Annotated in this window: 43 protein-coding genes and 1 pseudogene; 14 read left to right on the top strand and 30 right to left on the bottom strand. The window is 69.7% G+C overall.

What is annotated here, in order from left to right:
- The 4 genes from A5692_RS07200 to fdxA all read right to left on the bottom strand — a co-directional run.
- Nucleotides 1-3,242: type I polyketide synthase (locus tag A5692_RS07200; RefSeq protein ID WP_156765967.1), on the bottom strand; the 3,242-nt coding region annotated here is incomplete at its 3' end.
- Between the two features lie 290 nt (nucleotides 3,243-3,532).
- Nucleotides 3,533-5,890, bottom strand: a complete 2,358-nt coding sequence (locus tag A5692_RS07195) for an APC family permease (RefSeq protein WP_068053986.1) — start codon at nucleotides 5,888-5,890, stop codon at nucleotides 3,533-3,535.
- 146 nt (nucleotides 5,891-6,036) lie between these two features.
- Complete coding sequence (dapC, locus tag A5692_RS07190) at nucleotides 6,037-7,149, bottom strand: succinyldiaminopimelate transaminase (RefSeq protein ID WP_068053971.1); 1,113 nt, start codon at nucleotides 7,147-7,149, stop codon at nucleotides 6,037-6,039.
- Nucleotides 7,150-7,175: 26 nt separating this feature from the next.
- On the bottom strand, nucleotides 7,176-7,502 hold the full coding sequence (gene fdxA, locus A5692_RS07185; RefSeq protein WP_068053984.1) for a ferredoxin: 327 nt from the start codon (nucleotides 7,500-7,502) through the stop codon (nucleotides 7,176-7,178).
- 375 nt (nucleotides 7,503-7,877) lie between these two features.
- Here fdxA and A5692_RS07180 point away from each other — a divergent pair, with 375 nt between their 5' ends.
- Complete coding sequence (locus tag A5692_RS07180; RefSeq protein WP_067920009.1) at nucleotides 7,878-8,210, top strand: hemophore-related protein; 333 nt, start codon at nucleotides 7,878-7,880, stop codon at nucleotides 8,208-8,210.
- An 11-nt stretch (nucleotides 8,211-8,221) separates the two neighbouring features.
- On the opposite strand, the gene A5692_RS07175 is transcribed toward A5692_RS07180, so the two are convergent.
- From A5692_RS07175 to mshB, 4 genes are all read right to left on the bottom strand, one after another.
- Nucleotides 8,222-8,995: a maleylpyruvate isomerase N-terminal domain-containing protein gene (locus A5692_RS07175; RefSeq protein ID WP_068053982.1), complete on the bottom strand. Its 774-nt coding sequence runs from the start codon at nucleotides 8,993-8,995 to the stop codon at nucleotides 8,222-8,224.
- A gap of 30 nt (nucleotides 8,996-9,025) precedes the next feature.
- Nucleotides 9,026-11,653: a bifunctional FO biosynthesis protein CofGH gene (locus A5692_RS07170; RefSeq protein WP_082962438.1), complete on the bottom strand. Its 2,628-nt coding sequence runs from the start codon at nucleotides 11,651-11,653 to the stop codon at nucleotides 9,026-9,028.
- Between the two features lie 109 nt (nucleotides 11,654-11,762).
- Nucleotides 11,763-12,224, bottom strand: a complete 462-nt coding sequence (locus A5692_RS07165) for a hypothetical protein (protein ID WP_067920013.1) — start codon at nucleotides 12,222-12,224, stop codon at nucleotides 11,763-11,765.
- Between the two features lie 93 nt (nucleotides 12,225-12,317).
- Nucleotides 12,318-13,220, bottom strand: a complete 903-nt coding sequence (mshB, locus tag A5692_RS07160; protein ID WP_068053966.1) for an N-acetyl-1-D-myo-inositol-2-amino-2-deoxy-alpha-D-glucopyranoside deacetylase — start codon at nucleotides 13,218-13,220, stop codon at nucleotides 12,318-12,320.
- Nucleotides 13,221-13,294: 74 nt separating this feature from the next.
- Here mshB and A5692_RS07155 point away from each other — a divergent pair, with 74 nt between their 5' ends.
- Nucleotides 13,295-13,909 (top strand): TetR/AcrR family transcriptional regulator, encoded by a 615-nt coding sequence (locus tag A5692_RS07155; protein WP_067920017.1) that lies wholly within the window; start codon nucleotides 13,295-13,297, stop codon nucleotides 13,907-13,909.
- Between the two features lie 18 nt (nucleotides 13,910-13,927).
- On the opposite strand, the gene A5692_RS07150 is transcribed toward A5692_RS07155, so the two are convergent.
- The 7 genes from A5692_RS07150 to A5692_RS07120 all read right to left on the bottom strand — a co-directional run bounded on the left by A5692_RS07150 (nucleotide 13,928) and on the right by A5692_RS07120 (nucleotide 25,399).
- The gene (locus A5692_RS07150; protein WP_197509123.1) at nucleotides 13,928-15,808 is read right to left on the bottom strand and encodes an ABC transporter family substrate-binding protein; all 1,881 of its coding nucleotides are present in this window, start codon (nucleotides 15,806-15,808) and stop codon (nucleotides 13,928-13,930) included.
- 45 nt (nucleotides 15,809-15,853) lie between these two features.
- Entirely contained in the window at nucleotides 15,854-17,743 is a 1,890-nt protein-coding gene (typA, locus tag A5692_RS07145) for a translational GTPase TypA (RefSeq protein WP_068053979.1), read from the bottom strand.
- A 152-nt stretch (nucleotides 17,744-17,895) separates the two neighbouring features.
- The gene (narI, locus tag A5692_RS07140) at nucleotides 17,896-18,627 is read right to left on the bottom strand and encodes a respiratory nitrate reductase subunit gamma (RefSeq protein WP_068053964.1); all 732 of its coding nucleotides are present in this window, start codon (nucleotides 18,625-18,627) and stop codon (nucleotides 17,896-17,898) included.
- Nucleotides 18,620-19,288, bottom strand: coding sequence for a nitrate reductase molybdenum cofactor assembly chaperone (narJ, locus tag A5692_RS07135; protein ID WP_067923497.1), 669 nt, complete (start codon nucleotides 19,286-19,288; stop codon nucleotides 18,620-18,622). The genes narI and narJ overlap by 8 nt, the downstream gene beginning before the upstream one ends.
- Nucleotides 19,285-20,907, bottom strand: coding sequence for a nitrate reductase subunit beta (narH, locus tag A5692_RS07130; RefSeq protein ID WP_068053962.1), 1,623 nt, complete (start codon nucleotides 20,905-20,907; stop codon nucleotides 19,285-19,287). The genes narJ and narH overlap by 4 nt, the downstream gene beginning before the upstream one ends.
- A gap of 1 nt (nucleotide 20,908) precedes the next feature.
- A complete protein-coding gene (locus A5692_RS07125; protein ID WP_068053957.1) occupies nucleotides 20,909-24,607 on the bottom strand; it encodes a nitrate reductase subunit alpha in 3,699 nt (1,232 codons plus the stop codon).
- 387 nt (nucleotides 24,608-24,994) lie between these two features.
- A complete protein-coding gene (locus A5692_RS07120; protein WP_068053954.1) occupies nucleotides 24,995-25,399 on the bottom strand; it encodes a (deoxy)nucleoside triphosphate pyrophosphohydrolase in 405 nt (134 codons plus the stop codon).
- Nucleotides 25,400-25,423: 24 nt separating this feature from the next.
- On the opposite strand from A5692_RS07120, the gene A5692_RS07115 reads away from it, so the two are divergent.
- Nucleotides 25,424-25,708, top strand: a complete 285-nt coding sequence (locus A5692_RS07115; protein WP_068053951.1) for a 4a-hydroxytetrahydrobiopterin dehydratase — start codon at nucleotides 25,424-25,426, stop codon at nucleotides 25,706-25,708.
- On the opposite strand, the gene A5692_RS07110 is transcribed toward A5692_RS07115, so the two are convergent.
- On the bottom strand, nucleotides 25,705-26,946 hold the full coding sequence (locus tag A5692_RS07110) for a mannosyltransferase (protein WP_068053976.1): 1,242 nt from the start codon (nucleotides 26,944-26,946) through the stop codon (nucleotides 25,705-25,707). The genes A5692_RS07115 and A5692_RS07110 overlap by 4 nt on opposite strands.
- Before the next feature lie 162 nt (nucleotides 26,947-27,108).
- Here A5692_RS07110 and A5692_RS07105 point away from each other — a divergent pair, with 162 nt between their 5' ends.
- Nucleotides 27,109-27,780: a hypothetical protein gene (locus A5692_RS07105; protein ID WP_068053947.1), complete on the top strand. Its 672-nt coding sequence runs from the start codon at nucleotides 27,109-27,111 to the stop codon at nucleotides 27,778-27,780.
- Nucleotides 27,780-28,949 carry a hypothetical protein gene (locus A5692_RS07100; RefSeq protein WP_197514382.1) on the top strand — a complete coding sequence of 390 codons (1,170 nt, stop codon included), beginning with the start codon at nucleotides 27,780-27,782 and terminating at the stop codon, nucleotides 28,947-28,949. The genes A5692_RS07105 and A5692_RS07100 overlap by 1 nt, the downstream gene beginning before the upstream one ends.
- 66 nt (nucleotides 28,950-29,015) lie before the next feature.
- On the opposite strand, the gene A5692_RS07095 is transcribed toward A5692_RS07100, so the two are convergent.
- Together A5692_RS07095 and A5692_RS07090 are read right to left on the bottom strand one after the other, a co-directional pair.
- A complete protein-coding gene (locus A5692_RS07095) occupies nucleotides 29,016-29,162 on the bottom strand; it encodes a DUF1059 domain-containing protein (RefSeq protein ID WP_067277197.1) in 147 nt (48 codons plus the stop codon).
- Between the two features lie 29 nt (nucleotides 29,163-29,191).
- A complete protein-coding gene (locus A5692_RS07090; protein WP_068053941.1) occupies nucleotides 29,192-29,764 on the bottom strand; it encodes an HhH-GPD-type base excision DNA repair protein in 573 nt (190 codons plus the stop codon).
- Nucleotides 29,765-29,881: 117 nt separating this feature from the next.
- Here A5692_RS07090 and A5692_RS07085 point away from each other — a divergent pair, with 117 nt between their 5' ends.
- The gene (locus tag A5692_RS07085; RefSeq protein WP_068053938.1) at nucleotides 29,882-30,412 is read left to right on the top strand and encodes a nuclear transport factor 2 family protein; all 531 of its coding nucleotides are present in this window, start codon (nucleotides 29,882-29,884) and stop codon (nucleotides 30,410-30,412) included.
- A 49-nt stretch (nucleotides 30,413-30,461) separates the two neighbouring features.
- On the opposite strand, the gene A5692_RS07080 is transcribed toward A5692_RS07085, so the two are convergent.
- The gene (locus A5692_RS07080; protein WP_068053935.1) at nucleotides 30,462-30,650 is read right to left on the bottom strand and encodes a DUF5302 domain-containing protein; all 189 of its coding nucleotides are present in this window, start codon (nucleotides 30,648-30,650) and stop codon (nucleotides 30,462-30,464) included.
- A 37-nt stretch (nucleotides 30,651-30,687) separates the two neighbouring features.
- Entirely contained in the window at nucleotides 30,688-31,131 is a 444-nt protein-coding gene (locus A5692_RS07075; RefSeq protein WP_067916770.1) for a PPOX class F420-dependent oxidoreductase, read from the bottom strand.
- A gap of 77 nt (nucleotides 31,132-31,208) precedes the next feature.
- On the opposite strand from A5692_RS07075, the gene A5692_RS07070 reads away from it, so the two are divergent.
- A complete protein-coding gene (locus A5692_RS07070; RefSeq protein WP_068053933.1) occupies nucleotides 31,209-31,730 on the top strand; it encodes a DUF1697 domain-containing protein in 522 nt (173 codons plus the stop codon).
- 10 nt (nucleotides 31,731-31,740) lie between these two features.
- On the opposite strand, the gene A5692_RS07065 is transcribed toward A5692_RS07070, so the two are convergent.
- Nucleotides 31,741-32,106 (bottom strand): GntR family transcriptional regulator, encoded by a 366-nt coding sequence (locus A5692_RS07065; RefSeq protein WP_067277218.1) that lies wholly within the window; start codon nucleotides 32,104-32,106, stop codon nucleotides 31,741-31,743.
- Between the two features lie 37 nt (nucleotides 32,107-32,143).
- Between A5692_RS07065 and A5692_RS07060 the strand changes: the two genes are divergently transcribed.
- Entirely contained in the window at nucleotides 32,144-32,857 is a 714-nt protein-coding gene (locus A5692_RS07060) for an NAD-dependent deacylase (protein WP_068053931.1), read from the top strand.
- 7 nt (nucleotides 32,858-32,864) lie between these two features.
- Here the strand turns inward: A5692_RS07060 and A5692_RS07055 are convergent, their stop codons facing one another.
- Both A5692_RS07055 and A5692_RS07050 read right to left on the bottom strand, forming a co-directional pair.
- The gene (locus tag A5692_RS07055) at nucleotides 32,865-33,494 is read right to left on the bottom strand and encodes a class I SAM-dependent methyltransferase (RefSeq protein WP_068053928.1); all 630 of its coding nucleotides are present in this window, start codon (nucleotides 33,492-33,494) and stop codon (nucleotides 32,865-32,867) included.
- 64 nt (nucleotides 33,495-33,558) lie between these two features.
- A complete protein-coding gene (locus A5692_RS07050; protein WP_068053926.1) occupies nucleotides 33,559-35,880 on the bottom strand; it encodes an MMPL family transporter in 2,322 nt (773 codons plus the stop codon).
- Between the two features lie 310 nt (nucleotides 35,881-36,190).
- Here A5692_RS07050 and A5692_RS30120 point away from each other — a divergent pair, with 310 nt between their 5' ends.
- Complete coding sequence (locus A5692_RS30120) at nucleotides 36,191-36,313, top strand: hypothetical protein (RefSeq protein WP_085981634.1); 123 nt, start codon at nucleotides 36,191-36,193, stop codon at nucleotides 36,311-36,313.
- Between the two features lie 132 nt (nucleotides 36,314-36,445).
- Here the strand turns inward: A5692_RS30120 and A5692_RS07045 are convergent, their stop codons facing one another.
- Both A5692_RS07045 and A5692_RS07040 read right to left on the bottom strand, forming a co-directional pair.
- On the bottom strand, nucleotides 36,446-37,198 hold the full coding sequence (locus A5692_RS07045) for a 3-hydroxyacyl-CoA dehydrogenase (RefSeq protein WP_068053923.1): 753 nt from the start codon (nucleotides 37,196-37,198) through the stop codon (nucleotides 36,446-36,448).
- A 53-nt stretch (nucleotides 37,199-37,251) separates the two neighbouring features.
- On the bottom strand, nucleotides 37,252-38,337 hold the full coding sequence (locus A5692_RS07040) for a CaiB/BaiF CoA-transferase family protein (RefSeq protein WP_068053920.1): 1,086 nt from the start codon (nucleotides 38,335-38,337) through the stop codon (nucleotides 37,252-37,254).
- A gap of 97 nt (nucleotides 38,338-38,434) precedes the next feature.
- Here A5692_RS07040 and A5692_RS07035 point away from each other — a divergent pair, with 97 nt between their 5' ends.
- Nucleotides 38,435-39,244 carry an enoyl-CoA hydratase gene (locus A5692_RS07035; RefSeq protein ID WP_068053918.1) on the top strand — a complete coding sequence of 270 codons (810 nt, stop codon included), beginning with the start codon at nucleotides 38,435-38,437 and terminating at the stop codon, nucleotides 39,242-39,244.
- Between the two features lie 85 nt (nucleotides 39,245-39,329).
- Nucleotides 39,330-40,667: a DUF2867 domain-containing protein gene (locus A5692_RS07030; RefSeq protein ID WP_068053916.1), complete on the top strand. Its 1,338-nt coding sequence runs from the start codon at nucleotides 39,330-39,332 to the stop codon at nucleotides 40,665-40,667.
- A 6-nt stretch (nucleotides 40,668-40,673) separates the two neighbouring features.
- Here A5692_RS07030 and A5692_RS07025 read toward each other — a convergent pair whose 3' ends face one another.
- Both A5692_RS07025 and A5692_RS07020 read right to left on the bottom strand, forming a co-directional pair.
- Entirely contained in the window at nucleotides 40,674-41,396 is a 723-nt protein-coding gene (locus A5692_RS07025; RefSeq protein ID WP_068053913.1) for a CPBP family intramembrane glutamic endopeptidase, read from the bottom strand.
- Nucleotides 41,393-42,538: an NAD(P)H-binding protein gene (locus A5692_RS07020; RefSeq protein WP_068053908.1), complete on the bottom strand. Its 1,146-nt coding sequence runs from the start codon at nucleotides 42,536-42,538 to the stop codon at nucleotides 41,393-41,395. The genes A5692_RS07025 and A5692_RS07020 overlap by 4 nt, the downstream gene beginning before the upstream one ends.
- A 185-nt stretch (nucleotides 42,539-42,723) precedes the next feature.
- Here A5692_RS07020 and A5692_RS07015 point away from each other — a divergent pair, with 185 nt between their 5' ends.
- Together A5692_RS07015 and A5692_RS07010 are read left to right on the top strand one after the other, a co-directional pair.
- Nucleotides 42,724-43,224, top strand: a complete 501-nt coding sequence (locus A5692_RS07015) for an isoprenylcysteine carboxyl methyltransferase family protein (protein ID WP_068053905.1) — start codon at nucleotides 42,724-42,726, stop codon at nucleotides 43,222-43,224.
- Entirely contained in the window at nucleotides 43,221-44,237 is a 1,017-nt protein-coding gene (locus A5692_RS07010; protein ID WP_068053903.1) for an NAD(P)/FAD-dependent oxidoreductase, read from the top strand. Before A5692_RS07015 ends, A5692_RS07010 begins: the two co-directional genes overlap by 4 nt.
- Nucleotides 44,238-44,367: 130 nt before the next feature.
- On the opposite strand, the gene A5692_RS07005 is transcribed toward A5692_RS07010, so the two are convergent.
- The 3 genes and pseudogenes from A5692_RS07005 to A5692_RS06995 form a co-directional block, all read right to left on the bottom strand.
- Nucleotides 44,368-45,171 carry a crotonase/enoyl-CoA hydratase family protein gene (locus A5692_RS07005; protein ID WP_082962435.1) on the bottom strand — a complete coding sequence of 268 codons (804 nt, stop codon included), beginning with the start codon at nucleotides 45,169-45,171 and terminating at the stop codon, nucleotides 44,368-44,370.
- A complete protein-coding gene (locus tag A5692_RS07000; protein ID WP_068053900.1) occupies nucleotides 45,168-46,313 on the bottom strand; it encodes a thiolase family protein in 1,146 nt (381 codons plus the stop codon). Before A5692_RS07000 ends, A5692_RS07005 begins: the two co-directional genes overlap by 4 nt.
- A gap of 196 nt (nucleotides 46,314-46,509) precedes the next feature.
- Nucleotides 46,510-46,959 (bottom strand): annotated as a pseudogene (locus A5692_RS06995) (aldehyde dehydrogenase family protein); the annotation flags it as partial.
- A 16-nt stretch (nucleotides 46,960-46,975) separates the two neighbouring features.
- Between A5692_RS06995 and A5692_RS06990 the strand changes: the two are divergent.
- A partial coding sequence (locus tag A5692_RS06990) for an aldehyde dehydrogenase family protein (protein ID WP_369830272.1) occupies nucleotides 46,976-47,143 on the top strand: 168 nt, incomplete at its 3' end.

Raw genomic sequence — 47,143 nt, 5'->3', positions numbered from 1 at the left:
GGAAGGGCCACCTCGGCGAGCACCGTGCCCGCGTCCACGTCGCCCACGAGCGCCGCGGCCAGGCCCGAGAATGCCGTGCCGTATTGAATCCCGATGGCGTCGAAGGCCTTTCGCAATTCGGCGCCGTCCATGCCGGACGGGTGATCGGCGATCAGGGTGGTCATGTCATGGGCGGCCGGCCGCCCCAGCCCGTCGCCGTCCGCTTCCTCGACGGCATGCAGGACCGCGCCCGCCCGGCGCACGCGTTCGCCCTCGTCGTGGGTGTCCACCGTGAACTCGAGGACCGCGGGCGCGACTACCGACGCCGCCGAGGACGCCCGCGTCCGGTCGTCCAGCAACAGCGTCTGCTCGAACGTGACGTCGCGGACCTCGCAGCGTTCGCCGAAAACCGCGCGCGCGGCGGCCAGCGCCATCTCGCAGTAGGCGGCGCCGGGCAGCGCGGCCACGTGGTGGATCCGGTGGTCGCCGAGCCAGGGGTGCGCCTCGGTGCCGATGTCCCCCTGCCAGACGTGGCGCTCGGGTTCCTCGGGCAGGTGCACGTGCGCGCCCAGCAGCGGATGGACGGCCTGGACCGAGGCGCCCTGCGCCTGCTCCTTGGCCTCGCGGCTGAGCATCAGCCTGCGATGCGTCCAGGCCGGGAGCGGGGCGTCCACCAAGCGCCCGGTGGGGTACTGCACCGAGAAATCCACCGCGGCGCCGGCGCTGTGCACGTCGGCGACGAAGCCGCGCAACCCGGCCGGCATCTCCTGCTCGCGGCGCACGGCGGCGAGCGCCGCGATGGGCATGTCCAGGCTGCCGGCGTTCTGCTCGACGGCGTGGGTGAGCAGCGGATGCGGCGACAGTTCCCCGAAGACGCGGTAGCCATCCTTGAGGGCGGCCTGCACGGCCGCCGCGAATCGCACTGTGTAGCGCAGGTTTTCGGCCCAGTAGTCGCCGGTGAACGACGGCCGTTCGCGTGGGTTCCACAGCGTCGCCGAGTAGTAGGGGACCTGCGGTTCGCCGGGCTCGAGCCCGGCGAGCGCCTCGAGGAGCTCGTCGAGGATCGGTTCCACTTGCGGCGAGTGCGAGGCCACGTCCACCGCCACCTCGCGCGCCATCACGTCCTGCTCCTGCCAGGCGGTGACCAGGTCGCGGATTTCCCGCGCGTCGCCGCCGACGACCGTCGACGTCGGCGAGGCGACCACGGACAGGACGACGTCGGAGATCCCGCGAATGGACAGCTCCGACAACACCTGCTGGCCGGGCAGTTCCACCGACGCCATGGCGCCGCTACCCGCGATCCGCGCCATCAGTTTCGAGCGACGGCAGATGACGCGCACCCCGTCGTGCAGCGTCAGCCCGCCGGCGACCACCGCGGCCGCCGATTCACCGAGCGAATGCCCGATGACGGCGCCGGGGCGCACGCCGTAGGACTTCATCGTCTCGGCCAGCGCGACCTGCATCGCGAAGATCGTCGGCTGCACCCGGTCGATGCCGGTCACCACCTCGGGCGCCGACATGGCCGTGGTGACCGAGAACCCCGATTCCGCGACGATCAGCGGCTCCAACTCGGCGATGGTCGCGGCGAAGACCGGCTCCCTGGCCAGCAATTCGGCACCCATCCCCGGCCACTGCGACCCCTGCCCGGAAAACACCCAGACCGGCCCGAGGTCGTCCTGCCCGACGGCGTGTTCGTAGGGGATGTCACTGCCGGCGACGTCGCGCAGGGCCGCGCTGAGCTCGCCGAAGCTGCCGGCCGAGACCACCGTCCGCACCGGCCGGTGCGCGCGGCGGCGCGCCAGGGTGTAGCCCAGATCCCGCAGGCCGGCGCTCCCGGCCGCGCCGGCGTGCTCGTCCACCCAGTCCGCGAGCCGGGCGGCCGTGACCCGCAGTTGCTCCGCGGACGTGGCCGATACCGGGAACAACAGCGAGCCGTCGCTGTTGTGCGCGGGAGCCCGTTCCGGCGCCTGCGCTGGTGCTTCTTCCAACACGGCGTGCACGTTGGTGCCCGACATGCCGTAGGACGACACCGCGGCGCGACGCGGGTGCCGGCCGTCGGTGGGCCAGGGGGTGTCGGCCTGCGGCACGAACAGTTCGGTCTTGACCTGCGCCATCTCGTCGGGCAGGCGGGTGAAGTGCAGGTTGCGCGGGATCATGCCGTGCTGCAGCGCGAGGATCGCCTTCATCAGGCCCAGCGGCCCGGAGGTCGACTGCAGGTGGCCGAAGTTCGTCTTCACCGAACCCAGCGCGCAGGGCCCCTCGGTGCCGTACACGGCGGCCAGGCTCGAGTATTCGATCGGGTCCCCGACCGGGGTGCCGGTCCCGTGCGCCTCGACGAAGCCGACGGTCGCCGCGTCGATCCCGGCGGTATCCAGGGCCTTCCGGTAGACGGCCACCTGGGCGGTTTCCGAGGGCGCCGCGATGTTCACGGTGCGGCCGTCCTGGTTGGCGGCGGTGCCGCGCACCACCGCCAGGATGCGATCGCCGTCGCGGTGCGCGTCGTCGAGCCGCTTGAGCAGCAGCATGACGCAGCCCTCGCCGGACACGAATCCGTCGGCGTCGGCGTCGAAGGCGTGGCAGCGGCCGGTCGGCGACAGCATGCCCTGCAGGGAGCCGGAGACGGACTTGCGCGGTTCCAGCGTCACGGCGACGCCACCGGCCAGGGCGAAGTCGCTCTCACCGCCGGCCAGGCTGCCGCACGCCTGGTGCACGGCCATCAGGCCCGACGAGCACGCGGTGTCCACGGTGACCGCCGGGCCGTGCAGACCCAGCGTGTAGGCGACGCGGCCCGACGCGAAGGCGTTGCTGGTACCGGTGAATCCGTACGGCCCCTCGGCGGCACCGCAGTCGGCGGACAACAGCTCGTAGTCGCCGTGCGTCAGCCCGACGAAGACCCCGGTCTGCGAGTGTGACAACCGCGCGGGGTCGAGCCCCGCGTGCTCGATGGCGTCCCAGGACGTCTCCAGCAGTAAGCGGTGTTGCGGGTCGATCGCGGTGGCCTCCCGCTCGGTCATACCGAAGAAGTCGCAGTCGAAGCCGCCGACGTCGTCCAGGAAGGCGCCCCACCGCGTTACCGAGCGGCCGGGCACCCCGGGTTCGGGGTCGTAGTACAGGTCGGCGTCCCATCGGTCGGCCGGGATCTCGCCCACGAAATCGGCGCCGCGCAACAATGCTTCCCACAGCTGTTGTGGAGAATCGATCCCACCGGGAAGCCGGCAGGCCATACCGATGACAGCAACGGGTGCGGCGGTTGCGGCACGCAATGTGCAGTCCCCTGTTCTCCCCCAACGGCGTTGCCAGTCGTGCGGCCGCCAGCTTACCGACCCTCACTTCATCGACGCTCGGCTCATCGCCCTGATCACCGTTTCCGGCCGCATCGGGTGCGCGGCCCGGCCCTTTCACCCGGAACCCCGGGCGCGACCTGCACGCGACGAAACCCCCTGCTTGCCAGAGCAATTCGCGAGGTAGGGGAAAGATGTCCGCGGTACGGCGCTCGTCAGCGCGGACATTTGCCCGCGGTGCGGCTAATCCGCTGCTTGGCGCAGCATTACGCTTAGCTGCTCTCTTCGGATTCGCCGGAGTCGACGGCCTTCGCGGGGTCCTCGATCACGCAATACACCGGATCCACCATCGATATGGGACGGTTGCCGGTCTGGCGGGCCTTCCCGGTGAGGCGCAATAGCTGGCCGGGCTGAATGTCGGCGCCCCCATGGCCGGGTCGGAAGGTGACCGTCATTTCCCCGCTGTTGTCCCCGACGACCACCTGCCGGAGGGTCCGCCCGCGGTCGGTGACGTCTTCGACCTCATTGACCCGGCCTTCGACGGTGGCGCGCTGCCCCGAGATCAGCCCGGCCACCAGGATCACCGATGCCGGCCGCTCGGGATGCTCGTAGGAGTCCATCTTCTCGTCCTCCCCCTTGGACACCCAGGCTTCGAGCTTGTCGATCTCCTGCGCGATCCGCTGTTCGAAGGTGTCGGGGTAGGCCTCCTTGATGCGCGATTCCACGTCGTAGGGCACGATCGTCGCCGCCGCATCGGGGATCAGGCTGACCGCGCTGGAGATCTTGTCCGCGGTGCGGTCGTGCAGCAGCCGGCCCAGCAGGCGCCCGAAGGTCCGGCGCGGCAACAGCACGGTCACGTTGGTGCGCGGTAGTTCCTCGCGCGCCTTGGCGACCAGTAGCTGCGCTGCCCGGATGATCCGCCGGTCCGGGCAGTCGACGACCCGCAGCGGGGTGTCGAGACCGAAGTGATCCCAGCGCTTTCGCAGTTGTGCCGCGTGGGCAGGGTCGACCATGAAGTGCACGGCGGTCAGCTCGTCGGCCCGCAGGCCCCTGCCGTAGCGCAACGCTTCGATCACCGCCAGGTCGACCGAGTCGACGAACACGAACACCCGGTGCCGCGCGTACTTCACCAACTCCGGGCGGTCGGTGCGGAACATCTCGAGAATGGCCGCCTCGGCGCGGTATTCGCGGTTGAGCCGCATGAGCACGAACACCAGCGAGGGGAAGACGACGACCACCAGCCACGCGCCCTCGGTGAATTTGGCCACCGCGAAGATGCCCACCACGATCGTCGACAGGATCGCCGCGGACAGGTTGATGGCCAGGCGGCGCCGCCATCCCGGCTCCCGGTGTGTCAGATGGTGTTTGGTCATCCCGTAGCCGGCCATCGAGAACCCCGTGAACACGCCGATCGCATAGAACGGGACCAGCGCGTTGACCGAGCCGCCGGTCACCACCAGCAACAGCACCGACAGCGCCGTCAGGGTGATGATGCCGTTCGAGAAGACCAGCCGGTGGCCGCGTTTGGTGAGCTGTCGCGGCAGGAAGCGGTCCTCGGCAACGAAACTGGCCAGCGCCGGGAAGCCGTTGAAGCTGGTGTTCGCGCCGGTGAACAGGATCGCGGCCGTCGCGGCCTGGACCAGAATGTAGAAGACGTTGCCGACGATGCCGTTGCCGAAGACGGCGCGGCCGATCTGCGACAGCACCGACGGGTACTCGGTGAGATACGGCGTGGCGTGCGTGACGTGGGCGAGGTAGGCGACGCCGGCCAGCAGCAGGCCGAGGATGGTGGCCATCGCGGTGAGCACGCGGCGCGCGTTGCGGCCCTGAGGCTTTCGGAAGTAGTCGACCGTGTTGGAGATGGCCTCCACCCCCGTCAGCGACGAACCCCCGTTGGCGAACGCGCGCAGCAACACCAAGATCGTGGCGCCCAGCACCAAACCGTTGCCCTGGTGCACCGGCACGGTTCCCGCCATGTGCGCGGGATCGTAGATCGGAAGGTTCCCGATGGCTGCACGAATCACACCGACCACGATGGTCAGGCCGACCATGGCGACGAAGGCATAGGTCGCCAGCGCGAACGGCAGGCCCGCTTCCTTCAGGCCACGCAGGTTCGCGTAGCAGATGCCAAGCACCACAACAACGGTGAGTTCGAGGCTGTACGGGCCCAGTGCGGGGATCGCCGACACCACCGCCACCGTCCCGGCCGCCGACTGCACCGCGACGGTCACCACGTAGTCGATCAACAGCGCCGCGGCGGCGATTTGCGCCACCCGGGGCCCGAAGTTGTCGCGCGCGACGATGTAGGAACCGCCCGCCCGGGTGTAGGCCATCACCACCTGTCGGTACGAGGCGGCCACCAGGACCAGGATGAGCAGGATGACACCGGTGATCGGAAGCAACAGCAGGAAGGCCGCCAGGCCGGCATGCGGCAGCAGTTCGATCAGAATCTGCTCCGGGCCGTAGGCCACGGATGAGACTGCGTCCGGCGAAAGCGCGCCCAGGGCAACCGGATTCGACAACTTTTCGGAAGCGATGTCCTCGGTGATCAGCGGCTTACCCAGGAACACACGCTTGACGACGTCCCCGACCGAAAGGGGGATGCGCAGCTTGCCGGCCGAAGTCGTCACCACCACCGTCCTTAACCTGAGCGGGCGAAACACCTTCGATGCATTGTGCACGCCAGGGGCCGCCGTCGTGGCAGCTGGTCGATTTCGGCTAGGCGAGATCGCCCGCCTCCTCCTCGCGCCGCCAGGCGGCGCGCATCGTCACCGGGCTAGGCGAGCCGCTGCACGGCGGCGGCGATCCGCTCGTCGGTCGCGGTCAGCGCGACGCGCACGTGCTGTGCGCCCCCCGGGCCGTAGAAGTGGCCGGGCGCCGCGAGGATGCCGCGTTCGGCCAGCCACGCAACGCTGTCCGCGCAGGGCTCGCCACGGGTGGCCCACAGATAGAGGCCCGCTTCGGAATGGTCGACGGTGAATCCGGCCGAGCGCAGCGCCGGTAGCAGGGCCGCCCGCCGCCGCTCGTACCGCTCCCGCTGCACCCGCTCGTGGGCGTCGTCGTCCAGCGCGGCGACCATCGCCGCCTGCACCGGCGTCGGCACCATCATCCCGGCGTGCTTGCGCACCGCCAGCAGCTCGGCCACCAGCTCGTGGTCTCCCGCCACGAATCCGGCCCGGTAACCGGCCAGCGACGAGCTCTTCGACAGCGAGTGGATCGCGAGCAGCCCGCTATGGTCGCCGTCGCAAACCGAGGGATGCAGGATCGACAGCGGTTGGGCCTCCCAGCCCAGGCCCAGGTAGCACTCGTCGGAGGCCACCACGGCGCCCCGGTCGCGCGCCCAGCCGACCACTTTGCGCAGGTGGTCGACGCCCAGCACGCGACCGGTCGGGTTGCTCGGGGAGTTCAGGTAGACCAGCGCCGGCGATCGCGGGCCCACCTGCGTCAACGAATCCGCGCGCAGCACCTGCGCGCCGGCCAGCCGGGCCCCGACGTCATAGGTCGGATACGCCAGCTCGGGCACCACGATCACGTCGGCGGGCCCCAGCCCCAGCAGGGTCGGCAGCCAGGCGATGAGCTCCTTGCTGCCGATCACCGGCAGCACGTCGACCTCGCTCAAGCCGGTGATGCCGAAGCGGCGGGCCAGCGCGGCGACCACCGCTTCGCGCAGGCGCGGGGTGCCGGCGGTGGCCGGATACCCGGACGCGGACCCCGCGGCGGCGAGCGCGTCGGAGATCACCGGCGCGACCGGGTCGACCGGAGTGCCGACCGACAGGTCGACGATCCCGTCGGGATGGGAACCGGCCCGCGCCTTCGCGTCGGCCAGGGTGTCCCAGGGGAACTCGGGCAGGGACGCCGAAACCCGCCCGCGGGGGGCGCGCGGCCTCACCGCGGGCTCATGCAGCCCGGGCCCGCTCAGTCGCCCTCACCCTGCGGCGGCAGGTCCTTGACTGCCTGCGGGTCGTTCTCGGTCATGCCGACCTTGGCCGCACCGCCCGGCGAGCCCAGCTCGGTGAAGAAGTCGGCGTTGATCTGCGTGTACTGGCTCCACTGCTCGGGCACGTCGTCTTCGTAGTAGATCGCTTCGACGGGACATACGGGCTCGCAGGCCCCGCAGTCGACGCACTCATCGGGGTGGATGTACAGCATCCGCGTGCCCTCGTAGATGCAATCGACCGGGCACTCCTCGATACACGCCTTGTCTTTGATGTCGACACAGGGCTCGGCGATCGTGTAGGTCACAGACGTCTCCTCCATGTACTGCTTTTGGTGTGGGCTGCTCTTCGGCTCGCGGCCGGCGCGTCCGGCCGTCTCAGGCAAAAGCTTTCGGTTACTGATACTAGACGTTGCACATACACGTCAACCACTTGGCACGCCCGTTAAATTGACGATTTAAGACTGCCAGTCTCGGGCCCCGCGACCGGGGGTCGTTTCGCCGAGGGCGAACTGTCGCCTCGGGCCACTGACCTGCACAAAGTCACGCTCCGGCGGCGCCCGCCGATAGTCTTTGCGATGGAAGCATGCTCGCGGCGCCTGGTAACCTCGACGTCAGACGGCAGCCGCTGGCAGATGTCGTCGCCTTTATAGCGGTGCATTAATCGGGGAAGGTGTCCACACATGAGGCTGTCGTTGACCAAATTGACCGTTGCCGTCGGTAGTGCGGCCGTCGCGTTGACCGCCGGCGCGGGAATCGCGTCCGCGGATCCGTCGGACGCGATCATCAACACCACCTGCAACTACGGGCAGGTGATCGCGGCGCTCAACGCCACCGACCCGGCGGCCGCCGCGCAGTTGAACAGCTCGCCGATGGCGCAGTCCTACATCCGCAGCTTCCTGGCCTCGCCGCCGCCGAAGCGTCAGCAGATGGCCCAGCAGATCCAGGCGATGCCGTCGGCGATGAAGTACTACGACGACATCAACCAGGTCGCGGTCACCTGTAACAACTTCTGAGCCGGCGCGGTTCAGTAACCGCTGAGCAGGCCGCGCACGCGGCCTAGCGTTTCCGGTCCGACGCGGCTGCAAATTCGGGACGGGTCTGCGGGCCTGCGCCCCCAGAGCAGCAGGACGCGGGCGGCGGGGTCGGTTTCCAGCGTGGCGGGGCCTTCGGGCTCGGCGAGTTCGATGGTGGTGCGGTCGGCTTCGGCGCCGAGCACGACGTCGTCGGTGTCCGGGGCCCGCAGCCGCGCCGCGATGCGCTCGCCCGGCCGAAGCCCCTTGGCTCCCTTGGCCAGCAGCGGTTTGCCGACGGCGACGACGCTGTGGGTGGTCATCCACGGCTCGGCCAGCCCGGCCTGGAAGGTCGCCGGGAGATCGGGGTCCCCGGTGATGTCCCACCCGTGCAGCACGAGCTCTTCGCGCATGTGTTCGGCGAACCAGGGCACCTTCATGGTGCGGCCCGTCCATGCGACGTCGGTGTCCTGAGGCACGTCGTCGGCCGCCTCCGCGATCCGGTTCAGGGTGGCCATCCGGTCGAACAGCGCGTCCCACAGGTCCGCGTCGTTCAGGTTGCGCAGTGGTCCCTCGCGTTCCTCGAAGCCCCGGGTGCCGACGGGTTCGCTGTCCAGGTGGGCGGCCAGCACCCGGGCGATCTCCTCGGCGTTTCCGGCCTGATGGACGACGATGTCGCGCACCGTCCAGGCCTCACACCAGGTGCCAGAATCGGGCCGGCGCCGCTGCACCGCGTCTACGAACGGCCGCCACTCGGGGAACCGGTCGTCATCGATCTGTCGGTTCACGGCGTCGGGTATACCCGCCGCCACGGGCTGCTAAGCGGCCCGCGGGGCGTAGGTTGTGGTGCGTTGGCGCGCCGGGCGCCCGATCCCCTCGGCGATCGCGGTCAGCTCCTCGACGGTCTTGGCCGACCCGTGCTCGGACCCGGCCATCCGCGAGATGGTCTCCTCCATCAGCGTGCCGCCCAGATCGTTGGCGCCGCCGTTGAGCATCACCTGGGTGCGCTCGACACCCAGCTTCACCCAGCTGGTCTGAATCTGGGATATGCGGCCGTGCAACATGATTCGCGCCAACGCGTGCACGGCCCGGTTGTCTCGATGGGTGGGGCCGGGGCGCGCCGCGCCGGCCAGATACAACGGCGAACTCTGGTGCACGAACGGCAACGGCACGAACTCGGTGAACCCGCCGGTGCGGTCCTGGATCCCGCGCAGTACGTTGAGGTGGGCGACCCAGTGCCGCGGGCTGTCCACGTGCCCGTACATCATCGTCGACGAGGACCGCAGGCCCACCTCGTGCGCGGTGGTCACGATGTCGATCCATTCCGAAGTCGGCAGCTTGCCCTTGGTCAGCACCCAGCGCACCTCGTCGTCCAGGATCTCGGCCGCGGTGCCCGGGATGGTGTCCAGCCCGGCCTCGCGCAGGCTGATCAGCCACTCGCGCACGCTCAGCCCGCTCTTGGTGACGCCGTTGGCGATCTCCATCGGAGAGAAGGCGTGCACGTGCATGGACGGCACCCGCGCCTTGACGGCGCGCACCAGGTCGGCGTAGCCGGTGACCGGCAACTCCGGGTCGATCCCGCCCTGCATGCACACCTCGGTGGCGCCTTCGACGTGCGCCTCCCACGCGCGGTCGGCCACCTCGTCGGTGGACAGCGAATACGCGTCGGCGTCGCCCTTGCGCTGCGCGAACGCGCAGAACCGGCACCCGGTGTAGCAGATGTTGGTGAAGTTGATGTTGCGGTTCACCACGAACGTCACGTCGTCGCCCACCGTGTCGCGGCGCAGCGAGTTCGCCAGCGCGGCAACGGCTTCCAGTGCTGGTCCGTCCGCGGTGGCCAGCGCCAGGTACTCGCCGTCGGTGCAGCCGGCGGGATCGCGCTCGGCGGCCCGCAGCGCGGCGAGCACGTCGGTGTCTAGGCGTTCTGGCGCTTTGGCGCCTTGGACGGTCAGCTCGTGCACGTGCGCGCGGATCGATTCCCAGTCGCCGAAGGCGCTGTCCAGATCGCTGCGGGCTTCGGTGGCGCGGCCCTCGGTGTCGATCGCCGCGTTGAGGTCGGTCCGCCCGGCGGACGCGACGTCGTCGGGCTCCTGCCAGGGCAGGCCCACCGGATTGATGTCGCGGGCCAGGCCGGTCGTCGGGTCGGCCAGCGCCAGCACGTGCCCCCGCACCCGCGGGTCGATCCACGCCGCCCCCGCCTGCACGTACCTGGGCTGGGCGGTGAGTCGCTGCACGAGTTCGTATCCGGCCTCGGCGGTGATGTCGGCCAGGTCGTCGAGCGCGGGCCACGGCCGCTCGGGGTTGACGTGATCGGGGGTCAGCGGCGACACCCCGCCCCAGTCGTCCACCCCGGCCGCCACCAGCGCCAGGCACTCGTCGCGGGACACCAGATTGGGGGGCGCCTGGATGCGCATGCCGGGACCGAGCACCAACCGCGCGACCGCCACCGTCGCCAGGTAGTCGTCGATCCCGGCGTCGGGAACGGCGGCCATCGCGGTGTGCTCCTTGGCCCGGAAGTTCTGCACGATCACTTCCTGAACGTGCCCGAACTCCTTGTGCGACTTGCGAATCGCGTGCAACGTGTCGGCCCGCTCGGTCAGCGTCTCCCCGATCCCGACCAGCAGCCCGGTGGTGAACGGAATCGACAGCCGGCCCGCGTCGGTGAGCGTGCGCAGCCGTACCGCCGGGTCTTTGTCCGGACTGCCGTAGTGCGCAAGACCTTTCGTTTCGAACAGCCGCCGCGAGGTCGTCTCGAGCATCATGCCCATTGACGGCGCCACCGGCTTCAGCCGGGCCATCTCCGACCAACTCATCACGCCGGGGTTCAGGTGCGGCAGCAGTCCGGTCTCTTCGAGCACCCGGATGGCCATGGCCCGCACGTAGGACAGCGTGGAGTCATATCCCCGTTCGCCGAGCCATTCTCCCGCCTCCGGCCACCGATCCTCGGGCCGGTCACCGAGTGTGAAAAGCGCTTCCTTGCAACCGAGTTCGGCGCCGCGACGGGCGATGTCGAGGATCTCGTCGGGCTCGAGATACATGCCCGCCCCCTGCGCGCGCAGCTTGCCGGGCACGGTGACGAAGGTGCAGTAGTGACACGTGTCGCGGCACAGGTGGGTGACCGGGACGAACACCTTGCGCGAATAGGTGATGGGCAACCCGCCGCCCGGGCCGCGCCGGCCCGCCGACGCCAATCCGGCGTCGCGTACCCGCGCGGCGCTGGCGCACAGATCCGCGAGGTCCTCGCCGCGCGCGGTCATCGCAACGGCCGCCTCATCGACATTGAGCGCGACACCGTCTCGAGCGCGGCGCAACACCCGCCGAAGCGCCGACGCGTTGGTCTTCGGGGGAATCACAGGATTAGGAAGAGCGGTAGGCTCCTCGCCCGGAGTCAGCGGCACCTTCGTGTAACTTCCCCACGATCGAAATTCATCCGCGTGTCCCAACATGTGAAATTTTCTTCCGACCCGTCCGGGCCCCGTCTGCGCAACAGTCAACAGTAGCGGCAGGGCCATACCGCCGAGCGGGGACGTCCCGGCCCCCGTGCCGGCGAGAACGTCAGTGCCGGTGGCCGCGTCGCCACAACACCCAGAACGGCGGCCCGACACCGAGCACGATCAGCAGCAGGGCCCCATAGGCCATCAGGCCGCGACCCCCCAGGATGACGTCGTCGGCCGGGCCGCCCATGCTGATCACCGCCACCGTGAACAGCCACGTCCACAACGGCAGCGCGGCCAGCCGCGACGACGTGGTCCACCGCCCGGCGGCCCACACCAGCGCGGCGTTGACCAGGCCGGAGATCAGGCCGCTGATGGGAAACGGGACCGCCCCGATGTAGGAAGGCAGCAGCAGGGCCCCGGCCAGTGCGGAGAGGACCCCGTCGACGGCGAGCAGCGCCAGGACGACGAACCGGATCGCGGGGTCGGTCGCGCCGGCGTCCTCGAGGGACGCGGCGCGCGGCTCGGTTGCGGTCAGGTCGGAACGCTGTCGATGTTGGAGAGTATCGAGCCGATCACCCACTGCAGGCTGTCGAGTCGGTCCTGCCAATGCTGCTGATTAGGGTCCAGGTCGGGGTCCATACGAAATCCTTCCGTGGCTGCCTGATTGGCAAGCCTACCGCGTGCCGGCCGCGGTGAAACCAAGCCCCGCAAGCAGATCTGTTTCCCAGCCGCGCTCGTCGCGCTCCCCCGCCGTGCCGGCGGCCAGCACGTAGTGTTCCTCGGCCAGGATCGGCAGCGCCATGTTGTTCGACAGGGCGCAGGCCCGGCCGGTGGGCCCGACGACCACCTGGGTGGCGTGCGCGGCGAGCGCCGCCCTCTTCGCCGCCCACGCCTGAGGGGCGGGTTCGACGACGGCGTCGATGTCGGCGTCCGCATACCCGAAGCCGAACTCTTCCTCCGGCGCAATGCTCCACTCCGGCAGCAGATCCTCGTCGCCCAGGGCGTGCAGGCCCGCCATGAAGGCGCGCGTCGCGAACACCGACCAGTAGAACTTCGGCACGGTCCACGGCTCGCCGGGGAAGTCGCCGGAGCCGGCGGCCGCCACGGCGGCGGTGGTGACGGCGTGGGTGTGGACGTGGTCGGGGTGGCCGTAGCCGCCACCGGGGTCGTAGGTCACGACCACGTGGGGGCGCTGCTCGCGAATGACGGCCACCAGCGCGCCGACGGCCTCCCGCTCGTCGGCGTCGATGAACCGCCGGCGCCGCCGCCCGGGTGTGCCCTGCATGCCCGAGTCGCGCCAGCGCCCCGCGCCGCCCAGGTAGTGGGGCGCGCCCACGCCCAGCGCGCGCAGCGCCTCGGTGAGCTCGCCAATGCGGTAGCCCCCCAACTGATCCGCGCGATCGACGGCCAGTTCGGCCCAGCGATCGCCGATGATTTCGCCCTCCTCGCCGAGCGTGCAGGTGACGACGCGGACCTCCGCCCCGCGCGCGGTGTAGTGGGCGATGGTGGCGCCGTTGCTGAGGCTCTCGTCGTCAGGATGGGCGTGGACGAACAGCAGCCGTGGAGTCTCAGGCATGGACGCACAGTACCCCCCGGCCGGTCAGCGGTCTCGTCGCAGCCGATAGGAACGCATACGGCTACTATCGAGGGATGCCGCAGCTCACCCAGACCGCCCCGGCCGGCAGCCGGAGCCGCCGACGGGGCGAGGTCCTCGAACGGGCGCTCTACGAGGCCACCCTGGCCGAACTCGCCGAAGTCGGCTACGGCGGGCTGACGATGGAGGGCATCGCGGCGCGCGCCCAGACCGGCAAGGCGGCCCTGTACCGGCGCTGGACCACCAAGTGCGAGCTGGTGCACGCCGCGCTGGTCCACACCCTGCCCCCCTTGCCCGAGGCCCGCCCGGGTCGTTCGGCCCGGGAGAACCTGCTGACGGTGTTCACCGCCCACCGCGACGTGTGCGCCGGCAAGACCGCCTTTCCCGGAATGGCGACCGTGAACCAGCTGCTGCACGAACCCGAGATGCGCGCCATCTTCGCCGACGCCGTGGTGGCGCCCCGCCTGCAGATCGTCGAATCGATCCTGCAGGCCGCCGTCGCGGAGGGCGACCTGGATCCGGAGATGATCACCCCGCTGACCGCGCGCATCGGCCCGGCGCTGATCAATCAGCATTTCCTGCTGACCGGGTCGCCGCCGAACCGCCGCGAGCTGGCGCTCATCGTCGACACCGTGATACCGCCGCGACGGGCGAGCGCCACCTTCGAATAGCGGGCCGACGGGGACCGCTCAGGGGCCCGTCTTGATCCACTGGCCGGCGTCGCCGACGATGCCGACCGGCACCGCGCCCGTGAGACTGACGTTTTGCACGCTCGGGCCGGCCGCCACGATCGTGGTGTCCTGCAGGATCGGCAGCACGGTGGACATGTTCCACAGTCGCGGCTCGACCGCGGTGATCACGTCGTTGATGTTCTTGGTGCCGTTGAGCGCGGCGTCGATGTTCGACTGCACGCTGCGATCGCAGATCCCGGTGAGGTTCGACGGCGCCTGCACCAACGCGTTGGGGTCCGCCGGGCGGCTGGGCGGGGTCGACGTCGGCGTGGTGGCCGAGGTTCCCGGCCCGGTGGTCTTGGGTCCGGCCGAGGTGCTCGTCGGCCCCGTGGGCGTCGGCACCTGCGTCGCCTGCAGCGCCGGGCAGCCGTACCGCGACGCCAACCGCGTCGCCAGGTTCCCACCCGCCTGGTGCCAGCCGATGATCGCGTCCACCTGGTTGTTGTTCAGCGCGTCGCGATACAGCGTCACCGGGTCCAGCGCCAGCACGCTGGCGGCGATGCCGACGTTGCGCAACTGGTCGGCCGCGGTGTTGGCGACCGCGACGGACGTCGGGTCGTTGGCCGCCACGCCGATGACCAGCGACAGCTGCTGGCCGTCCTTGCTGATGCGGCCGCGGATGACCTCCGGCGGGCCGCTGTTCGCCGGTGTCGGCGCCGGCGACCCCGACGCGTTGCCCTCCACCTTGTAGCCCGAGCCCTCCAGCAACCCCAGCGCCGCCGGCGTCGTCATCGCGGGCGGTGCGGTCGGCTCGTAGCCGGGATCGCTGGGCGCCCGCACCTGGGCCTGGTCCAGTGTGACCGTGTTGTCACTGCCCGCGCCCACCGCCGCCAGCAGGTCGACGTCGAGCAGCCCGAGGACCGCCTTGCGGACCTGGGCGTCGGACAGCTTGGGCTCGTTGGCGCGCAACGTCAGCTGCATCACCCGGGGCGTCACGATGCGGGCGGTGCGCACGTCGGGGATGGCAGACAACTGCGCGAAGGCCGCCGACCCGCCGTGCACCTGGGCCACCTGGGTGTCGCCATTGCGGACCGAATCGGCCAGCGCCGCCGGCGCGCCCGCCCGCCGGAAGAGAATGAGCGCGGGTTTGGCCGGTGTTCCCCAGTAGCGGTCGTTGCGGGCCAGCAGGATCTCGTCGCGCTGCGGATCGATGCTCTCCACCCGGAATTGGCCGCCGGTGACCGGGAGCGCGCGGGCCAACCCGGCCGCGAACCCGCCCGGCACATCCTTGACGATGTGCGCCGGGAGGATGTTGCTGAACAACTCTTTCCAGGACGGATACGGCTGGGCGAAGGTGACCACCGCCTGCTTGCCGCCCTCCAGCGACTGCACGCCGGTGATGAGGTCGTAGCCGGCCGGATCGACGACGCCGGGCTGGCTGACCATCTGCCGCCACAGGTACCAGAAGTCGTCGGCGCCGATCGGCGCGTTGTCGGTCCACTGCGCCTCCGGCCGGATCTTGTAGGTCACCGTGAAGGGGTTCTCGTTGGTGACTTCGGCGGCCTCCAGCAGGGTCGGGTCCATTTCCCAGCGCGAGCCGGTCGGGGTGCCGGGGTCGGGCACCGGCCGGAACGCGCTGGGCAGCACGAGCGCGCTGATCGCCGCGTTCACCGGCGACAGATCGGACAACAGGTGCGGATTGAAGCCGGCGCCGATCGAGTCGATGCCCATGATGATCTGGGTGGGCCGCGGCGGCGGCGGTGGCGAGTTGTGCGGAGTGTCGGTGCTCTGCGGCGCCGGCGGGGGGTTGACCGTGCACGCCGCCAGCGCCAGCCCGGCCAGCGAGACGACCACGCCGACCGTCACGAAGAAACGGCGCACTCGTCTCGGCATGCCGATCAGGGTAACGAGCAGCCCCCCAACGGCCCGCCCGAGCACGCGCGGTTAACCCCGCGCCTTGGCCCGCGCCCGGCTGCGCCCCCGGGTCGTGGCATCCAGCTCCACCTTGCGCACGCGAACGATCTCCGGGGTCACCTCGACGCATTCGTCCTGCGCGCAGAACTCCATGGCCTGTTCCAGGTCGAGCTCGAGCGGCTTGGCCAGGGTCTCGATGACGTCCGCCGTCGACGACCGCATGTTGGTGAGCTTCTTCTCCCGGGTGACGTTGATGTCGAGATCCTCTGCCCGCGGGTTGATTCCGACGACCATGCCCTCGTAGGTGTCCTGGCCGGGTTCGACGAAGAACTGGCCCCGGTCGGCAAGCTGAATCAGCGCGAACGGCGTGATGGTTCCGGCGCGATCGGAGACCAGCGAACCGGTGTGGCGGGCCCGGATCTCCCCCGCCCACGGCCGGTAGCCGTCGAACACGGCGTTGGCGATCCCGGTGCCGCGCGTGATGGTCAGGAAATCGGTGCGGAACCCGATCAGGCCGCGGCTGGGCACGATGAAATCCATCCGGACCCAGCCTGCGGCGTGGTTGGTCATCTCCTCCATGCGGCCCTTGCGGGCGGCCATCAGCTGGGTGATCGCGCCGACGAACTCTTCCGGGCAGTCGATGGTCATCGCCTCGAACGGCTCATGCAGCTTGCCGTCGATCGTGCGGGTCACCACCTGCGGCTTGCCGACGGTGAGCTCGAAACCCTCGCGGCGCATCTGCTCGACCAGCACCGCCAGGGCGAGCTCGCCGCGGCCCTGCACCTCCCACGCGTCGGGCCGGCCGATGTCGACGACCCGGATCGACACGTTGCCCACCAGCTCCTGGTCGAGCCGGCCGCGCACCATCCGCGCGGTCAGCTTGTGGCCCGATACCTTGCCCGCCAGCGGCGACGTGTTGGTGCCGATCGTCACCGAGATCGCGGGCTCGTCGACGGTGATCCGCGGCAGCGCGTGGGCGTGTTCGGGGTCGGCCAGGGTGTCGCCGATCATGATCTCGGGCAGGCCGGCGACCGCCACGATGTCGCCGGCCACGGCCTCGTCGGTGGGGCTGCGCTCGACGCCCTCGGTGGCGAGCAGTTCGGTGATCTTGGCGCTGGTGATCACGGGCAGGCCGTCGACCTCCCGCATCCAGGCGACCTGCTGGCCCTTGCGCAGTTTGCCGTTGTAGATGCGGATCAGCGCGAGCCGGCCGAGAAACGCCGACGCGTCGAGGTTGGTCACCAACGCCTGTAGCGGCGCCTCGGCGTCACCGGACGGCGCCGGGATGTGCTCCATCAGCACGTCGAACAACGGGTCCAGGTTGTCGCCAGAAGGCACCTCGCCGTTGGCGGGCTGTTCGGTGCTCGCAATGCCGGCCCGGCCGGACGCGTACAGCGTCGGCAGGCCCAGCGCGTGCTCGGCCGCCTTGGCGGCCTCGTCGTCGAGGTCGGAGGCGACGTCGAGCAGCAGGTCGTGGCTGGCCTCCACCACCTCGGCGATGCGCGCGTCGGGCCGGTCGGTCTTGTTGACGACGAGAATCACCGGCAGGTGCGCGGCCAGCGCCTTGCGCAGCACGAACCGCGTCTGCGGCAACGGCCCCTCGGACGCGTCGACCAGCAGCAACACCCCGTCCACCATGGACAGGCCGCGCTCCACCTCCCCGCCGAAGTCGGCGTGCCCGGGAGTGTCGATCACGTTGATGACCGTCACCGTTCCGTCCGGGTTGTGGCGATGCACGGCGGTGTTCTTGGCCAGGATGGTGATGCCCTTTTCTTTTTCGAGGTCACCGCTGTCCAAGATGCGTTCCTGGGTGTCGTCGCCGCGGTGGTGCAGCGCCCCCGACTGCCGCAGCATCGCGTCCACCAGGGTCGTTTTGCCGTGGTCGACGTGGGCGACGATGGCGACGTTACGGAATGGCACGTCGGTGATTGTGGCAGCGGGGGGCATGACAAAGCGAACTGGCAGGCGGGCGAGCGCCCGGTCCGGTGTGCGTCGGGGGCGGCCCGCCGCGGCGTGTCGCCGCCCTGAGCGCACCCGGAAAGCCCTCAGCGCACACCCGGCGGCCGGCCCGCCTACCAGCCCCTTCGGCGGGGCGCCGCGCCGACCAGTTCGCCCTGTCCGGCCTCGTCGCGGCTGCGGTAGACGATGTAGGGCCGGAACAGGTAGGCGACAGGCGCGCTCAAGACGTGCACCAGCCGGGTGAACGGCAGCAGCGTGAACAGCACCATGCCGATCAGCGCGTGCAGCTGGTAGTCCAGCGGCGCGTTGATCATCACTTCGCCGTGCGGTTGCAGGATCCAGATCCGGCGGAACCACAGGCCGACCGTGTAGCGGTAATGGAACTCGCCGCCGTGCGGGCCGGTGCCGATCAGGTCGCAGTACAGGCCCACCACGATGGCCAGCACCAGCACCACATACATCACCTTGTCGCTGCGCGTCGTCGCCATGGACACCGCCGGGCGGGTGAACCGCCGGTAGATCAGCAGCCCGATTCCGGCCAGGGCCCCAAAGCCCGCCAGTGATCCGGCGATGACCGCCTGCAGGTGATAGGCGTGGTCGCTCAGCTTCAACATGTGCGTCACCCGCGGCGGGATGAACAAGCCCATCACGTGCCCGGCGAAAACCGCGAGGATGCCGAAGTGAAACATCGGGCTGGCGATCCGCAGCAGCCGCGACTCGTAGATCTGCGAGGAGCGGGAGGTCCAGCCGAACTTGTCGTAGCGGTAGCGCCACCAGGTGCCGACGATCAACACCGTCAGGGTGACGTACGGCGCGATATCCCAGAACAGTACGTTGCTAAACACTCCGCGCTCCTCCTTCGCGTCGGGGCGGTACCGTCAAGTCAAAGGGTTGCAGCCCAACGGCTTCCGCGGGCGGCCCGGCCTTCGCCAGGCGCTCAGCGCGGCGCACGTCGGAGTCGGTCGCGGCGGGCAGCGTCGCGCACACCGCCGCCACGCTGGGCTCGTAGGGCGACTTCGCGTCGGCGAGGGCGCCGCGCAGCACGTCGATGGGGACCCGGTGCGCGGTCAGCAGCCGCCGCCCCACCTCGGGGTCGACGGTGGCGGCGAACTCGAGCACGACGGGCAGGTGATCGGGCGCCTCGGCGCGCGGCGGCGCCACCCCCGATTGCCGGTAGGCGGTGGCGAACTCCAGCATCTCCCGGCCACGGTTGCGGGTATCCCCGGCGGTCCAGTACGTCAGGTACATCGTGCAGTGGCGCCGCATGTCGAACGTCGCGACGTAGTCCATCGCCGCGGCCATCGGCTCGCGGGCGCGCAGCGCGGCCACGGTCTGGCCGAGCAGCTCCGCCGCGGGCCCGTTGAGGTGAGCGAGCAGCTCCCCGACGGTGCTCAGCCGAGCCGGCAGCTCGTCGTCGGGGTAAGCCAACAGCAACGACGCCGACTGCCACACCAGTCGGTCCTGCAGGGTGTCGGCCCGCCCGCGCCGGCCGGTGAGCAGCTTCACCTCTTCTGCTCTTCGGGAAACATGCCGGCGGGTACCTGGCGCCCGTCCCAGTTGAGCAGGTTCACCCGCCGCCGGCCGTTGCCGTCGGCGGCCGCCTCGCCGCCGGGCCGCTTGAGCGCGTGGAACGTCTCGACGGAGACGGGGACCGGCTCGCCCGACTCGTACATGCCCGGGCCACCGTCGCCCGTCAACGAGCAACCCATGTCCTCGAGGTCACGGGCCTGCGGGGCGAACGCGGTCGGAATGACATACCGCTCTTCGTATTTCGCGATGGCGAGCAGCCGGTACATCTCGTACATCTGCTCCTCGGTCATCCCGACGGAATGCGGTATGTGCGGCTGGGTCTCGCGCCCGAGGTTGATGTCACGCATGTAGGAGCGCATCGCCGCCAGCCGTCGCAGCACGCCCTCGACCACGGCGGTGTCACCGGCGGTGAACAGTTCCGCCAGGTACTGCATGGGGATGCGCAACGCGTCCAGCGCGCCGAACAGGTTGCCCAGCTCTTCCCCGTCGTGACCGTCGCGGCTCACCGCGTCGACGACCGGTGACAGGGGCGGGATGTACCAGACCATCGGCATGGTGCGGTATTCCGGGTGCAGGGGCAGCGCGACCTTGTAGTGATTGATCAACGCGTACACCGGCGAGCGCTGCGCGGCCTCGATCCACTCGTCGGAGATGCCCTCCGCCCGCGCGGCGGCAATCACGTCGGGATCGTTCGGGTCCAACAGGATTCGGCGCTGCGCTTCGTAGAGGTCGGTTTCGTTCTCCACCGAGGCCGCCTCCAGCACCCGATCGACGTCATAGAGGACCAGGCCCAAATACCGCAGCCGCCCCACGCAGGTCTCCGAGCAGATGGTCGGCAACCCGACCTCCATCCGCGGATAGCACAGCGTGCACTTTTCGGCTTTTCCGGTCTTGTGATTGAAATAGACCTTCTTGTAAGGACATCCGGAGACGCACATCCGCCAGCCGCGGCAGCGGTCCTGGTCGACCAGCACGATGCCGTCCTCGCTGCGCTTGTACATCGCGCCCGACGGGCACGACGCCACGCACGAGGGGTTGAGGCAGTGCTCGCAGATGCGGGGCAGGTAGAACATGAAGGTCTCTTCGAGCGCGAGTTTGACGTCCTCGTTGACCTTCTTCAGGATCGGGTCGCCGGACAGAATCTCCGGTGAGCCGGCCAGGTTGTCGTCCCAGTTCGGTCCCCAGGAGATCTTCATGGGCTCGCCGGACAGCAGGCTCTTGGGCGCCGCGGTGGGGAACGTGTCACCCGCGGGGGCTGTGGTCAGGTTCTCGTAGTCGTAGGTCCACGGCTCGTAGTAGTCGTCGATGATCGGCAGCCGGGGGTTGGCGAAGATGCGCAACAACTTGTGGATGCGGCCGCCGTCGCGCAGCCGCAGCCGCCCCTTCTTGTCGCGTATCCAACCGCCGCGCCACCGCTCCTGGTCCTCGTAGGTGCGCGGATAGCCTTGCCCGGGCCGGGTTTCGACGTTGTTGAACCACACGTACTCGGTGCCGGACCGGTTGGTCCACGCCTGCTTGCAGGTGACCGAGCAGGTGTGGCAGCCGATGCACTTGTCGAGGTTCATCACCATCGCCAGCTGCGCCATCACCTTCATGTCAGTACGTCACCTCCTGGCTGCGACGGCGCACCACGGTCACCTCGTCGCGCTGGTTGCCGGTCGGTCCCATGTAGTTGAAGGCGAACGCGTGCTGGCCGTAACCCCCGGCGAGGTGGCTGGGCTTGATGCGGACGCGGGTCAGCGCGTTGTGGTTGCCACCGCGCTTGTTGTTGGTCTCGGTGCGGGGAGTGTCGACCGTACGCTCCTGCACGTGGTAGACGTACACCACCCCGTCGGGCATGCGGTGGCTGACGATGGCCCGGCACACGTAGATGCCGTTGGCGTTGACCGCCTCTACCCAATCGTTGTCTCGGACTTGGATTTTGGCCGCGTCGCCGGGGCTCATCCACATCGTCGGGCCACCCCGGGACAGCGACAGCATGTAGAGGTTGTCCTGGTAGGTGGAGTGGAACGACCACTTCGAGTGCGGCGTCAAATACCGGACCGTCAGGCCGATTCCGTCTTCGGTGGGGCCGAGCCCGGGCTGGCCGAACAGCCGAGTCATGTCCAGCGGCGGGCGGAACACCGGCAGGTGCTCGCCGAGCTCCTCGACCCAGTCGTGGGCCAGGTAGAAATGCATCCGCCCGGTGAGCGTGTGGAACGGCTTGAGGTTCTCGATGTTGATGGTGAACGGCGCGTAGCGGCGCCCGCCGGTTTCGCTGCCCGACCACTCGGGGCTGGTGATCACCGGGACCGGACGCGCCTGGGTGTCGGCATAGCTGATGCGCCGCTCTTCACTGCCCTCGGCCAGGTGCGCCAGCCGCTGGCCCGTTCGCTTCTCCAACTCGCGGAAGCCCTCGACGGCGAGCCGGCCGTTGGTGGTTCCGGACAGCAGCAACAACACGTCGGCCATCCGCGCGGCGGTGGTGATGGCCGGACGGCCAGCTGCCGCACCGGAATTCATCACGCCGAACTTGGCCGCCAACTCCTCGACCTCCCGGAACGGATGCACCGTGATGCCCTTGGTGGTCACCCCGAACGTGTCGACCAGCGGGCCCAGGGTCTGCCACTTGTCATAGATGGCGCCGTAATCGCGTTCGACCACGGTGAGTTTGGGCATCGTCCGCCCGGGCACTGGCGTCGCGCCGGTGTGCAACCAGTCCTCTTCCGTGCCGTCCGGATAGGCCATCGCGTCCGGCGTGTCGTGCTGCAGCGCGGTGAGGACTACGTCGCTGCGCGCGCCCAGGTGTCGCTTGGCCAAAGCGCTGAACGCACGCGCGATCGCACCGAAAGCCTCGAAATCCGAACGGGTTTCCCAGGGTGGATCGGTCGCGGCGCTGAACGCGTGCACGTACGGGTGCATGTCGGTGCTGGAGATGTCGGCCTTCTCGTACCAGGTCGCCGCCGGCAGCACGATGTCCGACACCAGGGTCGTGGAGGTCATCCGGAAGTCGATCGACATCATCAGGTCGAGCTTGCCCTCGGGGATGTCGCCCTGGCACACCACGTCGGCGGGGGGTATCCCGTCGGCCGGCGGCTCGGCCTGGACGTTGGAATCGGTGCCGAGCAGGTGGCGCAGGAAGTACTCGCCGCCCTTGCCCGACGACCCGATCAGGTTGGCCCGCCACACCGTGAGCACCCGCGGCCAGTTGACCGGATTGTCGGGGTCGGTAACGGAGAGCTTGAGTTTGCGGTCGCGGAGCTGCTCGGCGACATAGTCGGCGACGTCGCGCCCGGCGGCGCGGGCCTCGTCGGCGACGTCCAGGCTGGACCGGTCGAATTGCGGATAGAACGGGCTCCAGCCCATCGCCGTCGCCGAGGCCAGCAGGTCCATGGTGTGCTTGCCCGCGAACCGGCCCCGGCCCAGGGGGCTGGCCAGCTTGTCGGCCCCGTAGCCGTCGTAGCGCCACTGGTCGGTGTGCGCGTACCAGTAGGAGGCACCCGGCACCTGCCGCGGCGGGCGCACCCAGTCCGTGGCCATCGCCATCGTCTGAAACCCGGTGAGCGGGCGCACCTTTTCCTGGCCGACGTAGTGGGCCCAGCCCCCGCCGTTGCGCCCCATCGAGCCGGTCAGCATCAGCAGCGCGAGCACCGCCCGGTAGATCGCGTCGCCGTGGAACCACTGGCAGATCCCGCTGCCCATGATGATCATCGACCGGCCACCGGATTCCTCTGCACTGCGGGCGAATTCGCGGGCGACGCGGATGGCCTGCGCGGCCGATACACCGGTGATCGCCTCCTGCCACGCCGGGGTGTTCTGCTGGGTCGCGTCGTCGTAGCCGGTGGGCCAGTCACCGGGCAGCCCAGGGCGCTCCACCCCGTACTGGGCGAGCATCAGGTCGAACACGGTGCACACCAGGTGCTTGCCGACCCGGCGCACCGGCACGCCGCGGGCGATGGTGGCGCCTTCGCCGTTGACCGTGTCGAAGCTCGCCAGGTGCACCAGCGCGGTGGCGGCATCGCCGTTGGCGCCGTGCGGGTCTCGCACGCTCAGCGCCGGCATGAGGCCGCCGAGGTCCAGGTTCCACTTTCCGACGCCGTCCTCGCCGTAGCGGAACCCCAGGGACCCGTGGGGGACGGCAACGGAATTGCTCGCCTCGTCGAACACCGCCGGCTTGAGCGCCGCGTTCTCGACCGCCTCCCCCAGGTCCGCCGCGGTCAGGTTCTTGCCCGGCACCAGCATGTCGCCGCGCTCTTCGAGCTTGATCAGGAACGGCAGGTCGGTGTAGCGGCGCGCGAAGTCGGCGAAGAACGGAACCTCCTTCTGCACATAGCATTCCGAGAGGATGACGTGGCCCATCGCCATGGCCAGCGCCCCGTCGGTGCCCGCCGCGCACGGCATCCACTCGTCGGCGAACTTGGTGTTGTCGGCGTAGTCCGGGCTGACGGTCACCACCTTCGTGCCGCGGTAACGCGCCTCGGCCATCCAGTGCGCGTCGGGGGTCCGGGTGATCGGCACGTTGGAGCCCCACATCATCAGATACGCCGCGTCCCACCAGTCCCCGGATTCGGGGACGTCGGTCTGATCGCCGAACACCTGCGGCGAGGCCACCGGCAGGTCGGCGTACCAGTCGTAGAACGACGTCATGGGGGCGCCGATCAGCTCGAAGAACCGCGAGCCGGCGGCGTAGGACACCATGGACATCGCCGGGATGGGCGAGAAGCCGGCGACCCGGTCGGGGCCGTAGGTCTTGATGGTGTGCACATGGGCGGCGGCGATCAACTCGGTGGCCTCGGCCCAGGTGATCCGGACCAGGCCGCCCTTGCCGCGAGCGCGCTGATAGCGACCGCGACGCTCGGGGTCGGCCTGGATGTCGGCCCAGGCCAGCACCGGGTCGCCGAGCCGCGCCTTGGCCTCCCGGTACATCTCGACCAGCACGCCCCGGGCGTACGGGTAGCGCACCCGGGTGGGCGAGTAGCTGTACCAGGAGAACGACGCCCCGCGGGGACACCCGCGCGGCTCGTATTCCGGGCGGTCCGGTCCCACCGAGGGATAGTCGGTCTGCTGGGTCTCCCAGGTGATGATCCCATCCTTGACGTAGATCTTCCAGGAGCAGGAGCCGGTGCAGTTCACCCCGTGGGTCGAGCGCACCACCTTGTCGTGGCTCCACCTGTCGCGGTAGAAGACGTCGGCCTCCCGGCCGCCCCGGCGCGTCACCGTGCGCAGGTCGGCCGAGAACTCGCCGGGCGTGAAGAACCTCCCGCTGCGCTCCAGTAGTTCCTCGAGCGCTCCACCAACGTGTGGTGTGACAGTCAACAGGTTCCCCTTCTAGTCCGGTGTGCCTCGAGTCGTGCGCGGGCCGTTGCTTCGACCGCATGTGCGTGACGGTGGACCGTGTCGAGTGGCCCGTCATCGGTATCGGCGCGCGCGCCGGAGGGCGGCCGCAAGCCGGCATGGGGCGCGGCAGACGGGTCCCTCACCTCCACCGCGCGCGGCCTGTTAACGAACAATCGTCTTGTCAGCATGGGTTTTGTGGACCTGGAGACGCCCGGCGCGTCACACCGCGACCGCGGAACGATGGATCGCTACCGCACTTCCAGGTCAAGTCGATTACTACAAGTTCACGTTTGCGTTATATCTCCAAGTTCACCCGCGCGACCTTCTACGGCGCTGAATGTCAGCTGCGGAAAGGCTGTGGACTTGTTATGAGGCCGGCCCGGCCAGCGTCCGCAGCAGGTCAGGGACCCAGGCGCGATCGGCGGGCACCCAGTCGACACCGGGCAGCTCGGCGGCCGTCACCCAGCGCACCGCCCGGTGGTCGCGGGCGTGCGGTTCACCACCGATCAGCTGCACGCGGTAGGCGCGTAGCGTCATGCCGTCCAGCGCGATGTCCCCACCCAGCCGATCGCCCACCGCGACGTCGCCGGCCGTCAGGCCCAACTCCTCGCCGAGTTCGCGCGCCAGCGCAGCCCGCTCGGTCTCACCGGGTGCCACCTTGCCGCCGGGCAGCTCCCAGCGGCCGGCCAACTCCGGCGGGCGAACGCGCTGCGCCACCAGGACCGCGGCGCGGCGGATGATCGCGCCGGCGACGACGATCTGGGTCGGCATGGCCAGACGGTATACGGTCGGGGCATGGCTGTGTTATCGGACGAGCAGGTGGACGCCGCGCTGCCCGATCTCAACGGATGGGAGCGTGTCGACGGCGCGTTGCGCCGCTCGATCAAGTTTCCGAGTTTCCTCGCCGGCATCGATGCGGTGCGCCGGGTGGCCGAGCATGCGGAAAGCAAGGACCATCACCCGGACATCGACATTCGTTGGCAGACGGTCACTTTCGCTCTGGTCACGCACTCCGAGGGTGGCATCACCGACAAGGACGTGGCCATGGCGCACGACATCGACGAGATCGTCGGCAGCTAGCCCTGCAATCCGGCGCGCCGGCCGGTGGCGGCGATCCAGACCAGGGTGGCCACGGCCGCCACGATGTAGGCCAGGCCGGCCCAGGCCAGATACCACGGCCGGCTGATCTGCCAGATGGTCGGCTGAGCGAAGAGCAGCAGCCACGGCACGCCGACGATGGTGAGCGCCAGCCAGCCCCAGCCCACGATCCGCGCGCCCGGGCGCTCGCGCGGCGGCCCGTGAATCGCCCAGATGATCAGCGGTACCAGCCACACCCAGTGGTGGCTCCAGGAGATCGGGGACAGCAGCAGCCCGAAAAGCTCGACCACCAGCAGCTTGCCCAGCCGATCCGAGGGCTCCAGCGCCCGCCAGGCCAGGACGGCCAGCACCCCCGTGACCGCGATGGCGGCCAGGACCGGCGGCCCGAAGCCGGCGTCATGGCCCAGGATCCGGGAGATGCCGCCGCGCCAGGATTGATTGATCGACGTGGCGATGGGCCCCACGCGGTGTGCGTCGCCCAGCAGCTTGGTGAAGTAGTAGCGGGTTTGATCGCCGACGACCAGGACGGACACGCCGACGGTGCCGAGGAAGACCACGAAGGAGAAGGCCGCCGCGGCCCAGCGCCGCACGCCGACCAGATAGACCCCGGCGATCGCGGGCGTCAGCTTGATCCCGGCCGACACGCCGACCAGTAGCCCCGACAGCCACCAGCGCGCGGTCAGGGCCGCCCCCAGCACCGCGACCATCAGCAGCACGTTGACCTGCCCATAGTCGAAGGTGCTGCGCAGCGGCTCGATCCAGATCGCGACCGCCGTCCATACCATGGCCGTGCGGTGGCCGTCGGCGCCGGTCGCAACGCCCATCAACCGCTGGCTGATCCGGATCGCCGCGTAGAGGGCGGCCATCGTCGCGATCTGCCACGCGAAGGCGACCACGCCGAACGGCAGCAGGCTCAGCGGATAGAAGACGACCGCCGCGAAGGGCGGGTAGGTGAACGGCAGCGGGAAGTCCGGCGTCTGGTCGGCGTAGACGTAGCTGTACAGCGTGCCGGGATGGTTGATCGCGGCGGCCCCGCCGAGGTAGACGTGCAGGTCGACGAAGTTCGCGCCGTGGGGGGTCAGATAGGTCCAGGCGAGCCGCGCGGCGACGCTGGCGACCAGCAGCGCGGGCGCCGCCGCCCGCAGCAGACTCGCGATCCGCCGGCGCGGGGGGGCCGCCGGGGCGGCCGAGGTGGTGTCTATCCGCCCGACTTTAGCGATGACCGGGGCCCGCGCGGTATCGGCGGGCCTGGTCGCAGCCCGTCGGTCACCGCCGTCACTCGTATCAATAACGATCAAATAAATGCCACACGTGTCACTTGAGTCCCATCAGTATCAACGTAACTTCGGCGGCGGACCCGTTTTCCACAACCAGGGAGAGTCATGCCAACCATCTGGACTTACATGCGTGCAGCGGCCGTCGTCGTCGGTTCGTCCGCAGCCCTACTCACGGGCGGTATCGCCCACGCCGACCCCGTGCCGGCCCCGCCCATTCCGAACATTCCGCAGCAGCTGATCAGCTCGGCGGCCAATGCGCCGCAGATCCTGCAGAACCTCGCCACCGCCCTGGGTGCGACCCCGCCGGCCGCACCGGCCGCTCCGGGTATCACCTTCCCGGGCGTTCCGTCCGCCGCCGCGACGTCACCGGCGACGTCGGCCGGCGTGCCCTCGATTCCCGGGCTGCCGCAGGCGGCGACGCCGTCCGCGCCTGCGACGACACAGGGGCTGCAGGGCCTGATTCCGGGCCTGACGCAGCAGGCGCCCGCGGCACCCGCCGCCCCGGCCACGTCCCCCATTCCCGGACTGCCGGCCATCCCGGGGCTGTCGACGCCGACCGCCCCCGCCACACCGCCGGCCCCGCAGATCCCGCAGGCCAAGGTCGACATGCCGGCGTTCCTGCCCAACCTGCCGGTCAACCTGCCCGCGCAGATGACCCTGCCGCAGGACCTGCCGGCACTGGCCGGGGCTCCCGCCGCACCGGCCGCGCCGGCCGCACCGTCCGCACCGGCAACCGGGGCCAACCCGGTCGCGCCGCTGCTCGCCGCCCTGCCCTGATCAGTTCGCCAGACAGCCAACGCCACCACCTAACGACCGGAGGACACACCGTGGCAACCACTTGGAATCTGTCCAAAGGTTTGGCCGCTGTCGTCACGGCATCGGCTGCCGCGTTCGGGCTCTGCCCGAGCGCGGCAGCCGATCCGGCGGCGCCGCAACCGAACTCGACTCAAGAACTTCCGGGCCTGCCGGCGCTCTCGCAGCTGAGCCCGATCATCCAGCAGGCGGCCGGCAATCCGGCACAGGCGACTCAGCTGCTCATGGCCGCCGCGCAAGCTTTCAGTCACAACCAGGGCGCTCCCACCGAATCCCGCAACGTGGCGGCGTCGGTGAACCAGTTCCTGGCCGAGCCCGGCGTGGCCCTGCCGGACGGCTCACCGGTGCCACACGTGCCGGCGGCCGGCGTGGAACCGGGCGCCCAGTCCCACCTGCCTACCGGCATCGACCCGGCCCACGCCGCCGGACCGGGACCGGTCGCCGCCCCGCCCGCGGCGGGCGTGGAACCGGGCGCCCAATCGCACCTGCCTACCGGCATCGACCCGGCCCACGCGGCCGGACCGGGACCGGTTGCGGCCCCGTCGGCCGCCGCCCCGCCGGTGGTCGCGCCCCCCGCCTCCGCACCGGCGCCGGGCACCGTCGCACCCGTGGCCGCACCCGCGCCGGTGCCGCCGGCGCCGGCCGAAGCCGCACCGGCCGCCGCTCCCGCATCGGCTCCCGCGCCCGCCGCGGCGCCGGCGGCGGCTCCGGGATTCGGCCCCGACGCCCCGCCCACGCAGGACTTCATGTACCCCTCGATCGGCACCAATTGCCTTGCGGACGGCACCAGCTCGATCGCCACCGCCCTGTCGGTGGCCGGACCGGCGAAGATTCCGACCCCGGGGCCGGGGCCCGGACAGACCGCCTACGTCTTCACCGCCGTCGGCACGCCCGGCCCCGCCGAGGTGCAGAAGCTGCCGTTGAACGTCACGTGGGTGAACCTGACGACGGGCAAGTCGGGAACGGTGGCGCTCAAGCCGCGCACCGATATCAATCCCGAGGGGCCGACAACGCTGACCGCGGTCGCCGACACCGGGTCGGGCAGCATCATGTCGACCATCTTCGGTCAGGTCACCACCAAGGAAAAGCAGTGCCAGTTCATGCCCACGATCGGCTCCACGGTGGTGCCGTAGGCCGCACCGACACCATTCCGCGCGCGCGTGTCCCCCACGGGGGCACGCGCGCTCGGTGTGTCGGCGCTAGTAAGCCATGAACAGGATCGCGTCCCGGTCGTACTCGAGACCGGGGTGATCGCTGGCGAGATGAGCCTGCGTCAGCTCGACCAGTTCGTCCTCATCCTTGCCGACGATGGCTTCCCCGCACGGACACGTCAGGTGTGTCTTCACGTTGCCGCCCTTCCCTTCCGGTCACCCAACTACTTCGCCGCCTTGGCTGCTGCTTTCATCTGCTTCTTATAGGAACGCACCTTGCCCATCGACTGGGCGTCGACGATGTCGGCGACGGAGATGTGGGTGCCATCCTTGCCGAACTGCCCGGCCGCCGTGCGCCAGCCTTCGACGTCGACGCCGTACTGCTTGCCCAGCAACGCCAGGAAGATCTGCGCCTTGACCTCGCCGAACCCGGGGAGCCCCTTGATGCGGCGCAGCAGCTCCGCGCCGTCCGGGTCGCCGGATGTCCACAGCGCCGCCGCGTCGCCGTCGTAGCGGTCCACGATGATCTGCGCCAGGGCCTGGATCCGCTTGGCCATCGATCCGGGAAATCGGTGTATCGCAGGCTTTTCCGCACACAGGGCGGCGAACTTGTCCGGATCGTACTCGGCGATTTCATGCGCACCGAAGCTGCCCATCCGGTCCGCGATCTTCTTGGGCCCCGCAAACGCCGTCTCGAAGGGCACCTGCTGATCGAGCACCATCCCGATGAGCAGGGCCAACGGGTTCTCGTCCAGCAGCGCGTCGGCCTCGGGGTCTTGAGCGAGCCAAAGTGTCACCGTCAACGACCTCCCTTTCCGCTGAACACCCTAAGCCCGAAGTCCTCTGTGGTCGACAGACTACCTACCGGAAAGGCGCTCACGACCAGCAGATAACCACCGCGTTATCGTGACCGAATGGTGGATGAGGCCCGGTTGGCGCTGATGCTGGCCCGCGACGAACTGCACGCGCTCGTCACTGCCTATTGCCGCGCGGTCGACCGCGCGGACTATGCGACCCTTCGCGGCCTGTACCACCCCGACGCGACGGACTCGCACGGCTCGTTCTCCACCGGCGGCGTCGACGAGTTCATCGCGCAGCTGCGGGCTGCGGAACCGTATGTGCTTGTCTCCCAACACAACATCACCACGACCAACTTTGTGATCGAGGGTGACACCGCCCGCGGCGAGATCTACTGCCTGGTGTTTCACACCTTCGCCGGTCCCGAACACGACTCAGACGTCGTCATCGGCGGCCGGTACCTGGACACGTACGCCAAACACGACGGCCGCTGGAAGTTCACCCAGCGCACCATCGTCGCGGACTGGGCCTACCGGAACGACCCGTCGCAAGTGGACTTCGGGCACCCCAGCACCCGGGGCAGCGTGCGCGGCCAACCGGGCCAGGCCGACCCGTCGGTGAACCTGTTCGCAGCGCCGAACGGCTGAACCGGCTCTGCAACGAAAGCCGTTGCAGCACAACAGTCCCCGGCGCCCGTCACCCGCTCTTACGGCGGAATTCGCGACGGTTCTCCACCGGTCCGTGGGCACGCGACTGCTTGCCGCCGCCGCTCTTGTGGTCGGACCCGCCCGGCGACTTGGCCATCTTGCGGTCGAGGGCTTCGCGGAACTTGCGCTTGGTGTCGTCGTCCGATTGCGGCGCCTCGGAAGACTTGGGTTCAGCCATACCGGCAGCCTAGCCCGGGACGGGCGGAATCGGGCGGCTACCGCATCCCGGGCGGCATGCCGTACACGTGCGAGATCGGCAGCGTCAACAGGACCCGCCGATCGGTAACCATCGCCTGGCGGTATTCGTCCCAGTCCGGGTGTTCGCCGGCGATGTTGCGGTACAAGGCAATCAACGCCTCGACGGTATCGTCGCCGGGGTCGGCCGCCGGCGGCGTCAGGATCGCCGTGCCCTCGGCCACCGCGTAGGACCACCCGTCGTCGGCGTCCACCAGGATGGACGCCCGCGGGTCGCGGCGCAGGTTGCGGGTCTTGGCGCGCGGCTCGGTGATCGACACCCGCACCGCCAAGTCGCGCGGGTCGAAGTGGTAGCTCACGTTCGACAGCTGCGGGCGCCCGTCGCGTTTGATGGTGGCCAGCACTCCGAGCGAGTTTCCACTGATCACGGCCAGCAGCTTGTCGTCGAAGACTTGGCGCCCCATGGGAGGAAGCCTACGTCGCGCGTCCAGCAACCGGTCCCGGATCGGGTCAGCGCGGGCCGCTCTGGTGAAATCGGATCATGACCGAGTACGCGGCCTTCTTGCGCGGTGTCAACGTCGGCGGCGTCAACCTCAAGATGGCCGACCTGGCGCGCGCGTTGACCGACGCCGGCTTCACCGGCGTGCGCACCGTCCTGGCCAGCGGCAACGTCGTGCTGAAGTCACCCGCCGGTGCCGCGGCCGTGCGCAAAAAGGCGGAGGCCGCGCTGCGCGAGAGGTTTGGCTACGACGCCTGGGTGCTCGTTTACGACCTCGCGACGGTAGGGGCCGTCGTCGACGCCTACCCGTTCGAGCCGGAGGTCGACGGCTATCAGTCCTACGTCACGTTCGTCGCCGACAAAGCGGCGCTCGACGAGCTCGCCGCGCTGGGCGAGGATGCGGGCCCGCACGAGAGGATCGGCGCCGGCGCGGGCGTCATCTACTGGCAGGTGCCCAAGGGCGGCACCCTGGACAGCACGATCGGCAAGACGATGGGCAAGCCGCGCTACAAGTCCTCGACCACCACGCGCAACCTGCGCACGCTAGCGAAGGTGCTGCGCTGAGACGGTGCGCTCAGTCGTCCGGCACGTTGGTCAGGTAGCGCATCGCGTCGGACTTGGTCAGCCCCAGCGCCCGTGCCACCTCGACGTATTCCTTGGCGGCGGCGGCCATCGCGGCGTCCGTCGGGTCGAAGCGGGAGATGAAAGTGCCGAAGCGGCCCCGGGTTTCGACGATCGCCGCCGACTCCAGTTCCCGGTAGGCACGGGCCACGGTGTTCGCCGCCACGCCCAGCTGCCCGGCCAGGTCGCGCACCGTGGGGAGCCGGGTGCCCGGGGGCAGCGCGCCCGCCCGAACGCCGTCGATGACCTGGGTCCTGAGCTGGTCGAACAGCGGTTTGCCCGCCTTCACATCGACCTTCAGCAAATCCCGCAGCTCCACGTCCTCAGTATGTCCCAAGCACGGCTATCTTTGTGGGATGCGAGTAACGGTGCTGAGCGGCGCGGGGATCTCCGCGGAGAGCGGGGTGCCGACCTTCCGTGACGACAAGAACGGATTGTGGGCCCGCTTCGATCCCTACGAGCTGTCCAGCACACAGGGCTGGCGCGACAATCCCGAGCGGGTCTGGGGATGGTACTTGTGGCGTCACTACCTGGTGGCCGATGTCCAGCCGAACACGGGGCACCGCGCCATCGCCGCCTGGCAGGACGGCGCCGAGGTCAGCGTGATCACCCAGAACGTCGACGACCTGCACGAGCGCGCCGGCAGCATGCCGGTCCACCACCTGCACGGCAGCCTGTTCGAATTCCGTTGCGACCGTTGCGGTATGCCTTACACCGGCGCGCTGCCCAAGATGCCCGAACCGATGCTCGAGGTCGAACCGCCGGTCTGTCACTGCGGCGGCCTGATCCGGCCGGACATCGTGTGGTTCGGTGAACCGTTGCCCGACGCGCCGTGGCAGAGCGCCGTCGAGGCGACCGAGGCCGCCGATGTGATGGTGGTGGTCGGGACCTCGGCGATCGTGTACCCGGCGGCGGGGCTGGCCGAGCTCGCGCTGTCCCGCGGCACGGCCGTCATCGAGGTCAATCCGGAGGTCACGCCGCTGTCCCGGAACGCGACGATCAGCATCCGCGAGACCGCGAGCCAGGCGCTGCCCGGCTTGCTGCAGCGGCTGCCCGCCCTGCTGAAGTAGCCGGCGGCTACGGCCTGCGGGCTCGGCCCAGCAGCAGTTCGGACACCGGCATCGGCGCCCACGCCGGCAGCGTGAACTCGCGCCGGGACATGTCGACTTCGAACCCGGCATCGACGATCGCACGCTCCGTGTCCCGGTGGGTGTGGCAGTTGCCGAACAACCGGGGCCACACCGTCGCGTCGGCGATCCGTTGCAGGCGGCCCCGCGCGCCGGCGCTCGCCACGTGCTCGAGGTACCGCAACTCCCCACCCGGGCGCAGCAACGAGTACAGCCGCCGCAGCACGCCGCCGGGGTCGCGCACCGAGCACAACACCAGCGAGCACACCACGGCGTCGAACGGCTCACCGCCGCTGAAATCTTCGGCCGTCTCCCCCGTCACGACCACCCGGGAGGGCACCACGTCCGCCGCGGCGCGCGCCTGGGCCGCCAGCCGAGGCTCGGGCTCCACGGCGACCACTTCGTGGACCGATTCCGGGTAGTGGGGAAAGTTCGTCCCGATGCCCGCACCGACCTCGAGCACCCGTCCCGACAACCCGGCCAGGTTCTCCCGGCGCAGCGCCCGGATGGCCTCGGTCTCGTGGGTGGCGACGACGGGCCAGATGCGCGCGAAGAACGGGTTGTCCACCGCCGTTGTCATACAGGTCAACCTTCCGATCGAATCGGCCTCAGGATAGGGGTGTTGCCGGCGATGCGGCGGGTGCTTAACCGATGTTGGGCACGGGTTCCCCCCGCGGGCCACCGTCAAGCGGAATCGCCTCGACGTATCGGTCCTCGTGCGCCCCGCCCTCGCTGATGCCGAACCGATCGTGCAGCCAGGCCAGCGGCCTGGGCGCCCACCAATTCCACCGGCCCATCACGTGCATGAAGGCGGGCACGACGACCATCCGCACCAGGGTGGCGTCGGCGAACACGGCGAGCGTCAGGCCGAGGCCGAACATCCGCATGAACGACACGTGGGCGGCGATCAGCGCGGCGAACGACATCGACATCACCAGTGCGGCGGCGGTGATCACCCGGCCGGTGCGGGCCACCCCGAGCGCCACGCTCTCGTCGTTGGCGGCGTCGGCCTGCTTCGGGCTCGGCGTCGCCGGTCGCGCGGCACCGGAAGTGAGCCAGTACTCCCGAATGCGGGACAGCAGGAACACCTCGTAGTCCATCGACAGCCCGAAGGCGATGCAGAACAGCAGCACCGGCATGTTCGCGACCAGCGTCCCGCTCGGCGTCGTGCCGAACGCGCCGAGATGCCCGTCCTGGAAGATCCACACCAGCGCACCGAACGCCGCGGTCAGCGACAGGATGTTGCAGGCCAGCGCCTTGGCCGGCAGCAGCACGCTGCCGGTGAGTAGGAAGAGCAGCGCGAAGGTGATCGCGGCCATCAACCCGAGCACCAGCGGGAGGCGGTCGGTGACCGCGTCGACGCTGTCGCGGTTGACCTGGGCGACGCCACCCATCGCGACGGACCGCCCCGCCGGCCCGGGCACCTGGTGCAACCGCTTGAGTTGGGCGTCGCTCGCCGCGGAGAACAGCGGCGCGGTGCTGCTGACGGTCAGGAACGCGCTGCCGTCGGCCAGGCCGGTGGCCCCCGTCGGCGGTCCGGTCCGGTTCCCGCCGGCGAACGTCCCGCCGGGGGCCGACACGGCCGCGACGCCGGGCACCCGCGACAGGCCTGCGGCGTAGGAGTCCAGGTCCGCCGGGTTCAGGCCGCGCGCATCCGGGACGACGACCGGCACGGACGTCGCGGAGTCGTTCGCGAAGTCGTTGCGCAACTGATCACCGACCTGGTGCGACGAGGTCGACCGCGGCAGCACCCGGTCGTCCGGGAAACCCCATTTGACGCCCATGAACGGCAGCCCGAGCAGGAGCAGCAGCGCCACGACGGTCAGGCCGATCGGCGCCCAGCGGCGCATCACCAACTTGGTCGACCGGTACCAGAACAGCTCTTCGACGGGCTTGCGTACCGGCTCCGGCCGCCGGAAGGCCCGGCGCATCAGCCGGCGCACGTCGAGCGCGTCCAGCCGGGGGCCCAGCAGCACGATGGCGGCCGGGGTGATCACGATCGAGGCGGTCGCGACGAAGGCCACGGTGGCCACGCCGGCGTAGGCGAACGACTTGAGGAAGTACATCGGGAACGCCACCGTCGCCGACATGGACAGCGCCACGGTGACCGCGGAGAACAACACCGTCCGCCCGGAGGTGGCCATGGTCCGGATCAGCGCCTCGTCCCGGTCGGCCCCTTCGGCCAACTCGTCGCGGTAGCGGCTGACGATCAGCAGCGTGTAGTCGATGGCGAGCGCCAGGCCCAGCGCGGTGCTCAGGTTGAGCGCGAAGATCGACACTTCGGTGGTGAACGTGATCAGCCGCAACACCGTCATGGACCCGACGACGGCCAGCGCGCCCAGCGCCATCGGCAACGCCGCGGCCAGCAGCCCGCCGAACACCCAGATCAGGATCAAAAAGCTCAGCGGCAGCGCGATCATCTCCATCACCAGCAGGTCGGCCTGGTTCTGCGTGTTGATCTGCGCGTACTGCATGGCCGCGCCGCCGGCGCGAACGGTGACCCCGTCACGGTCGTGGACGAATTGGTCGGCGACGGTCTGGGCGTTGCTCTGCGCGTAGTTCTCGCCGCCCTTGAGGTTCACCACGATCAGACCCGACTTGCCGTCGCGGCTGAGCAGGTCGGCGGCCGCTTGGGGTGGGACCGTCCACGGTGACGACGCGTTGTAGACCAGGGGTGACTTCTGCAGCCGGTTGACGAGGTCGGTGCCCACGGTGCGGGCCTGTTCGCTGTCGCTGCCGCCGGGAGCGGTCACCACGATGAGCATCTGCTGACCGCTCTGGCCGAACTTGTCGGTCAGCACCTGGATCGCGCGGGCGGACTCCGAGTGGGGGTCCTGGAAACCGCCGGGAGACAGGCTCTTGGCGACCGGGATGCCGAAGATCGCGGCGGCGACGAATACCAGGACACCGATGGCGATGATGCGGCGGGGCGCCGCGATGGCCATGTGGGCGATCCCCTGCAGCATGTCGACCCTTCCGCCGCCTGTGCTGATCGCGCTGGCCGCTGGCGTATCGGCGACAACCTAACAAACGCTAGTTTTCACGCGTCAAACAGATTCCTCTTCAAGCACGCGTGGGGGCGGCCGTTGGGTTCAACGCGGGCGCTCTAAACCCGTGCCACACTAAGAGTCCGGCCAGAAAGTTGGCCGGCAATTAAGCAGGTCACGGGGCTAAAAGCCGCGCTTGACGGCCCGGAACCTACCCGCCGGTAAATTGCCACCATTTTCCGAATCGTGACTCAAAGATTCCTTAATGGTGGCCCATACGCTCAGTGTCATGTGGATCGACGACACAAGTGCCGACGTCATCAAGGTTGACTTCGAAGCCCTCTACCACGGCGACGTGCTGGTGGAAGGCGAGACCTCCGAGCAGTTCGAAGAACTGCAAGCGGCGAGCTGAGCTGACGCCATGAGTATGCTCGCGCGGCTGTTGATGGCCGAACCCGCTGTCAGTCGATGGTTCCGTCGATAAAGTCTCTCTCCGATACGAAAGCCCCCCGCTTCTCGCGGGGGGCTTTCGTGTTCGGGGGACTCAGCGGGGCGCCATGCGGATGGCACCGTCCAGGCGGATGACCTCGCCGTTGAGCATCGGGTTTTCGATGATGTGCACCGCAAGCGCGCCGTACTCGTCGGGGTCACCGAGCCGGGCCGGGTGCGGCACCTGCTTGCCCAGCGACTTCTGGGCCTCCTCGGGCAGCGAACCGAGCAGCGGGGTCTTGAACAGCCCGGGCGCGATGGTGACCACGCGGATGAGTTCGCGCGACAGGTCGCGCGCGATCGGCAGCGTCATGCCCACCACGCCTCCCTTGGACGCCGAGTAGGCGGCCTGGCCTATCTGGCCCTCGAACGCGGCGACCGAGGCGGTGTTGATGATGACGCCGCGCTCCTCCCCGATGGGCTCGGTCTTGGCGATGCGCTCGGCGGCCAGCCGCAGCACGTTGAACGTGCCGATCAGGTTGACCCCGACCACCTTCTTGAACGCATCGAGCGGGAACGGGCCGTCCTTGGACAGCGTCTTGATGGCGTTGCCGATGCCCGCGCAGTTGACGTTGATGCGCAGCGGGCCCATCGACTCGGCGGTGTCGAGCGCCTTGCCGACGGCGGCCTCGTCGGTGACGTCGGCCTGCACGAAACGGGCGCGTTCGCCGAGTTCTTGGACGGCCTCTTCGCCCCGCAGGTCGATCACCACCACCTGCGCCCCGGCGTCCAGCAGCCGCTTGGTGGTGGCCAAGCCCAGGCCCGAGGCGCCCCCGGTGACGACGGCGACGGCGTCCTTGATCTTCATGCGAGTCCTTTCTTGAGAATCCTTACGAGTCCAGCCAACCAGTTGGTTGGCGACTATACCCAGTCGGCCAGCACGGCTTCGACGTCGGGCAGCGGCGCGGCCGGCGGGCGGGGAACGTCGGGCTTGGTGCGGGAGAACCGCGGTGCCGGCAACGGCTGCAGACCGCCGTCCACGCCGTAGAACGTGTTCCGCTCGGTGATGTGCGGCTCGGTGTGCACCTCGCCGAACGCGAGCACTGGCGTCACGCAGGCGTCGGAATCGGCGAACACCTTCGCCCAGTGGTCGCGGTCGTGCCCGGCGAAGGCCGCCGTCAGCGCCTCGCGCAGCTCGGGCCAGCGGCTGACGTCGTTCTGCGCCGGCAGGTTCGCGGCGTCCAGGCCCAGCCCGGCCAGCATGGCCGCATAGAACTGCGGCTCGATGGCGCCGACGGCGACGTAGCGGCCGTCGGCGCACTCGTAGGTGTCGTAGTAGGGCGCGCCGCCGTCGAGCATGTTGGTGCCGCGCACGTCCGACCACATGCCCAGCCCCCGCATCGCCCACATCATCTGGATCAGCACGCTGGAGCCGTCGACCATGGCGGCGTCGATGACCTGCCCCTTGCCGGAGGTCTGCCGCTCCCACAGCGCGGACAAAATTCCGACCAGCAGGAACATCGAGCCCCCGCCGAAATCGCCGACCAGGTTCAGTGGCGGCACCGGTCGCTCGCCGGCCCGGCCGATGGCATGCAGGATCCCGTTGAGCGAGATGTAGTTGATGTCGTGGCCCGCCTGCTGACTGCGCGGGCCGGCCTGTCCCCAGCCGGTCATCCGGGCGTAGATCAGCCGCTCGTTGACCTCGGCGCACTGCTCGGGCCCGAGGCCGAGCCGCTCGGTGACACCGGGACGGAAACCCTCGATCAACACGTCGGCCTTGGCCACCAGCTGGAGCACGACGGCTCGTCCCTCGTCGGACTTGAGGTCGACGGTCAGCACGCGCCGGTTGCGCAGCATGGCGTCCTTCGCGACACCGCCGGGACCGGTCGATGGCCGGTCGATGCGCACCACATCGGCTCCCAGATCCCCCAGGATCATCGCCGCGTGCGGGCCCGGCCCGATGCCGGCCAACTCGACGACCCGAAGTCCCTTCAGCGGTCCAGCCACGACCCACCGACCTTTCGTCTGCTCTGACGTCCGTTGATGTTGGCATCTTCGCAGCCGCCCGCAACGGGCGCGCAGCCCGGTCACTTAGGGTGAGCCCATGCCGCAATCCGCGATCGACACCCTGACCCCCGTCGCAGGCCTTTCCGTCACGCTGACCGACGGCGTGCTGTCGGTGACCATCGACCGGCCCGACAGCCTCAATTCGCTGACCGTGCCGGTGATTACCGGGATCGCCGACGCGATGGAACGCGCCGCGACGGATCCGGAGGTGAAGGTGGTGCGCCTCGGCGGTGCGGGCCGCGGCTTCTGCTCCGGCGCGGGGATCAGCGCCGACGACGTGTCGGGGACCGGGCTCTCACCGGACGAGATCGTCCTAGAGATCAACCGGCTGATCCGGGCGATCGCCGCCGTGCCACACCCGGTGGTCGCCGTGGTCCAGGGACCGGCGGCCGGCGTCGGCGTTTCAATGGCGCTGGCGTGTGACATCGTATTGGCTTCGGAGAGCGCCTTTTTCATGCTCGCCTTCACCAAGATCGGCCTGATGCCCGACGGTGGCGCGTCGGCGCTGATCGCCGCCGCCGTCGGGCGCATCCGGGCGATGCACATGGCGCTGCTGCCCGAACGCCTCCCGGCCGCCGAGGCGCTGTCTTGGGGGTTGGTCAGCGCCGTGTACCCCGCCGACGAATTCGGGGCCGAGGTGGACAAGGTGATCGCCAGGCTGTTGGCGGGGCCCGTCGCCGCGTTCGGCAAGACCAAGCTGGCGATCAACGCGGCCACGCTCACCCAGTTGGATCCGGCGTTGCAGCGTGAATACGAGGGGCAGGCCGTGCTGCTGCGATCCCACGACTTCGTCGAGGGCACAAAGGCTTTCCAGCAGCGCCGAGCGCCAGAGTTCACCGATCGCTGAGCCCATGGCGCTTACCGGTGGCCCACGCCGGTAATCCTCCCCGCGTCGGGTCCGAATAATTCCGAAGGCGACGGACGGAGAATCCATGGCTGGACAGGTGCGATGCCTGGTGACCGGGGCGACCGGCTACATCGGTGCCCGGCTGGTGCCCCGACTCTTGGACGAAGGCCACCCGGTGCGCGCCCTGGCGCGCAACCCGGCGAAGCTGGCGGACGTGCCGTGGCGGCAGCAGGCGGAGGTCGCGCGCGGCGACCTCAGTGACGTCGATTCCCTGATCGCGGCGTTCGACGGAATCGATGTCGTCTACTACCTGGTCCATTCGATGGGCTCGGCGAAGGACTTCGCCGACGAGGAGACGCGCGCGGTGCGCAACGTCGTCACCGCCGCCCGTCGCACCGGGGTGCGGCGCATCGTGTACCTGAGTGGGCTGCATCCCGAGGGCCGCAAGCTCTCACCGCACCTGGAATCGCGGACGGCGGTCGGCGATGCGCTCATCGCGTCGGGCATCGAAACGCTGGTGCTGCAGGCGGGCGTCGTCGTCGGCTCGGGGTCGGCGTCGTTCGAGATGATCCGGCACCTCACCGACCGGTTGCCGGTCATGACCACCCCGAAGTGGGTGCACAACAAGATCCAGCCGATCGCGGTGCGCGATGTGCTGTACTACCTGGTCGCCGCGGCGACGGCGGCGGTGCCGTCCTCGCGCACCTGGGACATCGGCGGACCCGACGTCTTGGAGTACGGCGACATGATGCGCGTCTACGCCGAAGTCGCGGGGCTGGGCAAGCGCTATCTGATCGTGCTGCCGTTCTTGACGCCCACGATCGCCAGCCTCTGGGTCGGAACGGTGACGCCGATCCCGCCGGGGTTGGCGCGCCCACTGATCGAGTCGCTGGAATGCGACGCGGTGATGCGCAACCACGACGTCGACAGCGTGATCGCGCCCCCGCCGGGCGGCCTGATCCCCTACCGCCGGGCCGTCGAGCTGGCGCTCAGCCGCGCCGCGCGGGGCGTCCCGGAACCCTCGTGGTCGTCGTTGCGGTCCGAACCGGCCGAGGCGCTGCCCAGCGACCCGGAGTGGGCGGGGGAAATCGTCTACACCGATGCGCGCACCGCCCACAGCCCCGCCGAACCCGCCGCGGTCTGGAAGGCGGCGGAGGACGCCGTGACCTCGCGGACGGGCTGGAAGCTCGAGGAGCGTACGCCGGGGACGCTGTTGCGGCTGCGCTCCACGAAGCGGGCGCCGGGACGGGAATGGCTCGAGATCGCGGTCACGCCGCAAGACGGCCGCGGCAGCCGCTACTCCCAGCGGTCCATCTTTTTGCCGAGGGGCATCCCGGGGCGGGTGTACTGGTTTTTCGCGCGGCCGGTCCACGCCGCCCGGATGCGTGCGCTGGCCCGCGAAGTCGTCGGCCCGGCCCGATAGCCGGCGTCAGACCCCGAACATCGGGGGCAGCACGAGGACCATGATCAGCCCCCACACCAGGTGTGTGAGCATCGGCGCCAGGACGCCGCCGGTCGCCCGGCGTTCGAATGCGCACACCGTCCCCAGGATGACCGCGGCGAAGCCGAGCATGGGGTTGCCGCTGGCCAGCGTCGCGCAGGTGTAGAGGACGGTCGAGATCAGGACGGGGTGATGGCGGCCCAGCGCGGTGTAGAGGGCGCCGCGAAAGAACACCTCCTCGGCGACGCCGTTGACCAGGGTGATCGCCACGATCACCGGATACCACCCGTGGTGGGCGTATTCCAGCACCCGGGTGATCAACTCCGCCACCGGCGTGATCTCCCGGGCGATCAGCCCGCCCACCACGAAGACTGCGCCGAGCAGGAGACCGATCGTCGTCCCGGTGATGACCGGCCGTTGATTGCGGCCACGCCAGCAGATGCCGCCCAGGTGCAGCGGGCCCGAGATGAGCCCGCCGGCGAACCACACGCCCGCCAGCGCCAGCGTGAGCCAGTAGAAGCTCGACTCCCCCGGGTGACGCCGCAGCGAGAACGCGAGCGTCGCCGCGCCGACCACCAGCGTGACCGTCACGATGGCGCGCCGGCGTCGCACGACGGCCGGCGACTCATGATGGGGCACAGCGACCTTGTTGAGGGCGCGCCACCACTCGGACAGCACGCCGGTGTCGGACGGGGCGGTTGACTGGCTCATGCGGGATGCACCTTCGGGGTCAGGGCGATCAGGAGGTCGAGGCCGGTTCGAAGCGCGCCGGCGAGCGGACCGGGGACCATGCCCACCAGCCCCAAAGCCGGCCGCACGACGGGCGGGGTGAGGCGGCGGGCCAGGTGGCGGATGCGCCGCGCGTCGCCGCCCGCCCACGCGGGATCGGTGTCGGCGAGGTGATGGGGATCGGCCAGGGCGTTGACCGGGGACGGGCGATTCGGCTGATCGGCCAAGGCTAGGGCAATGGCGTCCTGGACGCCGAGCAACCCACCGGGTGGGTCGGCCACGCGATCGCGTAGGTCGCCCTTCGACGCCACCATCGGGTGATCCAGCGATTCGACCAGATCGCCGGCCAGCCCCGGCGGCACCGGAAGGGCGACGCCGGTGATCAGCGACGCCAGCCCCGTGTCGACCCTGCCCACCGGCAAGCCGGCGTGCCACCTGCCCGAGATGCGCGTATACGTCTTGAGCAGCTCGCGGTAGGACGTGGTGTCCGGGCCGGAGATGTCGTACGCCCCCGCGGGCACCAGGTCGGGATCGGCGGCGGCGACGAGGTAGTGCAGGACATCGCGGATCGAGATCGGGTCGATCGGGTTGTCCATCCAGCTCGGTATGGGGATGAGCGGAAAACGGTCACCGACGTAGCGCATCATCTCGAACGAGGTCGATCCCGCCCCGATGATCATCGCCGCGCCCAGCCACACCACCTCCGGCCCGCCCGGGGTCGTCAGCGCCTCGGCCACCTCGGCCCTGCTCGTGAGGTGCTCGGACAGCACCTCGTCCGCGGGCACGAACCCGCCCAGGTAGACGATGCGTCGCACGCCGGCGTCCCGGGCCGCCGCCGCCAGGTTCGCGGCCGCGGCCTTGTCGGCGTCCCGGAAGCCGGGCTGACCGATGGCGTGCACCAGGTAATACACCACGTCAACGGGCCCGGATTCGGCGAGGGCCGCCCGGGTGGAGGCGGGATCCGCGGCGTCGAGTGCCACCGGTGTGACCTCGCCGAACCATCCGAACCGCCTGAGTCGCGCGGGTTTTCGGGTGGCGGCCACGACGTGGTGCCGGTTCGCCAGCAGCGCCGTGACCAGCCGCGATCCGACATAGCCGGTGGCGCCTGTGACCAGGATCCGCATACCTTGGACACTAGCCCGGCGGCGATGCGCGCAAACCTCGCGGGCACGAGAATCTCTCGTCGCGTACGTAACGCCACGACGCATTTCGGGCCGAATTTCCGCCACGCCGTTACGCTCGCGGGGTTGAACCCCCGCGCCGGCGGCACCGTGGGTACAAGGAACCCTCGTCAAGAGATAGTGGAGACATGTATTACCTGCTGGTCCTGGCGGTCGGCATCGAACGCGTCGCCGAGCTGGTGCTGTCCAACCGGAACGCCCGGTGGTCTTTCGCCCAGGGCGCCAAGGAGTTTGGTCGCCCGCATTACCCCGTGATGGTGCTCATCCACACCGCACTGCTGGTCGGCTGCATTCTCGAGCCGTGGGCGCTGCACCGGCCGTTCATCGGATGGCTGGGCTGGCCGATGCTGGCGGTGGTGGCGCTCAGCCAGGGCCTGCGCTGGTGGTGCATCGCCACACTGGGCCGGCGGTGGAACACCCGGGTGATCGTGCTGCCGAATGCCCCGCTGGTACGCCAGGGCCCCTACCGCTGGCTGCACCATCCCAATTACGTTGCAGTGGTGGCTGAGGGGTTGGCGCTGCCGTTGGTGCACACGGCGTGGCTGACCGCCGCCGTGTTCACGCTGGCCAACGCGGCGCTGCTCAGGGTGCGACTGCAGGTCGAGAACTCGGCCCTGGGCTACACGTGAGCGATTACGACACCGACCTGTTGGTCGTCGGCGGCGGACCCGGGGGTCTGGCCACCGCGTTGCACGCCCGCCGGCACGGGCTCTCGGTCATCGTCGCCGACCCGCGCGAGGGCCCCATCGACAAGGCCTGCGGCGAGGGCCTGATGCCCGGCGGGCTCGCCGAGCTCACATCCCTCGGCGTCGACCCGGCCGGCATGCCCTTTCATGGCATCGCCTATGTCAGCGAACACCGCCGGGCGCAGGCGCGGTTTCACCGCGGGCCCGGCCGGGGGGTGCGACGGACCACGCTGCACGCGGCGCTGGCCGCACGCGCGAAAGAGCAAGACGCCGAATGGCTTCGGGCCCGGGTTACCACCGTGCACCAGGACGCTCGCGGGGTGGCCGCCGCCGGTGTGCGCGCGAAATGGATGGTGGCGGCCGACGGACTGCACTCACAGGTCAGGCGGGCCACCGGAATCGCGGCGACGGCCGGGACACCGCGGCGCTACGGCGTGCGCTGGCACTACCGGGTGCCCGCCTGGTCGGAATTCGTCGAGGTGCACTGGTCGCGTTGGGGTGAGGCGTATGTGACTCCGGTGGAGCCGGACCTGGTCGGCGTGGCGATCCTCTCCCGGGGCCGGCCCGACCTGGGCTGGTTCCCCGGGCTGGCCGGGCGGTTGGAGGGCGCGGCGCGGGGGCCGGCGCGGGGATGCGGCCCGCTGCGGCAGGTGGTGTCCCGGCGGGTCGCCGGGCGGGTGCTCCTGGTGGGCGACGCGGCGGGCTACGAGGACGCGCTGACCGGCGAGGGCATCAGCCTGGCGGTCAAGCAAGCGGGCGCCGCCGTCGCCGCGATCGTCGACGAAACGCCGGCGTCGTATGAGCTTGCGTGGCAACGGATCACCCGCAGCTATCGGTTGCTCACCCGGGGACTGGTGCTGGCCAGCGCCCCGCCGGTGGCCCGCCGCGCCATCGTGCCGGCCTGCACGCTGCTGCCCGGCGTGTTCCAGCGTGGGGTGAACGTCCTGGCGGGTTAGGCCTGATGGTGGCGACCCGTCCCCCGCAAGCGGGAGGTGCCCCCATCGCCCGGCTGCCGCTGACTGTAGCGCCCCGCTTCGCCCGGCTTCGCCGCGCTCGCGATCGCCACCGCCGCGCTCGCGATCGCCACTAACGCGCCTTCCAGACCGGCTCCCGCTTCTCGGCGAACGCCAGCGGGCCCTCCTTGGCGTCCTCGGACCTGATCAGGACGCCCATCTCGGCCATGGTCCGGGCCCAGCCCGCCTCTTCGTCGGTGACGACGCCGTCGTCGACCCCGTAGGCGATGCGCTTGCTGGCCTGCACCGACAGGGGTGCGTTGACGGTGATTCGCGCGGCCAGGGCCAGCGCGGCCTCCAGCACGGTGCCCGCCTCGACGACCTGGTTGATCAGGCCCCACTCGAAGGCGTCGGCGGCGGTGATCGGCTCGCCGGTCAACAGCAGCTCCATCCCCACTTTGCGCGGGAGCTGCTGCACGATCCGGAAGACGCCGCCGGCGGCCGCGATGAGCCCGCGTTTGACCTCCGGCAGGCCGAACTGGGCCCGCTCGTCGGCCACCACCAGGTCACTGGCCAGGGCCAGCTCGGTGCCCCCGCCGAACGCGGTGCCGTTGACCGCCGCGATGGTGGGCTTGTCGATGAAGTGATGCACGTAGCCGGCGAAACCCCACTCACCGTGGTCGGGGTGATACAGGTTCTCCCGACGGGAGATCGCCTTGAGGTCGGCGCCGGCGCAGAACGACTTGTCGCCGGCGCCGGTGATCACCACGGCCCGCACCTCGGGGTCGTGTTGCGCCGCGTCGAGCGCGTCCCCGACGCCGATGCTGACGGCACCGTTGACCGCGTTGCGGGCCTCGGGCCGGTTGATGGTGATCACCATGACGTTGCCGCGGCGTTCGACCAGCACCGCCGGCTGGTCGGCGGGGGCGTCCGTCACAACAGCTCCACGATGGTGGCGTTGGCCTGGCCACCACCCTCGCACATCGTCTGCAGGCCGTAGCGAATTCCCTTGTCCCGCATGTGATACAGCAGCGTGGTCATCAACCGCGCGCCCGAACCGCCCAGCGGGTGGCCCAGCGCGATCGCGCCGCCATTCGGGTTGAGCTTCTTCTCGTCGGCGCCGATGTCTTTCAGCCACGCCAGCGGGACCGGGGCGAACGCCTCGTTGACCTCGTAGGCCCCGATGTCGCCGATGGAAAGCCCGGAGCGCTTCAGCGCCTTCTGGGTCGCCGGGATGGGCGCGGTCAACATGATCACCGGGTCGGCCCCGGCCAGTACCGCGGTGTGCACCTTTGCGATCGGCGTGAGGCCGAGTTCCTTGGCCTTCTCGGCGGACATGAACAGCAGAGCGGCCGAACCGTCGGTGATCTGCGAGGAGTTGCCGGCGTGGATCACGCCGTCCTCCTTGAACGCGGGCTTCAGCGACGCCATCTTCTCCATCGGGGTGCCGCGGCGGATGCCCTCATCCTTGAGGACGACGTTGCCGTCCTGATCCTTGATGCCGACGATCTGGTCGTCGAACGCGCCGGAATCCTGTGCGGCTGCGGCCTTTTCGTGAGAGCCCAGGGAGAACTCATCGAGCGCGAGTCGGTCGAAGCCCCACTGCTCGGCGATCATTTCCGCACCGATGCCCTGGTTCGGCGTCCGGTGGTATCGGTCCTTGAACGCCTGGGGGTACGGATTACCACCGTTGGCCAGCGACGATCCCATCGGCGTCCGTGACATCGACTCGACACCGCCGGCGACGACGACGTCATAGTGCCCGGCGACCACGCCGGCCGCGGCGAAGTGGATGGATTGCTGGCTCGACCCGCACTGGCGGTCGACGGTCACGCCGGGCACGGTCTCGGGCCAACCGGCGGCCAGCAGCGCGGTGCGCCCGATGTCGAGGGCCTGCTCCCCGGCCTGCATCACGCAGCCCCAGATGACGTCGTCGACGATTCCCGGGTCGATACCGGCCTTCTCGACCAGTCCGTTCAGGACCTGCGCGGACAGGTCGGCCGGATGCACCCCGGACAGCCCGCCGTTGCGCTTCCCGAGCGGCGAGCGCACTGCCTCGACGATGACGGCTTCGGCCATGGTTGTGTCTCCTTTGACGCTGGAACCTCAGGTATTGGTGAAAGTGGGGCCTGCGTCGATTGTCAACCAAGGGGTTGGGAGGGCGCGTGGCGGGGTGGGTTTGGTTGCGCGTCGCGGCCGCGCCGAGATTGCCGCAGCGGTCGCGGTCCGCCCGCGAAGCGCGACCCTGGCGGCAATCTCGGCGAAAGGTGAACGCCTAACCGGCGGGGTAGCCGACCGACTTGACCTCGGTGTACTGGTCGAACCCGACTACACCGTTCTGGCGTCCCACCCCGCTGTACTTGTAGCCGCCGAACGGGGTATCGGCGGCGTACGGGGCGCCGCCGTTGACACCCATGAAGCCGGCCCGGATCCGGCGGGCCACCGCCAGCGAGCGCTCCAGCGAGCCCGACATCACGTTGCCGGCCAACCCGTACTTGCTGTCGTTGGCGATCCGGATCGCGTCTTCCTCGTCGTCGAACGGGATGACGGCCAGCACCGGCCCGAAGATCTCCTCCTGGGCGATGGTCATGGAGTTGTCGACGTCGGTGAAAAGCGTTGGCCGGACGAAGAATCCCTTGTCGAAGCCGGTCGGCGCGTCGGGGCCGCCGACCAGCGCCGTCGCGCCCTCCTCCACACCCTTGCGGATGTAGCCCATCACGCGGTTGCGCTACGACGAGGGCGTGGAGATTCTGAAGAGCATCTACGAGAACGTCACGTGCGGCGACCCGCAGGACCCGGGAACGCTGTGCGGTCCGGTGATCTCCGAGGTGCAGCGCAACCGCGTGATGGGCTACATCCGCAAGGGTGTGGAGGAGGGCGCGACGGCGCTGGTCGGCGGCCCCGACGCG

This window comes from Mycobacterium sp. E342 (genome assembly GCF_001667665.1).
GTDB lineage: Bacteria > Actinomycetota > Actinomycetes > Mycobacteriales > Mycobacteriaceae > Mycobacterium.
The sequence above is the reverse complement of the archived record's forward strand: the minus strand, read 5'-3'. Positions and strand labels throughout refer to the sequence as shown.

Bases quoted from the DNA above. Each gene is read 5' to 3' on its own strand.
- A5692_RS07180 (WP_067920009.1), top strand. From the start codon at position 7,878: ATGAGGCTGTCGTTGACCAAATTGACCGTTGCCGTCGGTAGTGCGGCC.
- A5692_RS07170 (WP_082962438.1), bottom strand. From the start codon at position 11,653: ATGTTGGGACACGCGGATGAATTTCGATCGTGGGGAAGTTACACGAAG.
- mshB (WP_068053966.1), bottom strand. From the start codon at position 13,220: ATGCCTGAGACTCCACGGCTGCTGTTCGTCCACGCCCATCCTGACGAC.
- A5692_RS07155 (WP_067920017.1), top strand. From the start codon at position 13,295: ATGCCGCAGCTCACCCAGACCGCCCCGGCCGGCAGCCGGAGCCGCCGA.
- narH (WP_068053962.1), bottom strand. From the start codon at position 20,907: ATGAAGGTGATGGCGCAGCTGGCGATGGTGATGAACCTCGACAAGTGC.
- A5692_RS07120 (WP_068053954.1), bottom strand. From the start codon at position 25,399: ATGCCGACCCAGATCGTCGTCGCCGGCGCGATCATCCGCCGCGCCGCG.
- A5692_RS07115 (WP_068053951.1), top strand. From the start codon at position 25,424: ATGGCTGTGTTATCGGACGAGCAGGTGGACGCCGCGCTGCCCGATCTC.
- A5692_RS07105 (WP_068053947.1), top strand. From the start codon at position 27,109: ATGCCAACCATCTGGACTTACATGCGTGCAGCGGCCGTCGTCGTCGGT.
- A5692_RS07085 (WP_068053938.1), top strand. From the start codon at position 29,882: ATGGTGGATGAGGCCCGGTTGGCGCTGATGCTGGCCCGCGACGAACTG.
- A5692_RS07080 (WP_068053935.1), bottom strand. From the start codon at position 30,650: ATGGCTGAACCCAAGTCTTCCGAGGCGCCGCAATCGGACGACGACACC.
- A5692_RS07075 (WP_067916770.1), bottom strand. From the start codon at position 31,131: ATGGGGCGCCAAGTCTTCGACGACAAGCTGCTGGCCGTGATCAGTGGA.
- A5692_RS07070 (WP_068053933.1), top strand. From the start codon at position 31,209: ATGACCGAGTACGCGGCCTTCTTGCGCGGTGTCAACGTCGGCGGCGTC.
- A5692_RS07060 (WP_068053931.1), top strand. From the start codon at position 32,144: ATGCGAGTAACGGTGCTGAGCGGCGCGGGGATCTCCGCGGAGAGCGGG.
- A5692_RS07055 (WP_068053928.1), bottom strand. From the start codon at position 33,494: ATGACAACGGCGGTGGACAACCCGTTCTTCGCGCGCATCTGGCCCGTC.
- A5692_RS07050 (WP_068053926.1), bottom strand. From the start codon at position 35,880: ATGCTGCAGGGGATCGCCCACATGGCCATCGCGGCGCCCCGCCGCATC.
- A5692_RS30120 (WP_085981634.1), top strand. From the start codon at position 36,191: ATGTGGATCGACGACACAAGTGCCGACGTCATCAAGGTTGACTTCGAA.
- A5692_RS07045 (WP_068053923.1), bottom strand. From the start codon at position 37,198: ATGAAGATCAAGGACGCCGTCGCCGTCGTCACCGGGGGCGCCTCGGGC.
- A5692_RS07035 (WP_068053918.1), top strand. From the start codon at position 38,435: ATGCCGCAATCCGCGATCGACACCCTGACCCCCGTCGCAGGCCTTTCC.
- A5692_RS07030 (WP_068053916.1), top strand. From the start codon at position 39,330: ATGGCTGGACAGGTGCGATGCCTGGTGACCGGGGCGACCGGCTACATC.
- A5692_RS07025 (WP_068053913.1), bottom strand. From the start codon at position 41,396: ATGAGCCAGTCAACCGCCCCGTCCGACACCGGCGTGCTGTCCGAGTGG.
- A5692_RS07020 (WP_068053908.1), bottom strand. From the start codon at position 42,538: ATGCGGATCCTGGTCACAGGCGCCACCGGCTATGTCGGATCGCGGCTG.
- A5692_RS07015 (WP_068053905.1), top strand. From the start codon at position 42,724: ATGTATTACCTGCTGGTCCTGGCGGTCGGCATCGAACGCGTCGCCGAG.
- A5692_RS07000 (WP_068053900.1), bottom strand. From the start codon at position 46,313: ATGGCCGAAGCCGTCATCGTCGAGGCAGTGCGCTCGCCGCTCGGGAAG.